At 41.0% G+C, this 57,671-nt stretch carries 52 protein-coding genes (2 of these 52 cut by a window edge); 40 read left to right on the plus strand and 12 right to left on the minus strand.

What is annotated here, in order from left to right; all coding sequences use genetic code 11:
- From M3629_RS00575 to M3629_RS00595, 5 genes are all read left to right on the plus strand, one after another.
- Positions 1-2,260: the 3' portion of an S-layer homology domain-containing protein gene (locus M3629_RS00575; RefSeq protein ID WP_251502440.1), read on the plus strand. 509 nt of this gene lie to the left of the window's left edge; only the last 2,260 of its 2,769 coding nucleotides appear in the window; the start codon falls outside the window, past its left edge; the stop codon is at positions 2,258-2,260.
- Between the two features lie 714 nt (positions 2,261-2,974).
- Complete coding sequence (locus tag M3629_RS00580; protein WP_251502441.1) at positions 2,975-4,099, plus strand: GntR family transcriptional regulator; 1,125 nt, start codon at positions 2,975-2,977, stop codon at positions 4,097-4,099.
- Positions 4,100-4,653: 554 nt separating this feature from the next.
- A complete protein-coding gene (locus M3629_RS00585; protein ID WP_251502442.1) occupies positions 4,654-5,952 on the plus strand; it encodes an ABC transporter substrate-binding protein in 1,299 nt (432 codons plus the stop codon).
- 70 nt (positions 5,953-6,022) lie between these two features.
- Positions 6,023-6,958, plus strand: coding sequence for a carbohydrate ABC transporter permease (locus tag M3629_RS00590; protein WP_251502443.1), 936 nt, complete (start codon positions 6,023-6,025; stop codon positions 6,956-6,958).
- 17 nt (positions 6,959-6,975) lie between these two features.
- The gene (locus tag M3629_RS00595; RefSeq protein WP_251502444.1) at positions 6,976-7,812 is read left to right on the plus strand and encodes a carbohydrate ABC transporter permease; all 837 of its coding nucleotides are present in this window, start codon (positions 6,976-6,978) and stop codon (positions 7,810-7,812) included.
- A 566-nt stretch (positions 7,813-8,378) separates the two neighbouring features.
- On the opposite strand, the gene M3629_RS00600 is transcribed toward M3629_RS00595, so the two are convergent.
- Together M3629_RS00600 and M3629_RS00605 are read right to left on the minus strand one after the other, a co-directional pair.
- The gene (locus tag M3629_RS00600; RefSeq protein WP_251502445.1) at positions 8,379-8,822 is read right to left on the minus strand and encodes a hypothetical protein; all 444 of its coding nucleotides are present in this window, start codon (positions 8,820-8,822) and stop codon (positions 8,379-8,381) included.
- Positions 8,823-8,908: 86 nt separating this feature from the next.
- Positions 8,909-9,742 carry a hypothetical protein gene (locus tag M3629_RS00605; protein ID WP_251502446.1) on the minus strand — a complete coding sequence of 278 codons (834 nt, stop codon included), beginning with the start codon at positions 9,740-9,742 and terminating at the stop codon, positions 8,909-8,911.
- 446 nt (positions 9,743-10,188) lie between these two features.
- Here M3629_RS00605 and M3629_RS00610 point away from each other — a divergent pair, with 446 nt between their 5' ends.
- From M3629_RS00610 to M3629_RS00670, 13 genes are all read left to right on the plus strand, one after another.
- Positions 10,189-10,602, plus strand: coding sequence for a hypothetical protein (locus M3629_RS00610; RefSeq protein WP_251502447.1), 414 nt, complete (start codon positions 10,189-10,191; stop codon positions 10,600-10,602).
- A gap of 271 nt (positions 10,603-10,873) precedes the next feature.
- Positions 10,874-11,182 (plus strand): hypothetical protein, encoded by a 309-nt coding sequence (locus M3629_RS00615; RefSeq protein ID WP_251502448.1) that lies wholly within the window; start codon positions 10,874-10,876, stop codon positions 11,180-11,182.
- A gap of 156 nt (positions 11,183-11,338) precedes the next feature.
- On the plus strand, positions 11,339-11,536 hold the full coding sequence (locus M3629_RS00620; protein ID WP_251502449.1) for a hypothetical protein: 198 nt from the start codon (positions 11,339-11,341) through the stop codon (positions 11,534-11,536).
- Between the two features lie 74 nt (positions 11,537-11,610).
- Positions 11,611-11,913 carry a hypothetical protein gene (locus M3629_RS00625; RefSeq protein ID WP_251502450.1) on the plus strand — a complete coding sequence of 101 codons (303 nt, stop codon included), beginning with the start codon at positions 11,611-11,613 and terminating at the stop codon, positions 11,911-11,913.
- On the plus strand, positions 11,849-12,532 hold the full coding sequence (locus M3629_RS00630) for a hypothetical protein (RefSeq protein ID WP_251502451.1): 684 nt from the start codon (positions 11,849-11,851) through the stop codon (positions 12,530-12,532). The genes M3629_RS00625 and M3629_RS00630 overlap by 65 nt, the downstream gene beginning before the upstream one ends.
- A gap of 358 nt (positions 12,533-12,890) precedes the next feature.
- Positions 12,891-14,024: a DNA cytosine methyltransferase gene (locus M3629_RS00635; protein ID WP_251502452.1), complete on the plus strand. Its 1,134-nt coding sequence runs from the start codon at positions 12,891-12,893 to the stop codon at positions 14,022-14,024.
- A 5-nt stretch (positions 14,025-14,029) separates the two neighbouring features.
- The gene (locus tag M3629_RS00640; protein WP_251502453.1) at positions 14,030-16,642 is read left to right on the plus strand and encodes an ATP-binding protein; all 2,613 of its coding nucleotides are present in this window, start codon (positions 14,030-14,032) and stop codon (positions 16,640-16,642) included.
- On the plus strand, positions 16,642-18,690 hold the full coding sequence (locus tag M3629_RS00645) for a hypothetical protein (RefSeq protein WP_251502454.1): 2,049 nt from the start codon (positions 16,642-16,644) through the stop codon (positions 18,688-18,690). The genes M3629_RS00640 and M3629_RS00645 overlap by 1 nt, the downstream gene beginning before the upstream one ends.
- A 410-nt stretch (positions 18,691-19,100) precedes the next feature.
- Entirely contained in the window at positions 19,101-19,832 is a 732-nt protein-coding gene (locus M3629_RS00650; RefSeq protein WP_251502455.1) for a hypothetical protein, read from the plus strand.
- A gap of 13 nt (positions 19,833-19,845) precedes the next feature.
- Positions 19,846-23,193 carry a hypothetical protein gene (locus tag M3629_RS00655; RefSeq protein ID WP_251502456.1) on the plus strand — a complete coding sequence of 1,116 codons (3,348 nt, stop codon included), beginning with the start codon at positions 19,846-19,848 and terminating at the stop codon, positions 23,191-23,193.
- Positions 23,190-25,925, plus strand: a complete 2,736-nt coding sequence (locus tag M3629_RS00660; RefSeq protein ID WP_251502457.1) for a hypothetical protein — start codon at positions 23,190-23,192, stop codon at positions 25,923-25,925. The genes M3629_RS00655 and M3629_RS00660 overlap by 4 nt, the downstream gene beginning before the upstream one ends.
- A gap of 179 nt (positions 25,926-26,104) precedes the next feature.
- The gene (locus M3629_RS00665; protein WP_251502458.1) at positions 26,105-28,021 is read left to right on the plus strand and encodes a hypothetical protein; all 1,917 of its coding nucleotides are present in this window, start codon (positions 26,105-26,107) and stop codon (positions 28,019-28,021) included.
- Between the two features lie 37 nt (positions 28,022-28,058).
- Complete coding sequence (locus M3629_RS00670) at positions 28,059-28,928, plus strand: hypothetical protein (protein ID WP_251502459.1); 870 nt, start codon at positions 28,059-28,061, stop codon at positions 28,926-28,928.
- Positions 28,929-29,128: 200 nt separating this feature from the next.
- On the opposite strand, the gene M3629_RS00675 is transcribed toward M3629_RS00670, so the two are convergent.
- Positions 29,129-29,380 (minus strand): helix-turn-helix domain-containing protein, encoded by a 252-nt coding sequence (locus M3629_RS00675; RefSeq protein ID WP_251502460.1) that lies wholly within the window; start codon positions 29,378-29,380, stop codon positions 29,129-29,131.
- Positions 29,381-29,543: 163 nt separating this feature from the next.
- Here M3629_RS00675 and M3629_RS00680 point away from each other — a divergent pair, with 163 nt between their 5' ends.
- Both M3629_RS00680 and M3629_RS00685 read left to right on the plus strand, forming a co-directional pair.
- On the plus strand, positions 29,544-29,729 hold the full coding sequence (locus M3629_RS00680) for an aspartyl-phosphate phosphatase Spo0E family protein (protein ID WP_251502461.1): 186 nt from the start codon (positions 29,544-29,546) through the stop codon (positions 29,727-29,729).
- Between the two features lie 36 nt (positions 29,730-29,765).
- The gene (locus M3629_RS00685) at positions 29,766-30,071 is read left to right on the plus strand and encodes a hypothetical protein (RefSeq protein ID WP_251502462.1); all 306 of its coding nucleotides are present in this window, start codon (positions 29,766-29,768) and stop codon (positions 30,069-30,071) included.
- A 208-nt stretch (positions 30,072-30,279) separates the two neighbouring features.
- Here the strand turns inward: M3629_RS00685 and M3629_RS00690 are convergent, their stop codons facing one another.
- A complete protein-coding gene (locus tag M3629_RS00690; protein WP_251502463.1) occupies positions 30,280-31,959 on the minus strand; it encodes an ABC transporter substrate-binding protein in 1,680 nt (559 codons plus the stop codon).
- A gap of 123 nt (positions 31,960-32,082) precedes the next feature.
- Entirely contained in the window at positions 32,083-33,690 is a 1,608-nt protein-coding gene (locus M3629_RS00695; protein ID WP_251502464.1) for a response regulator transcription factor, read from the minus strand.
- Positions 33,691-34,036: 346 nt separating this feature from the next.
- Here M3629_RS00695 and M3629_RS00700 point away from each other — a divergent pair, with 346 nt between their 5' ends.
- On the plus strand, positions 34,037-34,981 hold the full coding sequence (locus M3629_RS00700) for an alpha/beta hydrolase (protein ID WP_251502465.1): 945 nt from the start codon (positions 34,037-34,039) through the stop codon (positions 34,979-34,981).
- Between the two features lie 202 nt (positions 34,982-35,183).
- Here M3629_RS00700 and M3629_RS00705 read toward each other — a convergent pair whose 3' ends face one another.
- Complete coding sequence (locus M3629_RS00705) at positions 35,184-36,995, minus strand: sensor histidine kinase (protein WP_251502466.1); 1,812 nt, start codon at positions 36,993-36,995, stop codon at positions 35,184-35,186.
- Positions 36,996-37,356: 361 nt separating this feature from the next.
- Between M3629_RS00705 and M3629_RS00710 the strand changes: the two genes are divergently transcribed.
- The 6 genes from M3629_RS00710 (at position 37,357) to M3629_RS00735 (ending at position 42,386) form a co-directional block, all read left to right on the plus strand.
- Entirely contained in the window at positions 37,357-38,307 is a 951-nt protein-coding gene (locus tag M3629_RS00710) for an ABC transporter permease (RefSeq protein WP_435368187.1), read from the plus strand.
- A 19-nt stretch (positions 38,308-38,326) separates the two neighbouring features.
- The gene (locus tag M3629_RS00715) at positions 38,327-39,199 is read left to right on the plus strand and encodes a carbohydrate ABC transporter permease (RefSeq protein ID WP_145328683.1); all 873 of its coding nucleotides are present in this window, start codon (positions 38,327-38,329) and stop codon (positions 39,197-39,199) included.
- Positions 39,200-39,426: 227 nt separating this feature from the next.
- Entirely contained in the window at positions 39,427-40,080 is a 654-nt protein-coding gene (locus M3629_RS00720; protein WP_251502467.1) for a hypothetical protein, read from the plus strand.
- A 241-nt stretch (positions 40,081-40,321) separates the two neighbouring features.
- Complete coding sequence (locus tag M3629_RS00725) at positions 40,322-41,053, plus strand: hypothetical protein (protein ID WP_251502468.1); 732 nt, start codon at positions 40,322-40,324, stop codon at positions 41,051-41,053.
- A gap of 204 nt (positions 41,054-41,257) precedes the next feature.
- On the plus strand, positions 41,258-41,461 hold the full coding sequence (locus tag M3629_RS00730; RefSeq protein WP_251502469.1) for a hypothetical protein: 204 nt from the start codon (positions 41,258-41,260) through the stop codon (positions 41,459-41,461).
- Positions 41,462-41,744: 283 nt separating this feature from the next.
- Complete coding sequence (locus M3629_RS00735; RefSeq protein ID WP_251502470.1) at positions 41,745-42,386, plus strand: FusB/FusC family EF-G-binding protein; 642 nt, start codon at positions 41,745-41,747, stop codon at positions 42,384-42,386.
- A 251-nt stretch (positions 42,387-42,637) separates the two neighbouring features.
- On the opposite strand, the gene M3629_RS00740 is transcribed toward M3629_RS00735, so the two are convergent.
- Entirely contained in the window at positions 42,638-43,234 is a 597-nt protein-coding gene (locus M3629_RS00740) for an NAD(P)H oxidoreductase (RefSeq protein WP_251502471.1), read from the minus strand.
- A 262-nt stretch (positions 43,235-43,496) separates the two neighbouring features.
- Here M3629_RS00740 and M3629_RS00745 point away from each other — a divergent pair, with 262 nt between their 5' ends.
- From M3629_RS00745 to M3629_RS00765, 5 genes are read left to right on the plus strand one after another with little or no spacing between them, the layout of a single operon-like run.
- On the plus strand, positions 43,497-43,871 hold the full coding sequence (locus M3629_RS00745; RefSeq protein ID WP_285887964.1) for a winged helix-turn-helix transcriptional regulator: 375 nt from the start codon (positions 43,497-43,499) through the stop codon (positions 43,869-43,871).
- A 35-nt stretch (positions 43,872-43,906) separates the two neighbouring features.
- On the plus strand, positions 43,907-44,404 hold the full coding sequence (locus M3629_RS00750) for an NUDIX hydrolase (protein WP_251502472.1): 498 nt from the start codon (positions 43,907-43,909) through the stop codon (positions 44,402-44,404).
- A 12-nt stretch (positions 44,405-44,416) separates the two neighbouring features.
- Entirely contained in the window at positions 44,417-44,854 is a 438-nt protein-coding gene (locus M3629_RS00755) for a hypothetical protein (RefSeq protein WP_251502473.1), read from the plus strand.
- A gap of 58 nt (positions 44,855-44,912) precedes the next feature.
- Positions 44,913-45,431, plus strand: coding sequence for a hypothetical protein (locus M3629_RS00760; protein ID WP_251502474.1), 519 nt, complete (start codon positions 44,913-44,915; stop codon positions 45,429-45,431).
- A complete protein-coding gene (locus tag M3629_RS00765; RefSeq protein WP_251502475.1) occupies positions 45,428-46,291 on the plus strand; it encodes a DUF4085 family protein in 864 nt (287 codons plus the stop codon). Before M3629_RS00760 ends, M3629_RS00765 begins: the two co-directional genes overlap by 4 nt.
- A gap of 111 nt (positions 46,292-46,402) precedes the next feature.
- Here M3629_RS00765 and M3629_RS00770 read toward each other — a convergent pair whose 3' ends face one another.
- Both M3629_RS00770 and M3629_RS00775 read right to left on the minus strand, forming a co-directional pair.
- Entirely contained in the window at positions 46,403-47,482 is a 1,080-nt protein-coding gene (locus M3629_RS00770; protein ID WP_251502476.1) for an anti sigma factor C-terminal domain-containing protein, read from the minus strand.
- Complete coding sequence (locus M3629_RS00775) at positions 47,479-47,991, minus strand: RNA polymerase sigma factor (RefSeq protein WP_251502477.1); 513 nt, start codon at positions 47,989-47,991, stop codon at positions 47,479-47,481. Before M3629_RS00775 ends, M3629_RS00770 begins: the two co-directional genes overlap by 4 nt.
- A gap of 144 nt (positions 47,992-48,135) precedes the next feature.
- Between M3629_RS00775 and M3629_RS00780 the strand changes: the two genes are divergently transcribed.
- The 4 genes from M3629_RS00780 (at position 48,136) to M3629_RS00795 (ending at position 50,249) form a co-directional block, all read left to right on the plus strand.
- Entirely contained in the window at positions 48,136-48,351 is a 216-nt protein-coding gene (locus tag M3629_RS00780) for a hypothetical protein (RefSeq protein WP_251502478.1), read from the plus strand.
- 89 nt (positions 48,352-48,440) lie between these two features.
- A complete protein-coding gene (locus tag M3629_RS00785) occupies positions 48,441-48,971 on the plus strand; it encodes an HAD-IIIA family hydrolase (protein ID WP_251504387.1) in 531 nt (176 codons plus the stop codon).
- Between the two features lie 28 nt (positions 48,972-48,999).
- Positions 49,000-49,320, plus strand: coding sequence for a hypothetical protein (locus M3629_RS00790; RefSeq protein WP_251502479.1), 321 nt, complete (start codon positions 49,000-49,002; stop codon positions 49,318-49,320).
- A gap of 65 nt (positions 49,321-49,385) precedes the next feature.
- Positions 49,386-50,249 carry a phosphotransferase gene (locus tag M3629_RS00795; RefSeq protein ID WP_251502480.1) on the plus strand — a complete coding sequence of 288 codons (864 nt, stop codon included), beginning with the start codon at positions 49,386-49,388 and terminating at the stop codon, positions 50,247-50,249.
- Between the two features lie 53 nt (positions 50,250-50,302).
- Here M3629_RS00795 and M3629_RS00800 read toward each other — a convergent pair whose 3' ends face one another.
- From M3629_RS00800 to M3629_RS00810, 3 genes are read right to left on the minus strand one after another with little or no spacing between them, the layout of a single operon-like run.
- Positions 50,303-51,388 carry an ABC transporter substrate-binding protein gene (locus tag M3629_RS00800; protein WP_251502481.1) on the minus strand — a complete coding sequence of 362 codons (1,086 nt, stop codon included), beginning with the start codon at positions 51,386-51,388 and terminating at the stop codon, positions 50,303-50,305.
- Positions 51,389-51,414: 26 nt separating this feature from the next.
- Positions 51,415-52,419 carry a FecCD family ABC transporter permease gene (locus tag M3629_RS00805; RefSeq protein WP_251502482.1) on the minus strand — a complete coding sequence of 335 codons (1,005 nt, stop codon included), beginning with the start codon at positions 52,417-52,419 and terminating at the stop codon, positions 51,415-51,417.
- On the minus strand, positions 52,416-53,465 hold the full coding sequence (locus M3629_RS00810; protein WP_251502483.1) for a FecCD family ABC transporter permease: 1,050 nt from the start codon (positions 53,463-53,465) through the stop codon (positions 52,416-52,418). The genes M3629_RS00805 and M3629_RS00810 overlap by 4 nt, the downstream gene beginning before the upstream one ends.
- A 103-nt stretch (positions 53,466-53,568) precedes the next feature.
- Here M3629_RS00810 and M3629_RS00815 point away from each other — a divergent pair, with 103 nt between their 5' ends.
- The 4 genes from M3629_RS00815 to M3629_RS00830 all read left to right on the plus strand — a co-directional run.
- On the plus strand, positions 53,569-54,249 hold the full coding sequence (locus M3629_RS00815) for a response regulator transcription factor (protein ID WP_251502484.1): 681 nt from the start codon (positions 53,569-53,571) through the stop codon (positions 54,247-54,249).
- Positions 54,246-56,024, plus strand: a complete 1,779-nt coding sequence (locus M3629_RS28585; RefSeq protein WP_251502485.1) for a sensor histidine kinase — start codon at positions 54,246-54,248, stop codon at positions 56,022-56,024. The genes M3629_RS00815 and M3629_RS28585 overlap by 4 nt, the downstream gene beginning before the upstream one ends.
- Positions 56,025-56,551: 527 nt before the next feature.
- Positions 56,552-57,397, plus strand: coding sequence for a hypothetical protein (locus M3629_RS00825; RefSeq protein WP_251502486.1), 846 nt, complete (start codon positions 56,552-56,554; stop codon positions 57,395-57,397).
- A 102-nt stretch (positions 57,398-57,499) separates the two neighbouring features.
- Positions 57,500-57,671 carry the start of a VOC family protein gene (locus M3629_RS00830; RefSeq protein ID WP_251502487.1) on the plus strand. It continues 209 nt past the right edge of the window, so only the first 172 of its 381 coding nucleotides appear in the window; the start codon lies at positions 57,500-57,502; its stop codon lies off the right edge, out of view.

Raw genomic sequence — 57,671 nt, forward strand, 5'->3', positions numbered from 1 at the left:
GATGGTGACAGCTACCGACCAGACACCAATTGTGACGACAAGTGGTGGTTCGACGAATTACATCTCCGGAGCTTCGACTCCGGTGGCAATCGACAGCGGTCTAACGGTATTCGACCTGGATAATGCAACCTTGGCTAGCGCAACGGTAAGCATCACGAGCAACTTCGACGCGGGAAAAGACGTATTGGCATACACTAATGATGGGGCGAGCATGGGAAATATCGTGGCGAGTTATAATTCATCTACTGGTGTGATGACGCTGACATCATCAGGCGCAACCGCAACGTTGGCCCAGTGGCAGAGTGCGTTGAGAAGCATTTCATTCTCAAGTACAAGTGCTACGTCAGGGCAGCGTATCGTTAGTTATTCCGTAAATGATGGAATGAAGACCAGCCTTGCAGTTACACGTTCAGTGGAAGTAACGGTGAATATGCTTCTTAGTCTGACTACAAGTAGCGGTTCGGCTTCATTTGTGGCTGGGGATAATACACCCTCAACTCCGGTCGTTATTGACTCTGGCATAACAGTAACAGCAGATAGCAACACTGCTCTTTCAAGCGCAACAGTGGCGATTACAGGCAATCTTCAAGTTGGAGAAGATCTGCTATTGTTAATTAATAACGGGTCTAACAAGGGAAATATTGTCGCTAGTTATAATGCCTTTACTGGCGTGCTGACATTGACATCCGCAGGCTCTACTGCAACGGGGTTGCAGTGGCAGAACGCCCTGAGATCAATTGCTTATACTAGTGCGGCGATCACGCCGAACACGCCCGAACGTACGGTTAGCTTCAATGTGACAGATGGGGTTGACACAAGCAATACAGCGACAAGAGCTGTAACGGTCACAGCAACCAACCAGTCACCAATCGTGACCACAAGTGGTGGTTCGACGAATTACATCTCTGGAGCTTCGACTCCGGCGGATATTGACAGCGGTCTAACGGTATCCGACCTAGATAATACAACCTTGGCGAGCGCAACGGTAAGCATCACGAGCCATTTGGACGCGGGAAAAGACGTATTGGCTTACACCAATGATGGAGCGAGCATGGGGAATATTACGGCGAATTATGATGCTCTCATGGGTGTTCTGACGCTGACGTCCGCAGGTGGGACCGCAACGTTAGCGCAGTGGCAGAACGCATTGCAAGCAGTTACTTACAGTAACACACAAGTTTCTACGAATATGACGACGCGCACGATCAGCTTTACCGTAAGCGACGGCAACAAAATGAGCGGCATCGCAACAAAGAGCCTTACCTTGCAGGGATTAAACAGTTTAAATACCGCTACGAATACGTTGAGCGTATCGACCGGACAAACGGTTTCTGTAGCGATTACGGGTGTTTTTTCAGATCAGTCGCAAAAAGATGTGACCTCATGGGTAACCTGGACTGTTCGCAATCCGTCAATAGCTGAGGTTAACAATGGAAGGGTTACAGGTAAGACAGCTGGTAGTACTGTCGTCAGTGCTGTGTATGGAACCCAATCGGTAGATATCAACATAACAGTAACTGGCACGCCAGTTTCTGGGTCAGGATCTTCTCCGAGCAGTTCAACCAATACAAGCACTTCAATCGATAATAGTACTCCGGCTAAATCGGACCCTTCAACGCCTCCTGCACAGGAGACCAAGCATTTTCACGCTCTTGTTGAAACCGATCGGATCTTAGCTTTTATACAAAAGGCATTGGCTGGTAACGCTGTAACGTTCCAGGATGCAGCGTCCCACTGGGCTTCCAAAGATATTTTGTCCGCTGCCAAGATAGGTATAATCAATGGGTATCCTGACGGCAGATTCAAACCGGATAATTCTATTACGAGGGCAGAGTTCAGCACACTTCTCGTTAAAGCATTTGCTCTGCGTTCAGGAAGCGGAACGTTTGAGTTACGGGATATTCAAAACTCTTGGGCGAGAGACGCTATAGAAATTCTTGCTTCCAATGGAGTTATCAACGGGTACTCTGACGGAACGTTTCACGCTGATTACAGGATTACACGAGCCGAGATGGTTGCTATGATCTCAAAAATCCTGATTTTTCAGAATAGTGTATCTGGCGATGGATCAACATTCGTTGACGTAGCACCCGACCATTGGGCGAAGGAGATCATTGAAGCGGCTGCAAAGGCGGGACTACTTGAGGGAAAGAGCACGAATCGGTTTGAACCGGACGCCAATCTCACGAGGGCGGAAGCCTTAACGGTGATTATGCGCATGCTGAGAGAGAATCCAACGATAGATCAATTGCTGGGTTAACCATGAAATAGCTCATAGCTTCTAAGCTGAGCAGATATAAAACAAAAATTTATCCCCCTTCATTGTAACAGGTGTATAGCTAGAACCTGCTACAGTGGAGGGGGATATCTATTTAAAATCCTGGATATACCTTCAGGAAGCGATAGTGTCTAGACACTTAATGGATCGGATTTTTCGAGAACATAATTTGCAGCGAACTTCTCTGCAGAGGATACAATCATCTTTTCCTCTTCGGAGGCACATGCTCCAAGCAAGAAGGATGAGATGATTAAGATCGCGCATGCATTGTTGGTTTGAGAAGTAGCTTTACGTTCCAATCCATAAAAGAAAAGCAGTGCTATATCTTTTGACGCATAGTCGCCTCCAATAACTAAAACGTGAATAGGGCGGAGTGAGCCTTATTCACGCTATGTAATGCAATGCTAAAGATTATTTAAAATCGAGATTGTTTGATGCATATGCATTACATACAAATGTCACTATGCGAAATTAATAAAGGTAAATTTTATAAAGAATAACAATTATATTACATTGAATTGATAATTCATAAAGTGATACACGAAAGTTCGGAGAAATGATCTCCATTCAGCTGAATAGGAATGTGGGTTACTTGCAGATTGCCCACAGAAGTTCGGCGGTAATCTGATTAACTTTGCGAATGACTTCTTGTGTAATATACTTAGTATATTAATATTATGATGTCAGGGTGGTCTTGTGGAATTGCATTTATACGAGCAGATATATGTCTATATTGTACAAGAGATCAAAGAAGGTCGATTAAAAGAAGGAGACCGGGTCTCTTCTGAAAAAGAGTTGGCGGAACAATTTGGCGTCAGTCGTATTACATCTAAAAAGGCTCTGGAGAAATTGGCCGATTCCGGGGTTATCAAACGAATACAAGGAAAAGGTTCATTTGTGGCTGATAGTATCATTGGAGGACAAGAACCGAAGCATTATTCAGAGGTGAAAACGACCTTGGTTCCTGAGGATGATAAGCGATTGATCGGTTTTATTATACCGGATTTTTCTGACGAGTTTGGCCTGCAGCTTCTTAGATCGATGGAAAAGCGGAGCGCTGAGCACGATTATCAACTCATTATCAAGCGAACTTGCGGGGATCGGGATGAGGAAAAACGTGCGATCGACTTATTTATGGGTTTAGGCATCAAGGGATTAATCGTGACCCCCATTCATGGTCAACACTATAATTCGGAACTGCTTCGGCTTGTATTAGATCGGTTTCCGATTGTTTTGGCCGATAGGTATCTAAAAGGAATTCCGGTATGTTCGGTGTACACAGACAATAAGAAAGCAGCCATGGATCTTACGCGACATCTGATTAGCAAGGGCCATAAAAAAATTGCCTTTTTATCTCCGCCGGAAGAGAACACTTCCACATTGGAGGAAAGGCTGCTCGGATATACGTTTGCTTTCACCCAGGAAGGGATGAGTTTGAACAAAGATTATGTATTGACGAACCTGAAGGGCACCCTTCCTATGAACATAAACGGAACAGCGATTGAAAATGATAAAGAAACCATAAAGCATTTTTTGAAACAACACCCTGATGTAAAGGCGTTTGTCGCGTCGGAATTTCTAATAGCTACCATGCTGGCTCAAGTCATCCACTCGCTGGGGAAATCTCTGGAGGAATTCGAGATTGTTTGTTTCGACTCCCTGAATGATTACTTGGGTCAACCGATCTTCACTCATATTAAGCAGGATGAGAAGCAGATGGGTGAATTGGCAGTGGATATGCTAATCTCTCAGCTGCATGGAGCAGCCGTTCCCGAGCTGAACATTATTGAACATCGTATGGTCGTGAAAAATAACACATAGGGTTACTACATGCTCAGTGCAACTCAACAAAATCAAGGATATTTTTCAATGTGTCGAAAAGCCCCCAGGGGCTGATCGGCACTTTTTTTGATATCAGAAATATGAAATATGAACTCGAAGCTTGGACCTTCCGGACCTGATATCGCAGGAAAAACTTCTGCTAGATGTCGTCTGTCTTCTGTGGAGTATGTCGATAGCCGTTTTCTTATGGTAAAGCTTGTTTCACATCAGGGAATGGGCTCGGAGACCGGAGATTAACGAACCTCGAAACATCGATTCACATATCTAATTATAGTCATACGTCATACCTATTCATGTCGTAATATTGCAATTGACATCATTTGTAATGTCATATTAATATACTTAGTATATCTAGTGTAACTAGTAGGATTCTTATCTTATAGAAATTCACTTCGTTCATCATTTCTGATCTCAAATCGTTCATATCACCAATATTGTTAGCGCTTACATAAATTATGGATTGATCAGAAAAGGAAGTGGATGCGATAGGAATTCATGTTAAACGAATTCATTTAACTTAAGGGGGACTTTGAATGAGGAGATCCAAAAAAATCGCATTTCCAATTCTTGTTTACTTTCTGGTTATGTTACTACTTCTAACCGCTTGCTCAACGGAAAGCTCCAGCGATCCGGCCGGAGAGGGGAAGACAACGGTTACGATGTGGCATGGTCTTACCTCCATCGATTTAGATAACATGAATAAAGTCGTGAAGGCATTTGAGGAGAAAAACCCCACCATCAAAATGAAATTGGTTTATACGGAATCCAGCGAGGGATCCGATCAGAAGCTGCTGACTGCAGTCGCAGGCGGCAATCCTCCAGACGTTGCACTGTTCGACCGATTTAAGGTCGGTACTTGGGCAGCGCAAGGTTCGCTGACTGACTTATCCTCGATGGCAGCAGAATCCGGAATTCGTAAGGAAATGTATTATCCATTTGCTTGGGAGGAGTCCAGTTATCAAGGAAAGCTTTATGCCATACCGATGGATACGGACTCTCGCCTGCTATTTTACAATAAGGACCATTTCAAAGAAGTAGGGCTGGATCCCGACAAACCGCCACAAACAATCGCCGAACTTGAAACGGCCGCCGATAAGTTAACCATCAAGGAAGGTAAACGTTTCAAACGGATCGGATTCATCCCATGGTATTCGCAAGGCTGGCTTTATACTTGGGGATGGGCATTTGGAGGCGAATTCCAAGACGCTGCCACCGGCAAAATTACTGCAAATGATCCTAAAGTTGTTGAAGCGCTGCAATGGATGACCGACTTCGGCAAAAAATACAATGTCGAGGATATTGCTGGATTCACAAGCGCAGCTGGCACGGAGGAAATGGATCCCTTCATTTCCGGTCAAGTCAGCATGAAGATCAGTGGAAACTTTACGGTGAAGGGGATCGAAAAATTTAAACCGGATCTGAATTACGGCGTTGCACCGATACCGACTCCAACGGGAACGGATTTTACGACATGGTCAGGAGGCGGCTCCGCTATTATTCCTAAAGGGGCCAAGAACGTCGATGCTGCTTGGAAGTTCCTCGAATTTTTAGGGAAAGAAGAGGGGCAAACGTTATTAAACGCCGACTCTCAAATTTCCGTTATCGATGCGGTTAACGACAAATACGGATACAAGGACGATCCGATTATGAAGGAATTTATTACTATTTTGCCCAATTCACACAACCGCCCGGTTATCCCTGAAGGACAGCTGCTGTGGAATGAGTTAGCTTCCGCTACGGAAAAGGCAACCCGCGGCAACGGTACTCCGAAAGAGAACCTAAATCGAGTAACGGAGACGGTTAATAAGGCTTTAGAAAAATACGACAAATAGGATGCTCGGTAGGCAGGGAGCGAACTTTCTCCTTGCCTATTCATGAATGACAATTGGAGGGAGAATGCACATGGCGAAACCAGCCGATTCAGTTCAAGTAAGCGCAATTCCATCGGCAAGGAAACGAGCACTTCGCAGAACTAACGTGATTGGGTGGCTGTTTGCTTCACCTTGGGCTATAGGGCTGCTATGCTTTTATGCAATTCCGATGTTTATGTCCATCTACTTCAGCTTCACGACTTACAGCATTCTGCAGCCTGGTGAATTTGTCGGAATGAATAATTATCGAGAGCTTTTCCAGGATCCTCTGTTTTGGAAATCCATATACAACACGATTTATTTTACCGTATTTTTTGTTCCATTAAGTATATTCTTCGGTGTGGCACTCGCTATGATGTTGAATATGAAAGTCAAGGGAATGGCTGTATTCAGAACGATTTTTTTCTTACCTACGCTCGTGCCGCAAGTGGCTCTGGCTGTTCTGTGGATGTGGCTGTTACATCCAAACTTCGGATTGGTTAACGGGATGCTGGCGCATATCGGGATCGACGGGCCTTCTTGGCTTGGTGGTGAGTCGTGGTCCAAGCCTTCGCTCATCTTGATGTCGCTTTGGGGTATTGGGCAAGCGGTCGTGATCTACCTTGCTGGACTAGGAGACATCCCTGATGAGTACTATGAAGCGGCCCAAATCGATGGAGCTAACTGGTTTCAAAAAACGAGAAAGGTAACCCTGCCTTTGCTCACTCCCGTTATTTTCTACAACCTTGTCATGGGAATGATCGGTGCATTCCAGCAGTTTACTCTTCCCTATACGTTGACCAAAGGGCAAGGTACTCCTGCGAATTCCATGACTTTTTACGTCATGTATTTATATGAGAACGGATTCAGATATTTCAAAATGGGTTATGCCTCCGCCATGGCCTGGATCTTATTTATTATCGTTATGGCATTAACCGGAATTATTTTTATTACGTCTAAACGCTGGGTTCATTATCAAGGGAAATGAGGAGGGGGAAGTAAGGGATGAGTCCTATCGCGATCAAAAGAATCAATCGTGCGTTAGCCTATGTATGTCTCATTGTTGCTTCTGCATTTTTCATTACTCCGTTCATTTGGCTGCTTTCGACTTCTCTCAAACCACTCACACAAATCTTTACATTCCCGCCCGAGTGGATTCCGCAACCCATTCTGTGGAGTAATTATTCCCGTGCCGTGGAGTATATCCCTTTTTGGACGTATCTGAAAAACACCGCGATTATAACCATCGCGAGTACGCTTGGTGTGATTATATCCTGTCCCTTGGTTGCATATAGTTTTGCCAAGTTAGAGTACCGTGGGAGAGGTATACTTTTCTTTGTAACCTTGGCTGTTATGATGATTCCCGGACAGGTGACGATGATTCCGCTATTCTTGTTGTTTACTAAATTAGGCTGGGTAGGAACAGCTCTTCCACTGATTGTACCCCAATTTTTTGGAGTGCCCATTTACATTTTTCTATTGCGGCAGTTTTTTATGGGACTACCTGATGCTCTGCGCGAAGCGGCCCGCTTAGACGGTGCTAGTGAGTTCCGCATATATTTACAGATCATGTTTCCGCTAGCCAAATCCGCTGTTTTAGCCGTGGCATTGTTTCAATTCATGGGGAGCTGGACTGATTTCATGGGCCCCTTGCTCTATTTAACCAATGAACCATCTTACACGGTTTCGCTTGGATTGCAGCAATTCCAGAGTCAAAAGGGTTCCGAATGGGGTCTATTAATGGCCGTATCCACCTTGATGACATTACCTATTATTGTTTTGTTCTTTTTTCTTCAAAAGACGTTTATTAGCGGTATTACATTTAGCGGTATAAAGGGTTGAACATCATGGGTATGAATGAAGCTCCAGCGATGCGGAACCAAGGCGTGTTAGGACAGACACAGACTTGAGAGGCAGTTTTTCATGAGGAAAAAACAAAAGAAACCGTTTCGTAGTAAATGGAAGTGAAAGCGACCATATACCAAAGGAGACGGTTTCTTTGTACATTTTACATACTCGAGTGAGGATACATTGGACTAGGTCGGGTGTTATGGTACAGGAATGATATTTGAAGTAAGGGGTATATGTTAAAATGATAGAAAGTTGATCCATTAAGAAAAATAGGAGGTACACTGCGTATATTCAGTATTGAAAGCCCAATGGATGTATATGGACTTGAGAGATTAAGTTTCCTAATTATTCGAAGGCATATCTCTTAACATCATATTCATGTTGCGCGGTCTTGTATTTGCAGGTATGCATGATAGGAAGGCTAAGAATCTGCAAGAAAAAAGAATCGGCGAACCGATTCTTAAAAGTGAGTTTCATTCTCATTCTTACAGCGTTAAAAAACAATTTTAACATGATAGCAGAATCTACATCAATTTAACCGAGTAGATAAGCTTATCTCAATCTTGTACTTCATGATAATTACCAGTCCACGGATCAAAAACGTATGAATTTACTTCTGAATTTTTTTCCACTGAGAACATATAACCTTTTTTAATTTCATTAGATTCATCTTCAATTAACGTATTCTTCTGTTTATTAACCACATAAGGTTCTTCTAAATTCTGAGTGACCTTATCTACCGCACTTTCATACGTGTATTGAGGAAGTGTGGTTATCGTATAAATTGGAATAAATATTAAAAAGAGTGTTTGTAAAAAAAACACTATTTCTTTACGTTTTTTACTTAGTTGAACTTTTAAGAAATAACTCAGCACCATGAAAAAAACTAACACTCCAATGAAAGGAAAAAGATCTAAAATATTATTGTATCGATATTGTAAAAAAATTAAAAAAGCCACTTCTATCAGACAAGCAATAATTATTAGTCTTCTATACATCATATCTCCTTTGAATAAGTAGTTGAAGCCAACATTAATGACATCAACTTATCTTAAATATTTATTTTGTGGATTGTTTCGACATATCCTTAGTTAAGAAGCCAAGCATTGTATGCTCCGATTATGCAAAGATCAGTATTACTTCTTCCTTCGCCTTCAACTCTAATTGGTACCCATTCAACTTTTCCGTTCTTTGTATTAATCACTTTAGCATCTACGATCGTTCGCTTACTGCGAAGGCCAATCTTCCCGTTAGATCTTACTTCCAAGTCTTGTGCAGCAAATCTTCCATAAACTTGACCAGTAATAGCTTTGGTGATCTTATCAGCAACAATAGTTGTGCCCAACGCTACGAGAATAGCTACAATTATACCACCTGAGCCGACTGTGACCAGGCCGACAATGACGCCTACGATGATTGAAACTTTAGTCCCTTTATCATAATTAAGATTATAAGTTTCTCCAAAAGTGATTTTTTCTTGTTTATATAAATAACCCCATTGCTTCACATTTGGATTAGAGTTGTATGCTGAATCTACAAACGTCCAATTACTAGCAGCACTAGTAGTAAAAGATTCGTTGTTGCTAATTATCGGATCTGGAGCAATTTTTTCAATATAGTCACTCTCATTAGCATATTCTACTTTCCCATCATTATCAATTGTCTTCATATCTCTTGTTTCTTTGTTTTTAATTGTTTGAGATTCTTTTTCGCCATTTACATAAGAAGTTACAATGTATTCTTTGTCTGTTTCTTCAATTGAAACTTCCAATGTACTGCCATCCTCAGTAGGGATAACGTATGTACCGGATTCATTAGTAGAACTAGTAGTGTTGCTGAATCCACTAGCCCCTGCTACTTGAACACTTAAAATACCAACAATTAGCAGGCAAGACAACAATGACGTAAATAATTTTTTCATACAAACACTCCTTTTTTATTAATATACTTTTAAAACGTTTTCTAACCAATCATTTCCTAATATAATACATAATATCACTTAAGGCAAATGATTATCTTTTCACCATGAGTTGTTTTTAAAAAGTCCGACCACCTTCTAAGCTAATTTGGTGTATAAATTAAGTGAAGATGTATCGCCTACATCTTTGTCACGAATGTATATGTTAAAATGATAGAAAGTTTTAAAAATACAAATAACAGAAGGTTTATTGCATGAAATGGCATAAAGTGAGAGAACTGTTCCCTAACCACGACAAGATGCGAATAAAGAGTTTTTTCGAGTAGAGCCTGGTAACGTTGTGTATCATACTTCAAATCCAGACTTTGTGATTCATCTCCGCAAAGATCCATTAATGAGGGCGGGATATTGAACGGATATGGAGCAAAAGATTTAGAAGGGGAGAGCCTATGAGCGAAAGAGCTGAAAAGAAATTGAAAATGCAATTTGGCTTCATCATAATCTTTATTTTTATCATTGGCGTGCAATTAATTGTCAAAAACTACTTCGTGAATGATACCCCTGCATGGACAACTGGGTTATCCATTTCTTGTTTTATTATATTTTGTGTACTTGGACTGCTAACCTACCTTGATCTCAAGAACCAAGAACAATTCGTAACCATTGGACAAATCGTAGATGTGAAGAAGGATAGAAATATCATTATCGTTAAAGGGCTGGGGCGAGGTCATCAAAAAATACTAATAAAAGATAGTCATATCCTGAATATGATGCAGCCAGATGAACTAATCGAAATCACAAGATTGAAATATACAAAGATGATAACGAAGAAAGTGTATCAGTACCAAGATCTACAGCTTTGATCAAGTGATGAAATATTGGAAGTTTTTTTACATATATTTGACAGTGTAATTAACAAAAGTAGATTTTCCCGAAGCCCGAGGTTGTGAAAAGAATTTGTGGCTTTGATGAAGCTCAAGCAAGCATTCGAGTAGAAAGATTTGCACCTGAACTCAATTCTACTAAACGTTATGCTTTATTGAAATATGCCATCGTTAGATTACATAACGTCGATCTTCGAGTACAGATGTCAAAGGTGAGCTATTCATAGATCAGAGATAAGGAGGTCAGAGAATGGAAACAAAAATGCTGTTTGGCGTAGGTTTGGTCTTCGATACACCTGAATACGGAACTATCGTGATGGGGGCGAACGAAGAGTTGGACGATCTTCTTCCTTCGACAATCCAAGATATGATAGGTGAGCAGGTCATGATTAAATCAGTGGATGGGGAAGAACGAGTATATAACGTTGTTTCTTCTCAGATCAATCATTCGATTGCGGGTAAAAAGAATGTTGGGATATGTTTGGGAAAAGGGATATCGCCAGATGAAATAGTGGCTGATTCAATTGTTTATTATTATTCATCAGAACCAATTGATTAATAGTGTAGCGTGGGTAAAGAATTAAGAAGGTATCGGAAGGTCGCTTGACTCCCTATGGGATGAGGAAGGCTTTCCTTTTTGTTTTGACTTTTGACATTGAAAATACTAGACGTATTCAAAGTCCTTTGGATCGTATGGACATGAGCGGAGTCTGAAATGGTGGATGTGGTCGCGTCGCACTATCGTCAGAACCTGGAGCTCAAAGAGCTGGCTGTCCTTGCGAGCTGTAGCGTAAGACAGTTGCAGTGCCGTTTCAAACAAGAAAAGCGGCTCGGACCGATGGAGTGCGTCATTCAGCTGCGGATGGAAAGTGCTTCACGCATGCTGCGTCATACGGATGCTTCGATCGGTTAGATTGCGGACAAGCTGGGCTATCGAGATATGTATTATTTCAGTAGAGCATTTAAAAAGTAGCTGGCGTTCCACCGTTGCATTATCGGCATGCCGCCGCTTCGAGAATGGATGCAGACTATGCCAATGCTTTGCTGCAAAATCGCACAGCTTCATCCTATGAGTCAGCCCAAGGCCCGGTCATCTGTCATATGCAAGGGGAGAACACCGTCACCGAAACACCCCAGCGTATCGTTGTCCTTGATGTGCAGTATGCCGATCATTTGCTTGCGCTGGGCTTGTCTCCAGTAGGAAGTGTTGGATTAGGAAAGCAGCGTGTTATCCTTTCCTCAATCCCTCCGGGCAGGACTCCAGGACACCGAATTACTGGGTACGTATGAATACCCCGATCTGCCTGGGGTGGAACGACTCGCGCCAGATCTGATTATCTGCACCGAGGTCCATGAGCAGTATCTTGAACGATTAAGTGGGATCGCTTCAGTGCTCATGTTCAAACGTAATGAAAACTGGCAGACGATTCTAAGTCTGTTCGGTGAACTGACAGGCAAACGAGCGGAAGCCAAGCAGATTATTGCAGACTATCTTCGAAGAACGGCTTGCTGTCCGAAAAACTGGCTTCGGTATTGGCAGGTAAAAGTGTGCACTGATCCGTCCGCTGGATTCTCTCGTTCGCGTTCATTCCGGGCTCATCGCACAGGTGCGGTGCTGTACCGTGATCTGGGTCTGCCCGTTCCGCTGTTTGTGGCAGATACCTCTGATACGGCCTATCACATCTCGGTTGAGAGATTACCAGCAGTGCAGGAGAGTCACTACTTTTTGCTGAGTAATGAACTTATGCAGGATGGGATATCGGCCACAGAGCAGTGTGTTTTAGGAGTGCTTGGTGGGGGCGAGCAACAGCAGGTACATTCGGTGGATGCCGCGACATGGATTGGCTGTTATGGGCCGATGGGGATTAATGGGATTGTGAATCAGGTTGAGCAGGCGTTGTTGGGGTGAGGGGGAGCAAGGCTGGTCTCAGTTCGCTTATCAAAAGTTGGTAATTTGAAGGGGAAATTATATGGTATTTTATTTTTGTTGCTGATTAGATAAGAAACTCTTGTTTATAAGCGTATCTTTTTAACCGTTAAATAACTGGATGAAAATATTTAAGGGATGAGATAATAAAAAGTTGGTATAATTATATACTTTTGAGAAGTTATATTAAGCATGTATGTTACTTTGAGCATATTTAAATGTATTTTAGGAGTGCAATTCAAAACATTAGGTGATATGCTTGAATGAAGAGTAATAAAATCTGTTTATCTCCATTAATAACATATTCATAAACTAAAATTTAACAGCTAAGAGGTTATATATGGCATTGTCAATTTTTTCGTTTTTCTCAGGATCTGGTTTGTTGGATTTGGGTTTTGAGCAAAATGATTTAAATTATAATATAGTTCTTGTTAATGAATTCAATAAAGTTTTCCTTGATGCATATGCATCTGTAAGAAGTGAACATAATAAGAATGATCCAATTTATGGATATCACTGCTGTGATATCAATGATTTTCTCAACACTAACTTAAGAATTGAGCTACAAGAATATCTGCAGGAACAAAAGGAGTTAAATAATATTGTTGGTTTTATTGGTGGACCACCTTGCCCAGATTTTTCAGTGGGAGGAAAGAACAAAGGCCGAGAGGGGCTAAATGGTGTTTTAGCTCGAAGTTATATTGATTTAATTATATCTCAATTACCCGACTTTTTTTTGTTTGAAAATGTGAGGGGATTAGTTAGAACTGCAAAACATAGATTATATTTTAACGAACTTAAGGAATCATTAACTGAAGCTGGATACATTATTTCAACGAAGGTAATAAATTCATTGAGCTATGGTGTTCCACAAGACAGGGATAGAGTAATAATGGTAGGAATACTGAATAATGCAGATAACCCCAATGTTCCCGTGACAGATGATGGGGAACTGGAGTTTCCATGGTATCGATATTCTTTATACGATGCTGATTTTGTTAAAAGTTTAAATTGGCCGACGGAGCAAATTTATCGTGAAAAAAGTCGTAGAAAGTTTAAATATGCAGTACCTGAACAATTAACGGTACAACACTGGTTTGAGCGGAATAATGTAAGAAGGCATCCCAATGCAAAAGATGTTTTTAATGTCAAGGAAGGAAGAGGCAAAATGTTAGAAATAAAGGAAGGAGACACAAGTGGAAAGTCTTTTAAAAGACTCCATAGATGGAAATACTCTCCGACTGCAGCGTATGGGAATAATGAAGTTCACTTGCATCCGTATGAAACAAGGAGATTAAGTGTTTCAGAAGTTATGGCAATTCAATCATTGCCTCCATCGTTTGTGTTACCTAAGAACATGCCTAAAACACACAAGTTTAAAACAGTCGGTAATGGTGTTCCCTACCTAATGTCTCTGGCAATCGCAAAATCCATTCAGGATTTAATCCATGATATTTTTTATAGAGGAGAATGAAAAATATGGATGAAAAGAAAATAGTAATTGATCCAAGAATAATTCAACATCTAGGTAAAGACTTAATTACATCTTCTGATGTGGCTATAACCGAATTAATAAAAAACTCAATGGATGCAAGGTCTGAAAAAGTAAGCTTACATTTATTTGAAAGTTTATCAGAAGCATTTCTTGCTGAACAGCTACTTACAGACATACCTAGGGAGATGAAAGAGTTTATACCTGCGGAGTTTTCAAATTCATCATTATTAATTATTGAAGATATAGGATGTGGAATGTCTACGTTTCAATTAGAAGAGGGATTTCTTAGAATCGGTACCGATATAAAATCTAATAAAGGAGGAGGTGAAATAGTTTTAGGAGAAAAAGGAATAGGAAGACTAGCAGCTCAACGTTTAGGAGATGCTTTAATCGTGGAGACATCTTCATCGAGTGAGGATTTCTCTTCGTTTACATATATAAACTGGACAGAAATAATTAAAGGCATAAATAATGTTCCTTATTTCCAATTACCATACGTGAAAAGAAGTTATACACGATTATGGATTTTCAATGTGAATTTAGAAGATATTCTTAATTATCCTGAGCAAATAAGTTTTGATCAAGAAAATAATATTACTTTAAATAGTGATCTACAAGCAGCTATTAATTTTCTGGTTTCTCCATTTATAAATGATCCCAAAAAAACATTGATTAACGTAAACTTTAATGATTTACCCATAAATATTGATTTTCCTCATGAGATGCTTACATTGTCAGAAAGCACCCATTATTTTAAAATTAATGAGGATGATTCTGAAATAAAATTAAAGTATGGATTGAAATTACAGCCGTGGTACATTGAACGTATTCATCGTGCTATTGTTAAAGCTGAGGGATTCGCGAAATTAAAAAAACCACATTCCTTTTACAAAGAGTTGCTGGAATTAAATCAACAAAGAATTGAACAAACTTTAGAGAGTACCTTAGAGGAAGAAGAATTATGTAAAATCATTATTAAATTTCTCTCTTCTATGTATCCAAAATCAAGTAACTCTAAAGATTTATATCAGGAAGTATTTGAAAAAAAATCGAAAAGCATAATTGAGAACTTGTTAAAGATTGCACCTATTAGTGGTGAAATATTTAGCTTTAAGCAAAATTCGGCCATTGGCAAAGATATAATTATTTCTTCTGTAAAAGAACAAGTGGGAAATAGCAGTGAATTAGATATTCATAAGTTGAAGTTCTTTCTTGAAAATTATAATGGTATTAAGTTATATAGGGATATTTATAGGGTTGGATTTCTTGGAAATAAAGAAAGTGATTGGATAAAATTGCAACAATATAGAACTAAAGGTCAGCAATGGTTTAGATTTGATTTGGGTAATACTGTAGGTTATGTATCTTTGAATGATCCGCATCAAAAGCAAATTCTTGAAATTAGTTCTCGACTAGACATAAGTCAGAGCAGGGTTTCAGAGTCATTTAAAACTATCATTAATATTATTTTCAATGAATTATTTTATGATTTAAATCAGAAAGCTAACGCTATTATAAAAAATATTCTAGAAGAAAATGATCTATTAGGCGATTCATTAGTAAAGCGAGTGAAAAAAAATAAAAATACAGTTCAGCAAATGATAAAAAGAAATAAAGCAATGCTGAATAATATTAAATCTGTCACACAGGTTCTTCAAAAACAGGTAATTTTAAACGATACTTCTGCAAGCATGGATAAAGAAGCTTATGAAACTATTTCTAAAGTAATTCAGCAAGTAAATGATCATTTTCAAGAAGACCAAAAAACACATACTGAAGCAGCTGAATTATTAGCAGAGGCGGATAGGCAGTTAAAAATTATAGAGGTTGAGTCCTATAATAATTACAAATTAATGGCTAATGGACTAATTACTGAGACAATAACACATGAGCTTCATTCACTAGGGACAACAAATATAAGTGAAAAGATAGACAAGCATTTTGAAGCATTGAAAACTCACTTCTCTGAGACAATGCAAGTTAAGTTATATAACAATCATGTTCATCCAATTAAAAATAACTATAATGTTGTTTCTAAGAAAATTCATCAAGTGGGAGAGATGTATTCTTTCTTAGAAAAAACATTCATAAAAAAGGGTACTTATGATGAATTTGTTCAACAATCTATTCAAGAAATTGTAGATCAAGTGCATATGAATTTGTTGAAGACGTCAAATATTGAACTAAATTGTAGTAGTAATGATCTTGTTTGGACTGTACCTAAAGGAGTGCTGATTCATGTATTCTATAATCTCTTCAATAACTCAAAGTACTGGATAGATGTCAGAAGGAAGAAGGCAGAAAAAGATTCGGAATATGACTCTGGGAAGTATGATCAAATAGTTGTCAATGCAGTTAGTGATGATAGTATTGTTGTATGGGATACAGGAATGGGAATTAATAATAATATGCAGGATATTTTATTTGAACCACTTCAATCAGGTAAACCTTACAACGAAGGGCGAGGAATGGGATTATATATAGTGAAAAAGTTGATGAATTCGTTTGGTGGAGATATAATTTTGCTTCCGGATCTTAACAAGTTTAGAAATCGATATAAATTTTTACTTACAATTGAAAAGTCGGAGGAATTATAATGGAAAGTTCTGTACATTACAATTTATTTTTTTCCAATATAGATTGTTCTTTACTTATATTTTTTGAAGATGAATTTTCACTTATGTCTTTAGATGAGATTGATAAATCAAAGCTTTTATATGGGTTGTCAAGGATGGATTTAGATAGTAGATGTAAATTTTTTAATGAAATCAGAAAAGACGATCCAGACTTTGTCATTTCAACTTTGAATTTTTTTGAGGTTTTCGAACAGGCGTTTCCTCTGATTCAGAGTTGGGATGATGAAGTTATCAGAGATGATATGATGTCTGCACTCGGTATTATTAACGTAAAGAATAATAAGCTTTATAAAGAGCTACTTGATCTCTATCATCACATTCAAATGCCCAATCTAGAGGGTTTAACAAATAATCTTTTAAGATTTGGATTATGTATTAATGTTTCCCCAACATATCAAAAGATTTTTGAGGAATATGTGTACTTTGAGAATAGATGGAAACCTGTCAGAATCTTTTCGAATTTTGAAGCTGAAATAAGTAGAATCTTTATTTTTGAATTAAAGGAATTTTTCAAGGGAAATGAATCAGCGTGTGTGTGCTGCATTGTAGATAATGATCTTTCTGGTGAAAGAAGAGCTAATGCTATTATTAGTGAAATTTCCCATTTCAATAAAGAATTTCGTTATAATATCATTGGAGCTGTATCTACTTCATATGAAAGAACTGAAAGAATCGATGAATCCATATTTTTAGAATACGTTGAAAAATTAAGAGTATCCGACTTACTACAAGTTGCTTTATTGAAAAGTTCGTATAATTTTGCCATCAGTAAGTTGAAAAATGAAATGGTTAGCGGACTGAATAATGCTTTTTCAAAAGCTACTGTAAATAGAAATATTGCATTTTATTTATCACAAATGGCAGTGAATGAAGGAATATCTAATTATCAAATAATAAATACATGGATTAATACAATGTGTAATTTTGAATTATCCAAAAGTCAGATACTTCCGAGTATTATACAAGTAACCAATTTAATAAATACAATAGATTTTGAACCATATGATAACAATAGTCAAGAAATGGACCCTATTAATACATTTGAAGCCTTTGATCATAATGTAAATACATACTATCAACCTGTTGCAGCGGGAGATATATTTGTAGATGATAAAGGTAATTATTTTATAGTAGTTGGTCAAGATTGTGATATGATGATGAGTTCATCAAGGAAAAGAAAAAACGCACTAGCTGAGTTAATACCCGCAAAAAAAATACCTCAAACTGAGATGTATAAAGTCAAAAATAATTTGAATTATGTAATGATAAATAATTTTAAGGACAAAGAAGATTTATCTCCATATTGTTTGCAAATAGATTATACAAAAAGAGTTTTCATTGAAAATGAGATTCTAGATCTTAGTGCATATAATACAAATGGGCAATGCCGAATTGACCTTAAAGAGACTCTAAGTCGAGATATATCCAAAATAATAATGCCTCATCTTATTGAGCATTATTCACATCTTCAAAGATACTACTCTTCCATTCAATCGCTAAATAAACATGATAGTGTTGGATTAGATACTCTATTAAATGTTTATCATGCTCCGCGATTACTTCAAGTCCATAAATATTCTGAAGTTAAAGAGCATGAATTTACTTATCCGCTTGATAGGGTTTGCAGATTGACTGAGACGTATGTACTTTATTTGTATAAATTATATCTAGAATATAGAGGTAGACAACCATTTAATTCTATAAATATGGCTCGTACTCAAACAATAGAAGTCCCTATAACAAATTCAGAATTTAATGGATACTTAAGTGTGCAAGTAGTTTTATCTGGAGATAGAAACACAAAGATATCTAAACTACCATGGGAAGTCTCCAGATATGAAATTCAACGAATGTTATCCATGTTTCAAATTAATTCATTACCAAGAGCGCAATCAGAATTCTTTTCTTTTGAGTCAGATATAACGAATATAGCATTACACAACAATAAGGTACTTAAGATAACTAAATACGGGAAACCATCTATTAAAGTTGAAATTGTAAATAGCTAATTTTTCTGTTAATTTTAATTATCTTCATCGTTGTTAGAATGCTTGATGTAAGCATAAAATAATATTGTAGAGATTGAATTGATAATTTTGTACCAAGGGTAATAAATTTTTAGGAGCTTCCCAAACAAAGGAAGCTCCTTCTTTGGTTAATTGAATAAAAAATAGTATCAAAGACTAATCAAGTTATTCGAAATATAGATAATAATAGTTTAATTCCTGATATATGTTATATGAATTAAGTTAAAGAGAGAGATTCTGTAGAATATTTTCGGAAATAAAGATTCAGGCGTAGGTAAAAAGTTCTGAAATTAGTTCTTTTAGCACGGGAATACTCTTCGCAAATGTCACAAAATAGGTTATTATGTACATAGTTTAGGTATATTTTTTCAAATATAGATGAGGAGAATGTTATGCAAAAGCTAGAGGAATTTTTATATGACTTAATTGGAGTGTTCATTCCTGGTTTTTTTATGTTGTCATCTTTATGGTTAACCACTATTTCAGTGGTGAAAATTGAAGTGTTTAACGTCTTGTACGAGTGGATGCCGTTTCGTTATGTCTTGCTCTCACGTCCCGAGTATCCAGTCATTAAAGCGGTGATGAGTCAAAAAAGCCTATTGTTTCTGATGGTAATAATCGTCTGTTATACAACAGGTATGCTATTAACATCTGTATCAGCAAGGTCCGTTAAAAAGAAGAAGCTTCGCAGTGATATGGAAATGGTATATAAAGAAAATAAGAAACTGCAATATAAAGTTGAAGCTATGTTAAGGAACGAGCAGAAGATTCAATTGCAACATAAAGATCTTAGGAACCGTTGGATCATTTTCTATCGTTGGGCCAATATAAAGAGCCAGAATAAGGAACATAAATCTAGTCTTATGATTCTTCTATCTAAGGTTATCCTAAGCCGTTCACTGTTCTATGTTTTTAAAATACTGGCGGTATATACAGCCTTCTTATTGGCTATTACAGCGTTATTACAATTTTTTTATTTACATAACAATGAATTGTTATACTATCTGTTGATGTTTGTTTACATAACATTCTGCTGCATAATGTCTAAGTTTTTTCTGAAGGGATACAGGGAAGCACGTTTAAAATTAAGCAATGAAGCAGTTCTGATTTTATCCGAGGTATAAAGGAGATTCTAAGATGAGAGAAGAAGAAAGATCTATTTTAGAGGCTGGACAAAGTATTAGAATAGGAGAACGCATTCTGAACGATGAAAATTTGCAACTAATTTTACCAAACTGGAAAGAAATTGAGACGCAAGTTGAGCAAATAAGAGCAACTGCTGTTCAAGTAATCACTGAACGTTTGGACAGTTCTAAACCTGTGGAGAGGCTTGATTTCAATAATGTTATAAGTATTCTCGGAGAGCGTGGTAGTGGAAAAAGTTCTGTTCTGTTGACAATGCGCGATAAGCTGATGAAAAAAGATGAAAAAGATATTTTTTTGGATATGATTATTCCTGAAATGTTGGAGGACACTTCTGATATCCTAGGAGTTATCTTGCTGAATCTGAAAAAATTTATTGATTCTAGAAGAAATGAGATTGATGGATTCTATCAAAAACAACGAAGAGCAAGATCTTCCTCCAATAAGGATACCTTTAATAGCTGTATCTATAAGGATAAAACAGAGCTTGATGTACTATGGGACAAGGTATTCTCATTGTATATATATCGAAAGAAAGATTACTCAAAAGTTATTGAAGAGAACTTCTCAGGAGTTACGAATTATACAGAAGAACGGAAAGAAGCACTTGTATCTGAATTGGAGCTAACTGTGAAATTGAATCTTCTTTTTGACGAGTTGATTCTTGTATTAAATGGTTCACAAACTGGAAAACATTTAATATTTATTTGTTTTGATGACGTGGATTTAAATCCCAAACGTTGCAACGAGGTACTGAATGTAGTATTGAAATATTTGAATCATTCAAATATCATTACCTTTATTTCAGGTGATATTACTAAGTTCCAGGAAGATATGATAAGTGAAATGCTCATAGAACACCAAGGTTACCAATTCATGGATCGAACATTTGTTGGAAAGAGAACGATGCTAGAATCATATCAGGAACTAGTATATGATTTTTTAAAGAAAATTATGCCATATTCTCGTAGATTCATGTTACAAAAGCTGGACTCCTTGGCGAAGATGAATTTTACAGTAAGCGATATAGGTAAACAGAGCTCAAATAGCCCTATAATGAAAGAACTCATCGGACGCTTTTTTAAATATGAAAAAGAACTTCCATATGAATATTACACTACAGAATTTGGAAAAGAAACTAAACCACAAAACATTCCATCTTTTTTCAATATATTCGATGACAAACCAAGAGGACTAATTAATTTATATAGTTACCTACATTTTAGTGAAGAGTCTATAAAAGAAAAATATAAACTAATTATGGCTTTAAAATCAACAGGTGAAAAGATAAACCACTTGGATGAAGAGTTTGAAAGACTGATTGCATTCTATCAGAAGATATTTTCAATGATTATTGAAACAAATAGCTCATTACGCAAGCATCAGGAATTTACATATAACTTGTACACTATGACAAACAGCCAGACATCCAATAGTGATCCAATAATTATTGAGATTCATCATGAACGGTTAAGAATTGAATTTATGAATAATAATTTCAATATTTCTCAAGAAGAAAAAATTCTCATTATTCACTTCCTGTACTTTGTTGAAAGTTTAGTTACTACAAATATAAGTTCCATTGATGGAAAGGAATATAGCCGCAATCTGAATTTAGCACTTGAGGTCATTGAAAGCCAAAGATTAATTCCGCATACTTATGACGCTAGAAATGTGTTTGCCTTGTATTCAGAATTGAATTATATTTTTCAGAATGATCAGTTGAACCAAATCTATGATAAACCACTTTTTACAGAGAAATATCTTGAAATTATTGAGGAGAAATTTAACGATTATGATAGCAGATTCTCTGATGACTCTCTTTGGTTGGGGAATTATTCAATTATTTCAAATAGGAAGGAAAAAAATAAGTTAGATATAAAAAACAAAATATTAGAGGATTTTAAGCAGTTTAACTTTGATGTTACGATATTAAATCGGCTTCTTTCAAGAAAGCATAATAGATATCTCGGCAGTAATTTTGATATAAATTCAAATAATGTAGATGATCTGAGTAAATTAACTTACCGATTTGTAGACTATTCATTTTATTATTATTTCATCCGAACTGTAGATTTCGATGAGAGTAACGATTTTTTTGATAAATTATATCAAACTAGAGAGCGATTTATTAGGGTGTGGCATATAGTTGATCAAATCATACAGAGTAACCATTTCAGAATATCCCCAGAAATCACCAAAAAGTATGATTCATTAAGAACCCGTGCACCAAGGTTAGATGTTGAAAATGAAATAAAGAGACTGCAATTATTTAAACTTTTTCTGAAGGACGAAATAGATTTTTTCATGAAGACTAGAAGTAGAAGTAACGAAACAGTATTGAAAAATCGTATTAAGGATAAAGATATCAGGTTAAATTTCCCGGATATTACTATTTATTATGATCGATTAAGCAAAGAACACGTAAATTACTTGTCATCTATCATTGGAGAAAATAAAGGTAACAACTTAGAAAACTATGTATCTGAAAATCGGATAAAGCAAGTAAACGACATTTATCCCGACTTCTATGAAATAGCTGACGGAACAGATGTGATAACTAAAGGGAGTTATTATTTACTTTATTATAATCCGAATCTCTTTAAAGGAACTGTAACTAGAGCAGTGAATGCATACAATAGATTTATTACAATTCATTTTTATAATCTTATGGTTGCTGTTGTCGATGAATTGATTGGTGATCTTGAATCCTCCCAAATTATACTTTTGCTACAAGATATACATGAACGGGCAATAAAGGAAGATTTCAGAGATGATTTTATACACGAGCAAGCTCTGGCAAATGCTCTTGAACAACAGCAACAAAATATTAAAGAAATAATCTGTAATGACTTCAAACAAAAGCTGGATAGTCCCAATGCTCTTAATGCGATCTATACTTATAGAAATGATTTGTTTTCTAATTTTGATAACTTGCAAGATCAATATTCAATAGATGAAATTCAAATTCAAAAGGTAAATCAATTGATAGCCAAGATTCCAGCTGAGTCACTAAAGGCAGAGTTAAGAAATCTGCAAAGAAAGCTTCTAGTGTCAGGGGGAGTAAATAGAGCTGAATTTGATGAAATAGTAAAACGAATGAAATTATATTTGGAAAATTTGGAATCAAAGACAGAAGAGAGAGACTCATATGTGGTGATTGAATTACAATCTCTTGCTAAAAATTTGAGTAGCAAGGATGAAATGTCCGAGACAAGTAAGGAGATTCACCGAGTTAGAAATGCAGCTAAGGAGAGGCTTTACAATCTAGCTCTTGAGGAAAATATATACGCCTTGGCCTATTTGTATAATCAAAAAATTAAGAATGGTGATACGATATGATTAAGCATTTTACAGGGTTAGTCTCAAAAATGGCTACTTTGCCATTTACAGAGTTTCTTTTTGCTAGAGAAGCCTTGTTTGAGGGACTTATCCAAATTGGGAAGCAGGGAGGTCGGGATAGTAAGTACAAAAAATATGAGGTTATTAAGAAAAGAATTCAGGAAGAATTAGTTGGTAAGCAACATATCAAAAGTCTTGATACTCTTAACCTGCTCTTTGAACAATACTATCCCCTTAAGAGTTTTATTGAAGCAGATTCAGAAGATTGCATTTATTTAGAACATCTAAACAAACTTACAGGTTCCTTTATCACACACCGTAATGGAAAAATTTCACTTAAATACTGGAAGAATGCCAATGATGAATTGTTGTTTGGAGCTTTTGAGGGAGTTAAAAAGATAGAAGTATGGAATACATTCTCAAGAATGTTCTGTATAGATATATTGGTAGTGTTACATTTATTAAACAATGATATGAATCATCCTTCATATCTTAACGGTTATTACTGGCTTATTAATTTAGGGGATATGCAGTTAGATAAAGTAATGGAACGCGGCTTAGCTGAGACTCATATCCATATTAGTGCTGGTATTAACTTTAATATAATCTGGCAAGAACTAATGAATATGAATCGTGAGGAGAGCCTTGTAAAGCTCGGATCTTTCTGGAATCAAGTAGATGATCCAGATCTTGAAGATTCCCTTAAGATATGTGGATTAATTCGAGTATTGCTCTTTAAATACCTCATAAGTGAAGAAAACAGAAAACTTGATGAATATTTGGATGTATGGATAGATGAAGAATTCATTTCTGATTTGGATCGTCAATCTGGTAAAGATTTAACTCATTTATTGGAGTGGTTTATCCTTCGAAAAAATAAGCCTGTAAAATATAACTACAAAAAAATACACAAATTTTTGCTGCATGACTTCTTATTTCTTGAAGGGAATAATGAAACGCAATCTGTGGAAATCATCAAAGCAATGGCAGGACTTAAGGACTTGCATACAACGGATGAAAATATATTTTTGTTGAAATCTTTGAGTTATATAAAATATCAGAATAATCTTGGTTCAAGAGACAGTTATTTTTCAAAGCTATTCTGGCAATATTTACGAATTAAAAACATGGTTTATCAAGGTGTAACGCAATCTAATTACATGGAAGGCCTTGATTACTTCAGGCATCTTTTTTCTAGAGCTACTTCTAATTCTAATATGCTTGAGCATGCGATTCGCAACCAAGTTTACAATAATAATTTGAAAAAGCTTGAAATAAGAGTAACCCCATCTTCCAAGAATAATGCCCATGATATCAAGAATGATCTTAGAAGAAACTTAAGTGTTTTTTTTCAGACCTATAAAAATATCCTAGAAGATCCTAAGGTGCATTATTCGGATTTTCCACAGATTGGAATCGTATATCATTTAATCAAAGCTCGGGACGAATCATTTTATGAGAAGTGTTGGTACAAGGATTCAGATCGTAAGCATTTACAGAACGATAATTACTTCTATGGCCGCCTTCAAAAGAAGTACATGGAGACTGTAGAGGCAATTAATGCTTTACGTGAGAAAGTCCCTGGACTTTCCAGATATATTGTGGGTTTGGATGCTGCAAGTGTGGAGAACAATACAGAGCCGTGGGTATTTGCACCCATCTATCGTCATGCGAGAGATAGTCACAACAGCAAACTGATGCTACTTGGACTTGAAGAACGAATCCAAACTCTTGGGTTCACCTATCATGTAGGTGAGGAGTTTAGGCACCTACTATCAGGATTGCGTCATATAGACGAAGTAATTGAACAATTTAACTTTCATGTCGGAGACCGAATAGGACATGGCATTGCTGTAGGACTTGATGTGAAATGTTGGTGTGAAGAAAACCCTGTTGTTGTTTTACCCCGAATAGAATATATGGAGAACCTCCTTTGGTTATGGGGTCAAGCCTTTATGGAAAAAAAGTACAATTTGGAATTGGATTTATTAGGAATTGAGCGGGAAATTATGCTGCAGGCCGAGAAGATATACCACAACATTGAAGGGATTACCCTATTCACTTTATGGAAGGCATATCAAGGTAGATTTCAGCCTTTTGAGACAGATGAAAGCTACATTTATGATATGTGTGTGACTGAGACAAACCGGACAGGAAAGTGGCGTAATGATACCGAGATGCCGGCAAATCACTTTTGTAAGCAACCTACAGGTACTCATGCAATGTGGAATGAGTCAAAGTTGATTCATGCCAATCACTGCAAATGTTATTTAGAGCGAATGTATGAGGTTATTCAGATTACAGTAGGCGACCATGAAGTAATTTTATTAGAAAATTTGCAAGCATTTGTACGTAATAAACTAAATATTAAAGGTATTGTTGTGGAGACGAATCCCACATCTAATCTTGCGATAACAGGTATTGAGAGGTTGTTCAATCATCCTATTCAAAACTTAAATGTACAAGGATTGGATCATGAAAATCAAACAGGCAAAGGACTTGTGATATCGGTTAATTCTGATGATCCAGCTGTATTCAACACAAGTATCAGTAATGAGTTGTCCTATATATTCTATTTACTTCAGGAAAAAGGGTACCCGAGAGACAATATCTTGGAATGGATCGATAAGATCCGTGAATGGGGACTGATGACCTCGTTTATTAAAGATCGTGGTATAGAAAAAGATGTATTAATCAAAGAAATAGATGATATTATTAACCATTTAAAGTAATGAGATATCTCTTTCAGTTAATGGAGCATAAACTAGCTCGCAGCGCGGACTAGTTTAGTGTGGATATTTGTAACTGTTCGATTTCGCTTAGATAAACTTAAGTTGTGCTAATATTACGTAGCAAAGTCATAACGAGCTATTCAGGAAATTCAAAATATTTATTCATTGGAGGTATCTCCTTGAGAATCTATAATATAGTTGAAGTGAAAAAACTTAAATCAGATTTTACTAAGTTACAAAAAAAGTCCCGTCATAAAGCTATAGAATTCATAAAAGAAAGATATCAAAAAGAGGGGGGGGATTTTCATAGATTATTTTTACATTCTGGCCTTATTTTTGCACTAGAACCATCTGAAATTCAATCAATTAATTCTGTTATAATTATAGAGAATGAAAAGGATACTAAAATCAAGAAAGATTTATATTTTTTAAATTATCTTCTTTTAAGAAAGAAAGCTTATGAAGAGAATATAACTCAATTGATAAATTTAACTGAAGAAGGCATTAGTATTGAATCAATTTTCAATTACTTAGAATTATTAAAATATCGTATTTACGTTCATAATGAGCCGTTGAGTGGGACTTTCCGAAGTGAAGATGAGGTTGAAGCTCACTTCGAACATATTCTTAGTTGCTCTAATGAGATAGTTGAACTAATTCGTACAAATAAGGTTTCTCCAGTTTCCTTAGATAACATTATATGTTCAGAAGAAACTCTAAGAGAACTGTTTAGACTAATTTCTCGAAAAAAGGCTACTCAAGAAAAAATTCTTTCAATACTATTGGAAATTACAGAAGTTAATATTGTCGAAAATTTTGACTATTATGATCATAAGATTGAAAAGGTATATCTAACAGAATATTACATACCATTTTGGAGAGAATTTGAGATTTACAGAGATTTGAATTGTTCACTATTTTCTCAAGAACTTTCTGATGAAGAAGAATTATTTTTGTTAAAAACTAGTGGTTCACTAAGGTTGTTTAACTCTGAAATAATCTACTTTGATTACAATAACCAAGTAGATTTTAATGTTGAAGTTGATCTCTATCAAGCATATAAATATCTAGAACCAATGTACGGAACTCAAAACAATGAGTTCGACTATAAGGGCAAAGTTTTTAAGATAAAAGATCTTCTTGAAAGCTACAAAAAATTGCTGAAAGTAAATTATACACTTTTAAAAAATGCTGATGAAGCGTCACAATGCTCAATTCTTGTCTTAGAAGAAGAAGCGATGCTTGAATTGTCCCATATCAAGCATCCAGAGTTACTACATCTATTATCAATAAATTTAGATGATTCAAGCGAACCTTCGACACTTATTAACTATAGGCCATTAATTCGAAAAGAAGAGAGCTATTACATCGTACCATCTCATATTGAGAATACTACAATAGAAAGATGTATTGATAAAATACTTTCAAATGCTAATACAGTGAATATTAGAACTGAAAAAGGAATTTTTTTTGAAAACCAGATAGAAGAATTTTTTGAAAGTATGAATCTAGAATATGCTCAGGTTTCCAGAGATGAAAAGAATGGAATACCAGAAATTGACGGATTGTTTGTTCTTGATGATTATGTATTTATCTTTGAGGCAAAAGCGATGATCAAACCAGAAAGTATCATAGAATCAAGTGATTGCTTTGAATCAAAAGTATACAAAGCTTTTACTCAAATTGTGGAGCGACTAAACGTTTTAAATGATCCCGAAAAAAGGAGACTTATAGAGGTTAAAACAAAAGTTAACTTCAGGGGAAAAAAAATCGCACCATTTATATTAATGAATCATGTTTATTTCAATGGATATCAAGGTTTATATTTCACGCAAGGTGATGAAACAAGACACGTGCCTATTATTGACTTTCTTACACTAAAAAGTTTGATAATGACGAAGGGCTTTCCAACATGGAAGTATAATAAGAAGCGTAATGTATACAAACCTCACATCAAAAAGTACCAATCTGCAGAACAACTTTATTACTACATGTTGAATCAATTAAATGAGCTAGTTTCAAGCGAAGAAACTATATATCAATTGGATGAAAATTTCATTCTTTCTCCGATTGCTAAGTCAGTTAGAATACTCTAGATCTAAGTAAAAACATATTTCTTATAAGGTGGGTAAAATGAATCCATTTTCTTACGGTGCAGAGTCTTCAGCAGAACAATGTTTAGAAAATATGGACAGAATATTTATAGGATTGGGGAAGAAAGGTATTAAAGTTCATCCTTCTTGTCGTTTTTCTATTTTCAGAAAAAATTTCGAGGAATTCTATAGCAAAGTGATTGTTGGAGATGAAGATACAGAAAGTTTTAATTTACCCGAATTACTGGAAGGATACAGGGATTACTGTGAGTTAAAGTTGATATACTCTTCAAACAAATTAATGTCTGAAGCAATTAATGATGTACGTAAGATAATGTCTGGCAATTCACTTAACTCGATGGATAAGAATAGAACAGCAAGAGACATACAGTTTCAACTTTCTTTTGCTGCGCATCTTGAGTTAGCCGGGTATAGCTTAATAATTCATGAGCCTGATTTCTTGGTCGAAAAAAATGGAATGATTTATTCTGTAGCGGCTAAAAGACTGTCAGGCAAAAGTTCAATATATAACAATATTGTAAAAGCAGAACAACAAATTTTGAACCATTCATATCCAGGGTTTATAGCATTGTCAGTAGAGAGATTAATGGATGAAAAGGATTTCCTTTTGTATCTTGATGACCCAGACCAAGCATCAGAGATTTGTTACAGGCTTATGTATAAACTTATAGCTTCTAATTTTAATTCCAAGCACTTTGTTCGAAATGATCAAGTAAGGGCACTTTTATTTTCATTTTCAATGGGCTGCATCTCTCCAAATCTTGAACCAGGCTATTCATCTGCGTTCACTTACTTTTCGGTGAAAGAACCAGAAAGTAAGTACGGTAAAGAAGTGGAGAGTTTCTTCAGTCATTATTGCATTACTGATGAAGATTTTTTTCCGGTGTAAGGCTGTCTACTCAACTCGTTTTACAAAAAGAAACTTTAAAAACTGGCGGAACAAAACTTAAAATAAGTTTGTTCCGCTAGTTTTTTATTATGGGTCTATTTTCTATAGTAAGTTGATTAATTTTATTCTCAAGTAGGTGAAGTGGAAACCGCTAATTTAGACGTTAGATATAATAAGTCTTCTGACATTTGCTAAGGGGGTTACTTACTTTCTTCCCCAAGCAAATATCCCACAGAAACCTCCAAAGCTTTTGCTATTACCACCACTTCATAATCCTGAACAAGTCGGTACTGACCCTCAAGACGTGAGAGACTGGTCTGACTGATATCTAAACCCAATGTTTGTAGTCTGGCTAGGAATTCTCGTTGTTTAATACCTTTGCTTTTACGAATAGCTACGACTCTGGAGCCGATGATGTTTTTGTCTCCAGGTGGTTCTTGTCTATGTTTCATTATGTACACCCCTCATTTCAACCAAATTGTATGAGAAATAATGGTTGTTTTAATGCGGATATCGAATTAAAATAAAATAAACCGATAATCGCATTAAAGTGATTGCTCATGTCTAGTCTTAACAAGACATGATGCAGTTTAGACCCATCAGAGAGGTGCATGTATGAGCCGGTTGCTTGACTTATTGGAAGAGGAACGGCGCAAGCTTAATCAGCTTGGTGAGGCATCCTTGAAGCAAGCGATTCCGTTGTGGGACAATCCTGCGGTTCAGGAACAGAGCCGGAGGGTGGATGAACTGGTGGCACGAGTTAGTGAAACGAAGGCGAAACATAGTCGAGTGGTACGGTAATGAGCGAAGTACATAATGCGTAGGGGAGGATAAGCTATGGATTTTCCTTCGTGGATGCAACGAGCGATTCAGGCCAGACTGGATGAGGTGACTGAACAGATCGAGCATGATCCTGAACTTAGTCGTGTACGTGGGGAAAACGACGAAGCGTTTGAAGCTTTGTTTGCTGGTAAGGATATCGAACAGACACCTGAATATACCGAATGGGAGAATCGTTACATTGTTAGAAAAGGCATAGAAAATGAACGGTTATACATGCATGGGCTGCGAGACGGCATTCAGCTAACTGTATCTTTGCTAGGACAGTCGATGTTGGTGGAGAGAGGTCATGAATCTGACTAACGCTAGTTGATTACGAACTTAGCAGTGTGAAAGGCCCGTGCATGCTTACATAGCTTAGCTTGGTAAGCGTGCACGGGCTTGATCCACTAACGCGAACCCATAAGTCATGGGGGAGCGACCCCGATCTACACTTAAAAACCCGAGCCGAAGCGTGAATAACTCGCTTCGGCTCGGGTTTTAATGCTTTACTTTTCCCAACAACAAATCCTTACTTACCACTCACAGACTTGAACCAATCATTCACTTCTTGGGTGATCTGGTCGCCGCCGTTGGATTTCCAGTTAGCTACGAATTGGTCGAATGCATCGATTGGCAGTTTGCCATAGATGATTTTGTTGAAGGTTTCGAGTTCGGACTGACGGAGCAGGTTCCACTTGGAGACCATGGTTGGTGTGGCTGCGCCAGTGAAATAGTTTTGTTTGCGGATGTCGATCTGGGACATCACGACTTTACCTGCATACCAGTTTTCCGGTTTACGGAATTCGGCGATTTGTTTCTCGTATGGTGTTTCAGCTTTCTCGCCGTTGGCGAGTTTCACGAGTGTTTTCATGTACAGGTCTGGAATACGCGCCGGGCCGGTCAGGAACGGGAATTCGTTGGAGAAGTCTTTGATCTTGTCCTTGTCACTGGTCGGTTGACCATCTACGACATCCCAGTCATACCCTTTGGCAAAGCCGTACTCATACGGGCTGCCTGCTTTCGGGTCCGCAAGGTTTTCCAGCAGGTAGTTGTAGTACAGGAAAATCGCTTCCGGGTGCTTCGCGTCTTTGTTGATCATGATACTTGCGTTGACGCCAGAGTTCTGCCATTTCGTACCGATCTTGCCGTCTGGGCCAGCCGGAACAGGGTAGGCTTTGTATTTCGCGCCAGGTACGTTCTTCAGCAGGTCTGGAGCAGGCCAGTCCGGTACCCAGTTTGCGCCAGGCAGGATGCCGGCTTTGCCAGCGGTCCAGCTTTCGGCGGATTTACCTTCGTCCCATAGCGCGGAGTCGGCGTGGATATATCCTTTTTCCATCCATTCAGCCAGCTTGGCAAGGGCTTGTTTCGCACCCGGGTTCACGGAGCCGTACTCCAGATTGCCGTTTGCGTCTTTGTTCCATTGTTCTTCAATTGTACCGTATGCACCGAACAACCAGTCCAGTCCACCCATCCAGGTGTTGGTGTTGTTTTTGAGCGAGATTGCCAGCGGGAATACTTTGTCTGGAGACAGACCGTCCGGGTTCTCGTTTTTGAATTTGTCCATGATGTTCTCAAGGTCTGCGATGGTTTTAGGCGCTTGCAGGTTCAGCTTCTCCATCCAGTCCTCACGAAGCCAGAGCAGGGTATCGTCGTTATCGGTGTACTCCATGATGGGCATGTTGTACTTTTTGCCGTCCTTGGTGAACGGGTACCACAGCTCAGGATGTGCTGCCGCGTGTTCTTTCAGAATCGGGCTTGCATACTTCTCGAACAGTTCATCAATGGCGATGAATTGACCGGAGTCGATCAGCTGATTCGTCAATACCGCGTTCGTTGGCACGGTTACAAAATCAGGCAGCTTCTCGCCAGACGCAATTGCGAGCTGCAACTTCTGTCTGTATTGATCGTCAGTGGCCGGATACCACGTATCTTTGTGCTTCATGCCCAGCGTTTCGAGCATCCAACGGTCATGTACGTTGTTCTCTTTGGTATCGCCATGAGCGTATTTTTTCGGCATCAGCACGGAGCTGAATTCGATGGGTGGGTCGTATTTTCCTTTGGCAAACGCTGCTTCCGCTTCCGCAGAGCCGACAGCCTCTTGTGTATCATTCGTGCCTTTCTCACTGGCTGACTCGCCACTGCCGCATGCAGTGATGGTGATGAGTGCGATAACCATGAGCAAGGACCACCATGTTTTGAATTTGATCATTGTTCAATCCCCCTACGATGTATGATCTTTACACTGTAACTGTATCAAGTAGAGCGGGAGCGCATCTATATGAGTTTGTTAGTTTCGATAGGACTCTCTTAGTGAAAGTGTAAAAACTTTGGTTTAATGCTGGTCGCGGTACTCTTGTGGTGTCACGCCGAATTGCCGTTTGAACACTTTGATAAAATACGCCGGGTCCATATAGCCGATCTCCAAGCTGATCTCATATACTTTCTTCGTGGTCGTGACCAGCTTATGGCAGGCCCGATCCATGCGCAGGCGGGCGATATATTCACTGATGCCCTCGCCAGTCTCAATCTTGTAAATCTTGGACAGATGTGTGGGATGCAGGTTCACATGGTCTGCGAGCACACGCAAAGATACATCCAGATGAAGATTTTTATCCGTAAACTCCTGAATCTTCTTCACGTACTCAGAACGGGTATCCTTGACCTCATTGGACGTGCCTTCCTTAAGTTTGGCGAGTACGCCAAGCGACCATTTGCGTAGTTTGCCGATGGTGGAAAAGACTTCGCCGCTTTGTAGCTGCTCAATCTCACTGCCCATTAGTCCTGCCAGAGTGAGCTTATTCCGATGAGCCAGATTCGTGAACGCAGCGGTGATGAGGAATCCAGCCTCCATACAGTGTTCCCATGATTCAGACCATTTCTCGTCCAGTTCGGCACAGACGGCACGTATTTTGTCTTCGGCAGCATCCCATTGACCGCTTTCCAGCAGTTGAATGAAGGTGGGCGGTGTGTACAGCACATCCAGCGGACCTTGTGCCGCAGGTGCTTCGACATCGGTCACCCGCATGACGAATTCGCGCTCGTCCCCGACGATCTGGCGGAAATAGGCGGAGGCCTGACGGAAGCGATCGTAGATCTGTTCCGGGAAGGTGAACCACTCGGTCATGACAATGGAGAGGGAGCCTTTCAGAAACTGTTTTACTTTGGATTGAAGCTGAATGGACAGCTTCTCCAGAATGGTTTCTTTTCCAATATCGCCGCTTCGTTCCTTCAATTGCAGCAAAAACACGACATACCCGTGCTCTTCCTTCACACCCCACACGTGCATAAACTCACCCATAATCTCCTCCGCCATGTTGATAATGGCATATTCGATCAGGGTCTGATCATGGCTGTCGTAGTGGCCGAACTCATTATCCATGCGTACCAGCATCAGCGCGGCATCTCCGGTGTGGAAGGGTAGGTCATAGTTGTCCAGTTTACGTTCCCATTCGCTGGCGGAGAACCGATGTCCCTGTAAAGCTTCCAAAAGTAGGCGTCCCCGCAAATGCGGCAAATTCTCGCGTAGGGTAAACTGCGTCCGCGATAGGGAGCTGACAAGTGCCCATTCATTGTTAAGCTGATCGATGGCTTTCTGCACGGCACCGATCAGTTCGTCATCTGTTGGCGGTTTGAGCAGGTAGTCCACGGCTTCGTATTGGATGGCTTTCTTGGCATAGTCGAATTCGGAGTAGCCGGATAAGAGGATGCATTTTATTTTTTTGTCCCGGATGCGGATGCGTTCGATCAGCTCTATGCCTGTCATTTCCGGCATCTGAATGTCCGAGATCACGATATCAATCGGATGGGTTTCAATGAGTTGCAGTGCTTCACGAGCGGAGTATGCCCGGTGAACCTGTTCGATCCCGAGCGTGTGCCAAGGTTTGGTCATGGACAGGTTGTCGACCCAGTGTGCTTCGTCGTCTACGATGATCATTTGCATGTTGCTTTGTCTCCTTGCTTGAGGGTTTACACGCTTCTAAGCTGACATGTGTTGCAAGCAGTATATCACACCCCAATCCGCTTCTCTATGGAAACAGTAGCGAGCACATCTGCCTTTGAAAAAATGGAATGAAGCATCAATGTCTTAGAATAGGAATCCGATGTATAGGGTGAAATTACAATTGCTTAATTCCTCCTTGGAGAAGTAGGATGGATATGTACGGATGGTCACCCAATCTGGGGCGATCGCTCAGCAAATAAGGAACTACAGAAATACATAAAGAAAAAGATGACAACGACAAAGACGAAAAAGAAGAAGAAAAAACGTATCATTATGGGGGGATTTTGTGAGTACAAGCAATCATTTTTATGTTACATCAGACGAAGGAACTCGTATCCATGTTTATAACTGGCTGCCTGCGAGTGAGACTCAGGTCAAAGGAGTGGTGCAGATCTGTCACGGGATGGCGGAGACGGCCGCTCGGTATGAGCGTTTTGCACTGGAACTGAATCGGAACGGATACATCGTGTACATCCACGACCAGCGAGGGCATGGCAAGACGGCAGAGGTTGTGGAGAACCTGGGTCATCTGGCAGATCGCGACGGATTCGATTGGATGGTGCATGATCTGTATAAACTGACGGGCATCATTAAGAAGAAGTATCCTGAACTCCCTCTATTTTTGATGGGTCATAGTATGGGCTCGTTTGTTACGCAGCGTTATCTGATGCTCTATGGCGAAGAATTAGACGGGGTTATCTTGTCGGGTTCTACACTGCATGTGCGCTTTATTCTTCATGCGGCTGCGCTGTTAACCAAAGAAGAGATTCGGCGCCGTGGCAGACGTGTACCGAGCCACCGGATGAACAAGCTGTCCTTCGGCAGCTATAACAATGCGTTCAAGCCTGTCCGTACCGAGTTTGACTGGCTTAGCCGGGATGCGGAAGAGGTGGATAAATATATCCGTGATCCGTTCTGTGGAACGGTATTTACGACAGGATTTTTTGCAGACTTTTTCAGTGGACTCAAGCAGCTTGGGATCAAAAACAATCTGAATCTGGTGCGCAAAGATCTGCCGATTCATATCTTCGCTGGAGACAAGGACCCGGTAGGTAGCTTTGGCAAAGGCATTATCCGGCTGTACAACGCCTATAAACAGCAGGGCATCGACAACGTGACCTACAAGCTGTATCCGGGCGGGCGGCATGAGATGCTGAACGAAACGAACCGGGACGAAGTTACTGCGGATATTGTGAATTGGCTGGATGAGCGGATGAGCAAGAAAGTATAGGCGTAGTGCAAATGGAAAAAAGAAAGCAAGAAGATAGCAAAAAGTGTAGTAAAGAGGATAGCGAAAAGGATACGAAGAAGATACCAAGAAGAAAGAAAAAACGCCTTTACCGCCGCTACAATGAGCGGTTGGAAGGCGTTTTTAAGTACATACAATCGTTATGCGAGGCCCTTAAGGGATGATCAGGTCAATCTGTCTTTAATCATCCACCTGAGTCGTTCCCACGTTCCTTGTCAACGTCTTCGCTCGGAATTTCCCAGACGATTTCGGTGCGGAAGCCGCCGAGTGGAGATGGGCCGAACAAAAGATAGGAATGGTTGCCAAAGGTGTGAATCATACGCTGATACGTATTCCAGAGACCGCAGCCGACTTCCTCTTGCAAAGGCTCCAGCATTTCCTGGTTCAACGCTTCGTACTGCTCCGGCGTAAGGCCGGGACCGTCGTCATCGATATAGATTTTGCCAAAGTCATTCGCACTTTCCCCGGTTATTCGAATCTCCCCGGATGTATAAGATTTCCCAATCCCATGAATCACCGAGTTTTCAACCATCGGTTGCAGCATTAAACGCGGCACCGATTGGGCAAGCATGTGCTCCGGAATATCAATGTGATATTCAATACGGCCGTTGCGCAGCTTCTGAATATCCAGATAGTTAATGAGCAACTTGATTTCTTCCTGCAATGAAGAGGTTTCACGTTCCATCCGGGTGGTGTAGCGATAGTATGCACTCAGGTTATGCGCCATGGATACTACAGCTTGTTCGTCCTTCATCTGCGCCATGTTGATGATATAACCGAGACAATTATATAGAAAATGCGGGTTAATCTGTGCCTGGAGCTGCTTCAGCGTCGCTTCTCTGGCACGTATTTTTTCCTGAAACACATTTTCGATCAGATCCTGGATCTGGTGGGACATGTCGTTGAAACGGTGGAACAGGAACGAAAACTCATTCTGGTTATTGCTGTGCAAACGCACGGAGTAATCACCTTGCTGTACGCGACGAAGTCCTTTGATCAGCTTCTGAATCGGGTACTGTACATTGCGATAGAGCAAGATGGACGCGGAGATGCCCACAACGAGCAGTAAAATCATGCAGGCATAGAACAGATTCTGGCTCAGCGAGATCGGCTGCAAAATCTGGTACAGCGGTACGACATCCACCAGATGCCAGTCCAGATACGTGGATTTGACGGTGCTGACAAGATAGTTTTTGCCGCCCAGCTCCACGACATCCTGTGTTGTATCTTCTAGCGAGTGAGTATCTAGATAACGGATCAGTTCGCCGGACAACTGCTTGTCAGCGGTGCGGTTTAGGATCGGGGTGTTGCCTTTGTGGTACAAGATCGGATCGCCCTGGCCGCCTGCTTTGTACGTGTCGAGCATATTCTGAATGTTCTCATGGCTAAAACTGGCTTCAATAACCAGATTGCTGCCAGTGAGCATACCTGGTTGTGCTAATGAATCCGTATAGAACCAGTAAAAGGATTGCATGGCGTCTTTCGAGTCGGTGGAATGATCCCCGTAGGTCCATTGTCCGCTCATGTTTTTTTTCAAATACGCCTCATCATAACCTGTATCGCGGGTGTAGTTCGCAATCACCTCTTTGTTCTGCTGGGAGTACACCGCGTAGCGGGTAGGCCATAGATCGGTCACGCCGGTCTGGAGCGTCATTTTCTCCTGAATGATGTACCTCGTCTGCATCTGGTCGTACTTATCCTGCCACAGGTTCAGGCCGTTGAAGGCACGCACATTCGGATCACGCGAAAGAATCAGGCTGAAATCCATCATCTGATTGATGCGCGAATCGATCTGACTGGACAGGAACGTGAGCTGCTTGGTGTTAGACACTTGCAGTTCTTTGCTGACGACGTCATATGTGACGTTGTTCGAATAGGTGTACATGATCAGAATCGGGATGAACAAAATGATGATTAACAAATTGATTTTGGCGAAAAGGCTGAAGCGGGATCGGATTCCTTTTTGAAAAACGTTAAAACGCTCCCATGTATGCATAAAAAGTCTCCTCTATATTCACATACTGACTATATTGCTAAGCTTTTTTCTCACACGTTAACGGAGAGGGCAGAAAAAAACCGGAAAAGCAACGCGGTCGCATTTATCCCCGGATTTTCCCCTTGAAAAGGGAATGGAAAAAATCTGGGGGTAACGGCGATTGGAGGTTTATTCTGCCATCGGAGTGTCTCGTGTGAGGAATGGATGCTTATCAATATAGATCAAACTAACAAAACCCTATCCACCCTAACAATGTTATATAGTCAGACCTCGGAACGGCTTGATACTATTTATATCAGAGAAGCCCAAGACACACAAAAACTTTTTTTGGGAACAGGAGAAGGTTCATATGGAGGCTAAAATGGAGGGTCAACGGCTTCCGCAGGCGAATGCGGGCAACAAGCTGGAAAAAAAGAAGAAAAAACGCTACAAACAGCCGTGGATATTGCACTTCATGGTGCTGCCAGCGGCCATTATGGTCTTTATTTTTTCATATATTCCGATGTCAGGCATTCTAATGGCCTTTCAGGATTATAAGCCCGCGCTGGGCTTCAGTGGTTCGGAGTGGGTGGGTCTGAAGCATTTCGAGTATATGTGGACCAATGATTATTTCCTGCAAATTACGTGGAACACATTATTCTTTGCCTGCTCGAAAATCATCATGAACCTCATCATTCCGTTTATCTTTGCGCTATTGCTCAATGAGGTGCGGAAGATGGCGCTGAAACGTACGATCCAGACACTGGTGTATTTGCCGCACTTCTTGTCCTGGGTGACGTTGTCGGGTATTCTGATCGACATTTTGGCTCAGACGGGAATATTGAATCAGTTTCTGGTGTCGGTGTTTGGCATCAAACCGATTTTCTTCCTTGGTGACGGCGATTGGTTCCGGTTCACCGTCATTATCAGTGATGTGTGGAAAGAGTTTGGTTTTAACACGATTATCTTCCTTGCAGCACTGGCGGGCATCAACCCGGCTCTGTATGAAGCGGCTGAAGTGGATGGGGCGGGACGCTGGAAACAGACGATGTATATCACTATTCCGGCACTTATTCCAATCGGGATCGTTATTGCTACGCTTGCGCTGGGCAACGTGCTGAACGCGAACTTTGACCAAATTTTTAACTTGTACAGCCCATTAATCTATCAGCAAGCGGATATCATCGATACGTTTGTGTATCGCGAAGGTCTACTCAGTGGACAGTTCAGCTTTGCAACGGCGGTCAATCTGTTCAAATCGGTCATCAGTCTGATCCTCATCGTGATCTCGTACCGACTGGCGTACCGTTTTGCCGGATACCGAATTTTCTAAGAAAGGATGATGACGAACCATGTATCATAAAACGTTACCTTATCGCATTTTCAGTATCTTCAACAATGTGTTTCTGACCATCCTTTCGGTGCTCTGCTTGTTGCCGCTGTATCACTTGCTGATGGTATCCCTCAGTTCGTCCGCCCCTGCGAATGCAGGGCTCGTGACATTCTGGCCGATTGGATTTACGTTCGAGGCGTACGCCAAGACGTTTGATAACTCCAATTTCTTATCCTCGCTCTGGGTATCGGTGGAGCGGACGGTGCTGGGCACCGGGCTTGCACTCATCGTCAATACGCTTGCGGCGTATGCTCTGTCCAAAGAAACGCGTGTGTTCCGCGCTCGGAATATCTATCTATGGTATTTTGTAATTACAATGCTGTTCAGTGGGGGTCTGATTCCGGGATATATCCTCATTCTGAAACTCGGGCTGATGAACACGCTGTGGGCACTCATTCTGCCAGGTCTGGTGGCGGTGTTCAACATCATTCTGTTGCTGAATTTCTTCCGCACGGTGCCGAAGGATCTGGAGGAGGCCGCATTTATCGATGGCGCAGGTCATTTCCAGTCGTTTGTGAAAATCTATCTGCCCGTGTCCGTTCCGGTTATTGCTACCGTGTCCTTGTTTATGATGGTGGGGCACTGGAATGCATATTTCGACGGGATCATCTACATTCGTGATTCGGAAAAGCTGCCTCTGGCGACATTTATGCAGACGATCATCGTACAGGGCGACATGACCAAGATGGACCCGCAAGCGATTGCGAACCTGTCCCAGCGGACCATCCGGGCGTCGCAAATTTTCATCAGCGCACTGCCAATCTTGCTCGTGTATCCGTTCCTGCAACGTTACTTTGTAAGCGGAATTGTGGTAGGGGCTGTGAAGGAGTAGGGAGTTAAGGCTGTAATTAGAAGAGTAACAAGAGGATTTGATAAGGAAGCTGCCAAACTGGGGAAGGACAGGGAGGTGGCTTCTTTTTGGTGAATAGTAAAAAGTTTAGATGTGATGTGTGATTTCCATCTATAATAGAAAGTAGCATCTGATCCTAACTTTAGGACATGGAAAGTCGGATTGCTGCTTATATGTTTATATTACATTTTGAAATGAGGCAGAGAACTTTGAAGGTAAAAGCAGGCATCATTAGTGTTATGTGTATCCCATTATTGCTAGCGGGTTGTGTGTCACAGAGTGAACTGGACCAGGTGATGAACGAGAAAAAAGTTTTGGAGGAAAAGCTGGTAAGCCAAGGGAACGATTTGAAAACCGCACAGGAGAAGGTGGAAGCGCAAGAGGGTGAGCTACAACAGCTGAAGGGAGTTACGGATGAAAATAATTCGTTGAAGGAGAAGCTGCTTTTATATCGAAGTGAGGCAAATCCTAAAGTAAGTAACGAATCTAACTACAACACTACAGCTGAGGAAGAGTACATTAATAATTTGATTGAAATCATTGATTTTAAAGCGGTTTATATGGATTCTCTGCTTGATGGAATGGTCCCGGGAGTTGTATTTAAATTAAAAAACAAGGGCGAAAAGACGCTTTCTCGTGTGGAAGTCACCGTTTATTTTACGGATGATCGAGGAAAGAATATTGCAGAGGAATCATACTCCCCAGTAAATGAAATAGGTATAGTTAGTTACAAAGAGCTGAAACCGAACTATACTTTTCAGATGGAAAAGGATCGATTTTACAAGGCAGATCTTGTGCCTAAAGAATGGAAATCAGGCAATGCAAATATAAAAATAACGAAGATTGAGTTTAAAAATGAATAAAGAAGATACACCACTAGAATGGAAATGGTATCTACATAAAGAGACTTTGAGATTAAGTTGAAAGAGAAGTTTGCAAAGGGGAGCTGCCAACTGGAAAAGATAAGGGTGGCGGCCTCCTTTTTGTTCTTGAATCGGAAAGGAGAAAATTTCAAAAGTAACAAGTTGTTCAACAAGATCGAGAATCATTTTTATTGCTTAGATTAGAATGAATGATAAAAAAGATAATGTGCGGAGGTTAACAATGGATATTTTAATGAAAGTATTACTAAGTACGACTTTAATTTACTTTATTCACTTTATAATTAAGACATTTACAGCAAATGAATTTGATAAGTTATTTTTGCTGAAACATCAAATATACTTACATAATACTTTCTTATTTACTTTAGTTTATGTCGTTTTAATGGCATATGTAGCTCTTTTTGTAGTTATAATTGAAGGATTAAAGAATATCAAATACATTGATTTAGTGATGAATTATATATTATTTTTGTATTTAATAAGCTTAATTATAGTCATAGTTCTGTATCTATATAAGAAAGTAAAAGATAAACATAGAGACGTAGAGTTAAAGTTGCCAGCTAAAGTTGCAGATTCTTTTTTATTTTGTGTGTTTTTTCTTAATATACTTGTTTTCTCAAATATAATACATAAGTTTCTAAGGAAAGATGATATTATTGCAAATATAATTAACTGTGTCATACTTTTTAGCCTTTCAACTTATTTTATATTGAAATCTAATTTATATCTTCAAGGTTTTAATAGAAGAAAATGGTATTATGTATTGTCCCCCACTCCAAAAGACATCCATGAAAGGTACTTATACGTACTATATTCGTTAACTGCTACAACTTTGGTTTTGTCAGATGATCCGAGTAATAAAAAATGCCCAAGAAACGTTTATTTATTTGACTTGAATAAGAACTCTTATACTTGTTTCAATAGAGTTACAAATTTACAAAAACAGGAGTGATATTAGGAAGTTAAAAAGTATTAGACTTATGGAAACTTTATTGGCCTTTCTGTGATAGTCTTATTAGAATATATGAGATGAGGGTCATTATGAATATTACACCAGATTCAATGTTGAAAGATCTGAATGAGATTTTACATAGTAGGGGGATAATTGTCTCCCAAAATGTTATAGATATTTTTTGGGAATTCGAATGTTTATGTTATGAAAACGATAAATATCCATTCTATCATTAGCCTTAGGAATAGTAATGAGTACATTTTGCCACTAAAACTTGATGACACTATTATCCCAGGTGTACTTGAAACAACGGGCTATATTGATTTAAGAAAAACTACAAAGGAAGAGGTTGTGGACTTACTCTGTGAAAAAATAAAAATTGGAGAAGCAGAAGAAGGTTTATGTTAATCCCAGGTATGATAGGTGAGGTAATGATTTATTGCCCCCTTCCCCCCATTCCTGCTATAATTCCCGTATATCGACTGCATTGGGGGTTATGACGTGGCAATATGGATGATGCCGGATTGCTCGTTCGCTAGAAAGCCTTACGCAAAGCCTGAATAGGGGCGGACTTTGTGTAGGGCGCGACAACATGAGATCGTGTGCCCTGAAATCAACGTTAATATCATGGTTCAACCCGCAGGCTTTGCACCTTATTTGCTTAACCACTATAAATAAGGGGCTGAAGGCCATGCACACACCATTTATTCATAATCATCAATATAACACCATTCATAAACAAGCCGAATTTCTATTAAAAACGCTGCGCTCGGTCGTGGACCCCAAAGTATTGGATATGGTCCGCTACACCGTCAGTACGAATGCCGTAGGCATCTTCGAGGATCTGACGCTGGCACAGAAGCAGCTGCTGGAGCAGTTATCCACGTATGCGACGCCGCATGACGTGCAACTCTATCTGAATCAGCTTGAAGACTATCTGATTCCATACCCACAGGTTACAGCCAAGCAAATTCAGAAGTTGTTTCAAAAGGCGAAGAAGCTCAAACTTCCTGATCTGGAATCTATCGATTATGTACACACCACGTACCTGAGATGGATCGATATTGCGACAAGCCGTTTGTTCATCGTGTACCCACACGAAGGCAAGTTCCTCGGGATTGAGGGACGAATTACGCCCACGAACAAGAAGGGATACTGTATGTTCTGTCATCGCCATCAGGAGCTTGGATTCTACAACGTGAAGACCAAGGCACAGTCGGCGGACAACTTTGCGTCCGTTGGCCAGTATGTGTGTATGGATGATAAGGCGTGCAACGGGAGCATTACGGATATTAGCATGCTGGAGAGATTCTTGCTGGCAACGATGAAATAAAGCTGGAGATGCGTGTGTAACGAATATAGCCAAATGATTTAAAACGACGTTAGTATCGTAAAATAGCACAAAACACAGGAAAGGCCACTCAGTTGAGCGGCCTTTTTTGATGTGTGATGTGGAGGTTTTACTTACCATAACCGCTCTTGAAAAGCGGAAACGGGGGATTTATTTTACCAAAGGCGGAGCGGAATGTGAGATGTTTATTTTATATCGTGAAGGCCACAGATGTACCCTAACCATTAAACCATTTATTTTGTTGACTGTTCAGCAAATGCGCTGGCATAGTTAACGCCCAACTTGTACGCCTGATTCAGCAGTTCCTCATAGTGTTCCGGCGGAGCATCCACCGTTTCATACAGGAATTCAACCTTTGAATTAGAGACACCACAGTAATCGGCGATACCGACATTGAGCAGGTTTTGAATGGATTCACCGTAGTTACGCTTATTCATCTGTTCTTCCGTCACACCGGAAAGAGCGATCCACAACATTTGCTCATGATGCAACTTGTTCGAACCATAGGCAAAACTGTTGTTCATGACGCGGTCAATATACCCTTTCAGCATCGCTGGCAGATGCCACCACCACAGAGGGAAAACAAAAGCAATCGCATCGTGTTTCTTGAGCCGTGTAATTTCCGTTTCAATCTGAGGGGAGAATCGCTGATTATCTTGCGTATAGTCCGGTTCATCTTCTGCTCGCAGGATCGGATCAAAACCAATCTCGTGCAAATCCACGATTTCAGCTTGATGACCTGCTTCTTTCAGACCTTGAACGAAACGATCGGTGACCTGAAAGGTCAGGGAATCTTTGCGCGAATGAGATACCACTACTAAGACGTTCATTATCAATCACAACCTTTCTGGAGCCTGGTTCGGTAGCCATAGCTCCTCTGCTGATGCTATTATAAACAGAGTTGAAAACATCTGGAAGTACGCACTTTATTGTTCTATAGGGAGATGAAAGTACCCTAGGAGCATGAAATTTGAACGTGAAACTTAAATGTACCTTGATGGAAATGTCATGATTTAAGAACCCTGATATAAAGAACCATGATATGAAGGCCATGACATTGAGGCTCAGAAAGATATCGGAGGGAAGATCAAGATGGAACAAGGCAAGACAGATACTGAGGCTCGCAAGAAATATAGAGTTGGCGTTGAAGCGGCGCTGGAAGTAATGGGTGGCAAGTGGAAGCCGCTCATTATTTATCATTTGTTTACAGGTTGTAAAAGAACGTCAGAGCTGAAACGGTTAATCCCCGAAATTACGCAGAAAATGCTGACCACACAGTTGAGAGCACTGGAAAAGGACGAAATTGTGCAGCGTAAGGTATACTCCGAGGTTCCTCCGCGAGTGGAGTATGAGCTGACAACGTATGGATTGGGACTTAAGCCTGCGTTGGATCTTCTGTGTTATTGGGGAGAAGAGCATCTGGATAAGGTTTACGGCGATAAGTCGAAGGTGTTGGAGGATTTTTAATTCCAGGAAAACGTGAAGGGCAGGGGAGAGAATCGGTGGAACATAAAACTAACCTACCCAAACAGACTGTGCCGATCCGCTGTGAAGGGGTTGCTGTGGTACTCTTGAAGAAGTATCTGAATGAATTTCATGTGCTGATGCTGAAACGGGCTGGTCGAATGCTGCATGGTGAGTGGTGTTATATCGGCGGCGGTATTGAGCAAGGGGAAAAGGCATGGGAAGCCGCTCTTCGAAAGGTCCGTGAAGAAACGGGCATCACGGATATTCGTTTATACACGTCTAATCAGTTCGAACAGTTCTATTCACAGGTAGAGGATTATATCTATATGGCTCCCGTATTTGTAGGTTATGTGCACGAGGATCAGTCTGTCCAGTTGAATCATGAGCATAGCGATTACCGATGGATGACGTTTGACGAAGCCAAACACAACGCGGCACTGCCCGGAATTGATGATATTCTGGGTTTTGTAGAAAAGCATTTTGCCAGAAAAACACCTTCCAAGTGGTTGCAGATTAATATAGAAAATGATTAGGAGGAATATTGCATGACGTATAATACGATTTATCCAAGAGCTATACTGCAATTAATTTGTATGCTCATGATTGTAGTTTTATTTTCTCGAAATGTTTTTTACGGTGAAAATGGTGTTATGAAATACATCGCTATATTTTTTTTCGTCTTTATTCTCGGTTACATCCTTTTTGGACTATGGCGTTTGCTGTTCACCAGACCTAGCATTACGCTGGAAAGTGATCATATCATCTCTACCAAATTACAGAAATACGATGCATCTCAGATTGAGTGTATTTATATGAACTACAGTCGAATCGGGTTTAAACGCTATGGCAAACGGATTGTGCCAATGGATTTATGCTTTTATTTTAAGGGAGATCAAGAGACCGCTGGTGTAGAAGCTGTCCGTAAATGGGCCGCGCGGAACGACAAAGAAATCAAACATAAATTCTTTCAATCCTGGGTGTAGACCGGCATGTCTGTGAGTGTAAGGAGACGTTGAGGCGGGAGAATCTGGAGGAGTAGCCATGAAAACTATAGAACATTTGCTAACCAGCGATTGGTATAAACAGGTCACGGCTGAACTTGTTCAGCTTAAACCTCAGGTGAAATTTGTGGAACATGCTAGTTATGAGTCATCTATGTTGATGGATTCTTTTAGAGAGCGCAAATATGTTCTGAAGGGCTTTAACGGCCCTGCTCCGACCGAAGAAGAATGTGTGCAGTGGATTATGGAACAGATTGCCGAGGACAAGGACGAGATTATGTCTTATGTGGTAGCCAGGTTAGCGTTCAGTGAGCAGTTGGATGATGATCCGGACGGAGAATTTGCTGATGGCGAAGAACTGGATGCAGGGGATCGATCCGAAGTGGTAGAGGTGTTGGGATTTACGAGATCGGTTATCGCAAACACCATTATTGAGTATGATCTGGTGAAGAATCATCCAAAACAATTAACCGCCTTTTTCAAACGCACACGCATTCCCGGCGCAGCCAAATTCGCATCACAGATTAAAAAACTCTACAAACAGGAGCGATGCCTATGAAATACTTAACAAAAGAGTGGTACGATACGTGCCAGCAAACAGGGCTTCATTTTGGGTTGAGAGTACATAAAGGCGCGGGGGCGCTGGATGAGGATATTTTCCAGAGACTGTACAAACGGAAGGAAAAAGAACATGTAAAGCAAGAGCGTGAGATATACGATACCGATCCACGTTTCATGCTGGAGAGTGATGGTCAAGTGATGACTCGTGCAGACAAAGCTTTGAGCGGGGAAGAGATCACGGCGGAAGATCAGATGGTGTATCACATGCCGCCGGAAGAGCGAGCGCATATCGAGAAGCTGATTGCAGAGTATGATGTCCGTCCTGCTTTTGATGTGAAGCAATGTAAAGACAAGTATAAAGAAGCGATGGAGTGGAACTACCAATACCATGCGGAGAAATTACCCGCGGATATCTTGAACCAGATTACAGACATCCGTGTGTTTGCACTGGGATATTGCACGAGCGAAGTTATGCAGCAACTTAAGAAAAAGAGTGCAGAGAATACCCAAGAGATGGAACGTATCGGACAAGAATACAGGGAAGCGATGTTGAACCAGAATATTGCGGATGATGTTCGCAACCAGGTACAATTTCACGATTGCGAGGTGACCGAACTGTTGCACGTAGACGATCTGGTTATTCGTTTTGACAACCGGGGAGGCTTCACTGAAATGAACAAACTCACGTTGATTGCACCTGAAATTCTTAAGCAAGAAGGTGAGGTTGTGGGCAGTCACTGGCTGTACCAGGAGCTGTACCGGATCGATAACGGGTACGAACTGCATGTTCTTTTGGATGGAGAACCCATGCCTGAATTGATTGTACGTTGTGCCGATATTGTTGCCGAGACCGAGTGAGGGGGTACCTTTCTTGATTCGTTTGCATTATCAGTAACTCTTGTATGTAAAAATAGAGATCATGCCTGTTCACACCAAGGCATGATCTCTATTTCAATGGGTCATGTATGCTTAATCCCAATTCCATATCTCTACCCGGTTCAGATGCACATGCCGGAATTCCAGATTCTCGCTAATCTTCTGCAATTCACGTACGGGACCTGTTACAACAGCTCCGTATACTTGTACGCCATTCTTTTTCAGATAGTTAAGTCGTCGTTGATCCCAATCAACACCGTTATAACTGAGGTTGCTGGTCATCCATTCCAGATCAGACATCATGGCTTGGATTTGTTCCTTCATGTTTCCTTCTGACTGCGCCTGCTTTTGGTCTTGAGGTTCTCTAGGAAAATAATTAAACCATCGACCTCCGCCATCTTCCATTTCATAGAGCGGCTTAAGCGTCAGATGAGGAACATTATAGTCAAACAGTCCTGCTCTCGAATAGGAAAGATTTTTTTCTTGCATTTCGCCTGAATAGATCGGCATCGCGGTTACTCGGACATCATACTTAGAGAGCAGCTGCATCAATTGCTCAGGCGATTTTAAATTTTTCAATGAGATGGATATCTCGGCGACATGTCCGTCATCTATTTTACGAAGTTGCTTGGAACTGCTATTTTCCTCCGTGTCCTCCTCGGAGGGTTTGCCGTCAACCAAATCATACGGAAGGTAAAATGGACCGCGTTCGTTACCGTTTAAATAAGCACCTGTGCTGCTCATCTTGTAACTGAATTTACCGGTAATACTTCGTTCGGCTTGAACCTCACCAGTGATCACTTCCGATGAACCGACGAGGCGATATACCTTCAGATTGGCTTTCTGTGTTAAAAAGGGAGTGACTTCAAACGTCTGATGGGGACTTTTTTCGACACGCAATCCGTCACCGCTCATCTCCACTACCGAAATGATGGATCGCATGAAGTCATTACGCACTTTGGATTGATCGAAATACATATGCAGAGCCGAGATATAGACATGATAGATTATAAATATTAAAAATAGAACTCCCCCTGCGTTCAGGAAAAATTTCCAGCGTGTTTTCCATACCATTCGTCTAAATTGCTTATGACTCCATTCCGGGCGTTGAGGTTCGAAATCATCTGCATGGAGTACATGCAGTTCATCGGGTTCCGTTGGCTTGGACATCATTCATTCTCTCCTTTCATCTGTAACATCTCTTCTTTAAATCGTGCTCTGGCACGAAACAGGGTAACTTTGACCTGACTCATATTCATATCCAGAACCTTGCAAAGTTCCTTGTAAGACAGCTCATTCATCTCGCGAAGCAACAGCACAGTCCGATACTGTTCGGGCAGTTTTTTCATGACTTGTTGAATGAGCCTTACCCGTTCACGAGCAGCGAGCACTTCCTCAGGAGTACGATATGTATTCTCTACACTTTGTTTCTCCAGTTCCCGGCTCATCTCCATTTCCCCGCGGTTCTTTCGGTACCAATCGATAAATAAATGTCTGGCTACTTTGTACAGCCATGCTCTGGCATAGTCGGCATGTTCGGTTTTCATGGATACCATAGCTCTGTAAAATGTTTCTTGAACTAACTCCTCAGCCGTTTCTTGTGATCCACACATCCGGTAGAGATAGAGATGCAGGGAGGACTGGTACTGTTTGAATAGTTCGGCATATAAATCACTCCTCATTCCAGATTTCATCCTCCTTCATTTAAGACAACGGGCGGAGTTGAAAAATGTTACAATTAAATTGAATATTTATTAATAATATGAATTCGATTTTGCTTTTTTCTGGCACATAAGTTCATAGACACCAAGGAGATGTACACGACTATGGAGTTATTTACAGCGTTAATTTCCGTTTTTGTATGCATTATTGTTGTGCTTATTGTTGCAGCGGTTGTGCGTTATGCCGTGGATTCGTCCAAAACATCAAGGAAACTTGATCTACTGATGAAGGAAGTACGTGATCTGCGCGTAGAAGTCAGACGGCTTCAACATGCAAAAGAGCAGGAGGATAAAAAACATATTATCGATGAAAAAGTGTAATCGCTGTGTGAAGCGGTGGATATTGTAAGTTAGTAAATAGTGGATATCACTATAACTTGAATCGGGGGTGCACAACGTTCATGACTTCAATTCAAAACGTTCAGGCTATCTTTATCGACAGAGACGGCACAATCGGAGGTACAGGACATTTTATTCATCCGAGAGACTTTGAGTTATATCCGAATGCACAGGAAGCGATTACGCTCTTAAAGCTAAACGGAATGAAGGTTTTTGCACTCACCAATCAACACCGAATTTCACGCGGACAAGCAACGGTTCAGGAGTTTGAACAGCAGTTTCAGGAATATGGATTCGATCAGGCCTACATTTGCTCACATGAAGAAGAATGCGGCTGCCGAAAGCCTAAACCCGGCATGTTACTTCAGGCCGCGGAGCAGTACAATTTGGATTTGACCAAGTGCATCGTTATCGGAGACGTAGGCGAGACAGACATGCTTGCTGCACACGCTGTAGGCGCGACTAAGATCATGGTGAGAACAGGCTGGGGCGAATCCTCATTAACGAAGTTCAGAGATAAGTGGGCTCAGACGGAGCCGGATTATATTGCAGCTGATATTTTGGAGGCAGTGCACTGGATTATTGACAATTTGAATGAGTAAATGTTTAGTGTATAAGGGGAGTGATGGGATGATCGCAAGAACATGGCATGGAGCTGTACCGCTGGAGAACAAGGAAGCTTTTCTGGAATATGAGGTTGAAACAGGTGTGAAAGATACACTCGCTGTTAAGGGAAATCGCGGAGCGTATCTGAAAGTTGTGGAGCAAGGAGACTACGCACACTTTTTCCTGTGCACCATGTGGGAGGATATGGAGTCCATGATGGCATTTGCAGGGCCTGAGCCTACCATTGCGGTAACGTATCCAAAGGATGAGGAGCTTGGGTTGATCTCTGATCCGATTGTCATTATACAGGAAGTAACCAGTGCAGATAGTCCATTTGAGGATTAAACGAGAAGTGGTTTGCGAAAATGAGATAAAACACAGGAGAAAGGAAAAAGGAAAAGGAGAAAGATATGATGAACGTCAGCCCAAGCACCAAGGAGATCAACGAGCTTTTTCAAAGGCACAGCATTCACGAACACATCGTGGAAGTAAAGCAGCTGTCGGGAACGACGGCGGGGCGGGTGTTCAGGCTACTTGCGAGCTCGGGCGAACGGTACATTTTGAAATGGGATGATCCTGAGGACATTCGTGTTACATGTCAGTTTCTGAATACATACAGTGAAGCGATGCTGCTGCCGAAGGTTCTTTTTACGAGTTCGGACCACAGTTATTATGCATACAGCTTTATGGAAGGCGAGACTCATAACCATGGGGGAGCGAAGAAAGCCTGGTTAACCCGGCTTGTGAAAGAGCTATTGAATACATATGTGCGTTTGCCGGACACAAAGCCATGGGGAAGAATGGAGTATCCACGCGAGACATGGAAGGGATTCAATCAGATTAGTATTGATGAGGCGAGAGAGAATCTTGGTGATGTGCTTGCAGCGGAAGACTACAATCTGGTTCAATCTACAGTGAATCGTCTGTTTCATGAGGATGAGTCGGAGAGGTTTCTTTTGCATGGGGATACAGGTGTTCATAATATTGTGTTTGAGCAAAAGGAACTGGTTGGGGTCATTGACCCATCTCCGATGGTCGGCCCGGTTCTCTATGATTTTCTCTATGCTTTTTGTTCCTCCCCCGATGACCTTGACCCGATATTGTTATGGGATGTATTCGGTCATCTTGAGCAGGTGACTATGGATAAGTTCAGATTGATGGAAGAAGCGCTGGTCCATCTATACTGCCGGATCGGGCTAAGCAACAAACATCATCCGCAGGACTTGCCAGAGTATCTCGAAGCGTGGGATTTGTGGAAACGGTATATAACATAAAGCCAACCTTCGCTTGGAAGGTTGGCTTTACTTTTGCATTAAGGAAAACCATATTATTTTGTGAAGAATGGAATAGCCTCTTTTAGAATTTCTTCACCCGACAGAGGCCCCTTACCCAGTGCCCATATTTCATCATTAACAACGAGCACATGTTTATCTTTCACCGCTTTAATCGATTGGAAGGTGCTGTTATTCATCCATTTATCCAGGTCAGCCTTCGCCCCATAGATGACCAGATAGTCCGGGTTTTCCTGTACAAGGGTTTCCAGATCTACATCGGCTACGTCAATCTTGCCTGGCGTCTGTTGCTGACTGGACTTGTTCTCATCGAAGCTGTATTCCGCACCGATTTTCTCCAGCAGTGTTGCGATATATGAGGTTTTCATCCAGATGTAAAAGTTTTTCTCCAGTGCTTTTACGACGATAACTTTAGGTGTGCCCTGGATTTGAGCGTGGGTCTGTTCAATGTTCTGGTTCAGTTCATTCATGACCTGATCATGTTCTTTTTGTTTGCCAAGCAAGGTTCCCAGCACAGCGAAGTTCTGCTCCATGTCTTTGTAACCGTTCGTATAGAGCGCGATGGTCGGTGCAATTTTCTCCAGATCCTCACGTATGGCTCCGTGCACATCGGCATTGGCGATAATCAGATCGGGCTTGAGGGAAGAGATGACTTCCAGATTAGGCTGCTGGTGATTTCCAACAAAAGTATAGTCCTTCACCTGATCTTTCAGATAACCAAGCACTTCCGCTTTATAAGAGCCCGCAATCCCTGTTGGCGTTACACCAAGGGAGACGAGTTCATCCGTGAAGGAGAAATGCAGGGTAACGATTTTTTGGGGCGAGGCAGAGAGTTTTGTTTCTCCCCAGGCGTTCTTTACAACAAATGAACCGTCTGAATTAGAGGTAATTGAAGGAGCCGTTGTTGTATTGGCTTCATTTGAATCTTGGTTTGAAGATGATGTTGCAGTGGAGGAAGTGGACGCATTACCACCATCCGCTTTACTCGGTTCATTGGCAGAAGCCGCTGACTCCTTGTCCGATGTAACACCAGCGGTGTTGCCAGCCGTTCCTCCGCCACATGCGGTGAGAACCAGCACAAGAGTTAATATAATTACCATAAATAGTGATGTTCGTTTCATTGGGAATGAACCCTCCATATAGAAAATTATTTTTTCTGTCCTTGCTTGATGATCAGGTATACAAAATAGGGCGCGCCGATTAACGATGTAATGATGCCAACGGGAATCTCCATTGGAGGGATCAGAATGCGGCCAATCATATCGCCAAGCATGACAAGTAGCGCGCCGAGCGCCGCGGTAAATGGGAGAGAACGGATGAAGTTCTCTCCAACCAGCTTATGGGACAGATGCGGAATAATAAGTCCAACAAAGCTGAGATTCCCCGATATACTGGCTGAGCTTGCGGATAAAGCGAGAGCCACAATGAGTAATACCGTTCGCACCATGCGAACCCGGGTGCCTAAGGACACCAGCACGGATTCATCCAGCTTCAAGACATTTAAGTACCTTACGAGCAAGATGGCGGCTAACAATCCTGCTAGCGTCCACGGCCACAACATCTCCACATGTTGCAAGCTGCGCGCATATAAGCTGCCTTTAAGCCAGACCAGTGCCTGACTGGAACTCATGGCATATTTAACGATAAGCATTTTGATGATGGCTTGTAAAGCAGTACTAACGGCTATACCCACAAGAGCGAGCCGGATCATGGATGTGCCCTGGCGGCGATAAGCGAGCAGAAAAATGATTAGACTTGCCGCCGCCGAACCTGCCATCGAATAGAAAGGCAGCCAGATTGCGGGTGTTAACGGCGCAAGTAAAATAATGACTACGGTCACCAGCCCGCCACCTGCTGTTGCCCCGATGACATCAGGTGAAGCCAGAGGATTACGCAGGACAGTTTGCAGGATGGCACCTGCGACAGATGCAGCAATGCCTACAAGCATGGCGCAGAGAACACGAGGCAACCGAAGCTCAACAATCGTGCCGGATTGAGATTGAAACTGTGCGATGATTTCATGGAACGTAACGGGGGTTGCCCCGAAACGAAGCGACAGGATGAATACTAGCGCTATCGAGAATAAGACTGCGGTCATCAGTGCAGCAAAGCTCCAGTTGGACCGGGAGGACGGATTTTTTAAACGTGTCATGAACGTTTCCTCCCGCGCATGCGCATGAGCACGATGAAGAACGGTGCTCCAATAAACGCAGTAATAAGTCCAACCGGTGCTTCCAGCGGATAGAAAAGCAGGCGTCCGATCAGATCGGCATACACGAGAAGCACACTGCCTGTCAGGGCAGCGAGTGGTACAATCACCCGATAATCGATACCTGTTAACGTACGAATAATATGTACTGCCATTAAGCCAATGAACCCGATGGGGCCGCATACCGCCGTTGCTGCACCAACGAGCACAATAATGGCTACCATGATTCCGCTCCGTACCATGGTTAACCGTTGTCCGACAGATATCGCTGTATCCTCACCCATAGACAATACATTTAACTGGGATGCAAACAAGCAACAAAGGATACTAACGGGAACGAGAGTAACTAGCGAGAACATGACATCTTCCCAGGACATGCCCGACAGATCGCCGGCCATCCAGCGCAGCAGTTGATACAGATCGGTATCATGGAATATGATCAGCGTGGTGGTCATTGAACTGAAAAACAGACTGTTCACCAGTCCCGTGAGCACTACACTGCTTGAACTGAAGCTGCTCCGTACACTGAGCACATAGATTAGAATGCCGCTGAGCGCTGTTCCCAACATGGAAGCTGTTACGGTGAAAAAATGGAATGTCTGGAATTGCATCAGCACCATCAGTGCAGCAATCATCATATTGGCACCCTGATTAATGCCCATAACCTCCGGGTCTGCCAGATCATTCGATGTTAAAGACTGAAGCAGACATCCCGCAATACCGAGTCCGGCACCAACAAGTACCGCAGCGAGAATTCGGGGCAGTCTAATCGTGGTTACCGAGCGAATCAGGGATTCGTTGTCCGTCCAGGCGAACCAGTTGAACAGGATCGGTTCCTTGCGACTGGGTTGCAGGTGAAAGATCATGGCCAGATATGCGCCCGCAACAAGCAGGATGAGTAATGTCAGGCCGATCCAGATGGGCTTCGACAGGCCTAGATGTTTTCGTACGGCAGAAGCACGAGATGAATTATGAAATGAAAGAAACATGCCGGATTACGTTCATCCCCTTTTCGTTTTTAATGAAAATGATTATCATTGTTGATATAATACATAACAGTTGTGTGATTCATGTGTGTTTAGGAGGAAAATTGTGAGACGTTCCGTTTTATTAATAGAAGATGAAGAATCCATTCGTGAGCTGGTCACGGATTACTTCACGCAATCCACTTGGCAAGTTATTGAAGCAGCTAACGGGGAAGAAGCACTTGAACTGTTCAATGCCTGTCCTCCAGACTTGGTGATTGTAGATCTGATGATTCCCAAAGTGAGTGGCTGGAATGTGTGCCGGCAGATTCGATCTCAGTCTACCGTGCCCATCATTATCCTTACTGCAAAATCGGAAGAAGAGAATAAGCTGCTGGGCTTTGAGCTAGGTGCCGACGATTATGTGACGAAACCGTTCAGCCCGCGAGTGCTGGTTGCCCGCGCAGAGACATTAATGAAACGTGTGGACAATACGGTAGGACAGGAGGAGCCGATCATCTCTTTTGGCAATATAAAGGTATATGAGAGAAAACGAGTGGTGGAGTCAGGGGGGCAACCCGTTGAGCTGTCCTATAAGGAATATGATGTGTTGCTGCACTTGCTCAGGCACCGGAACTTTCCTTTGACGCGTGAACATTTGTTAAATCAAGTGTGGGGTGTGGACTATTTTGGCGACCCTCGCGTGGTGGATACTCATATCAAAAATCTGCGTAAAAAATTAGGTGAAGATGCCGGATATATTCGTACGGTGTTTCGCGTCGGATACAAGTTTGAGGTTGAATCGTGAAAACGAGAGGGATCGTATTTAAGCTTTTTGCTGCCAATCTTGTATTTTATATCGTCTTCTTTGCAACGGTTGTGGCAGGACATTTCTGGTTCTTTGAACGATTCTATCAGCATGAGCGAGCCAGTGATTTGGGTAAAAAGCTAGCATCCTTCGCTTTGGACTATGCCCGGCATAAATGGCCTGAGGAGAAAACACCCATGGTGATGGGTAGTTTCATAACACAAAATCATGTGCAAATGGCGGTTCTAAGTAAAGAGGGTGAGGTTCGCTACGATAACCCGTTTCGAATTCAACTGGATACGGGTGCAGGACAATTGTTGCCAATCGCAGTTTCCTTTTTCCCGGATATCTCGGCTCTGACTTCGTATGGCTTGCAGCCTGGTGATCGCGTGACGGTGCAAGGTGCTTATTACATGGAGCAGGGAAACGCGCTGTTCTCGCCTTATGTCATTCGTAGAGAAGGGTCACCGGCGGTGGGGGTGCTTCCTCACAACGCCGATCGGGAAGGCGTCATAGAGATTAGTGGCACCGTAAACTCGGTATTGTTGCCTGCGCCGGGTCAGTGGAATAACAGGGAAGGTATTATGGCGGCTGCGCTACGCGTGTGGTTTCCTTTACCGGAAGTAGAGCGGGAGCAGCTGGATCGGGGCGAAGCATTTCATACCGAATGGAAGGAACCGGTGAGCGGTGTGCATAATCTGGTGTTTGTGCAACCGATTGTTTGTGATGGTAAGGTCGTGGAGTATCTGTTTGCTCTAACGCCCTTGACACAGCTTGGGGAGGCATTTGGCGCGCTGGAGGTATATTACGCCTTTTTCAGTATTGCCGGGGGGCTACTGCTGATGGTGGTTCTGTCCTTTTTCTTCTCCAAAATCGTTTCACGTCCGTTATTACAATTGAATCGTGATGCGGCTCGCATGGCAAAGCTGGATTTCACGGCCATGGCCCCGATTCAGAGTAAGGATGAGCTGGGTAGTCTGTCCGAAAGTCTCGTCAGTCTTTCTTCCAATCTGGATCGTACGCTAAGGGAGCTTCAACTCACGAACGAGAAACTGGTGCTGGAGATGGAATATAAAAGCCGGATGGAGCAGTTGCAGAAACGTTTTGTGTCGGATGCTTCGCATGAATTAAAGACACCCATCAGTGTGGTGAAGGGATATGCGGAAGGACTTCTGGATCAGATCGCCGAAAATAAACGAGAGCGTTATATTCGTACCATTTTGCGAGAAGCCGATCGGATGGAAAAGCTGGTGCTCGATATGTTGGAATTGACCCGGCTGGAGGCTGGCGCGGTGAAGCTACGTATGGAATCGTTTACGGCGGATCAACTTGTAGCTGAATGTGTGGAGAAGATGAGACAACTCGCCAAGGCTAAGCAGATGAAGTTCGAGGTGCAGGGTGACCGCAATGTACATGTCTGGGCAGATGCCGAGAAGATGCAGCAGGTCTTGCTGAATTATGTGAGCAATGCGATTCGCAACGGGAATGAAGGAAGTAGCATACGGATAGATATCCAGCATTATCGTGAGCATGAACAAGTGTGTATTGTTGTAGAAAATGAAGGGCCGTCCATTGCAGAGCATGAGCTGACACGGATATGGGATCGATTCTACCGCGAGGAAGATGCGCGCAGTCGTCAGGCCGGTGGAACCGGGCTGGGGTTATCTATCGTGAAGGAGATTGTACAACTGCATCAGCAGTCCTATGGTGTAGCAAATACGCCGAATGGCGTAAAATTTTATTTTACGTTGCAAAGCTCGTCGGAAGATGAGTGATTGTTCCTGAACGTACTGGTCGATGATCGGATTTCTGTGGCTGGAGTACTGTTGAAATAAAAGGGATCGTGGAAATGTTTATCAGCTTATAAGAAGAGGGCCTTGGCTTAAAGCCAGGGCTCTTGTCATTTTAATTAATATTTCATGAAAAGAATCTATAGGCACGTTTACCGGGTGTCGCTACGACTTAAGTAGTACTCCAGCTCTGAAATGAGAGTGTCAGAATTCTAACGATCCCCACGAAGCTTATTTACTCTGATATGAGGGTGTCCAAATTCTAACGATCTCCAGGAAGCTTATTTCATCCAGAAACATAAAAAATATACTGTATTGACGCAAAATCAGCTAAATAGCGTCTCTGGTGATCGTTAGAAAATAAAAAGCAGCGAAACAGGCCGAATAAGGCTTCTGGTGATCGTTAGCGTTTTAGTTGAGTAAGGATACAATGAAAATGAACATCGTTCCATTCAACAATACAAACAGTCAATGCTGGTGAATCAATGATGTATCACGGAGGAGGGAGTATTATGACGAGCAATTATAAGATTCCTGAATTGTTGCAAGATATGATGGATTGGGAGCAGGAAATCAGGCACGTAGTACCCTATCTGGAGACACCTACAGGTTATTTTCTACAATTCGATCCTTATGATCACGGGGGTTACTGGAGTTCTCCTGCGGATGCGATCGTGTTTGCCAATACAGGCATGGACGGCATTCATTATTCATTTTTGACGGACTTTGGACATGCTTCTGATCTAAGTTTAGCGCCTGTAATTCGTGTAGACCCCATGGATTTTGGTAACTATGCGAGAATCATCGCCAGCAATATCCGGGATTTTTTTGCGCTTAGTTTTTCAGGTCATGAGGATCTCCTACTCAATGAATTTGAATCGAAACAACAGTACCTGAACTATGTCATGGAGCAAGAGGATGATGCGCGCGAAAGTGAATACTTTGACGGGAAACGCTGGGATCTTGAAAAAAACAAGGTTCGGAACTTGGCTATGCAGCGATTTGATCTTCAGCCCATCTCCGACGGATACTCATACATTCAGGAAGCACGGCAGATCAGACGTGGTGAAGTCATTATCGACACACTAGATGGCCTTGGCGTTGCGCTGGGGAAAGATTTAGTGAGTGATTGTAAGAGAGCGGAGCCTCATCCGTGGCATGAGAAAGAAATTCCATACGATCATAAGGAGCAATTAAAATCCTACATATCGAGCGCAGATCAGGTGGGGCTGTTTAGTTTAATCCGGGACAGTCAGGCACAAGGGTTCGATGACCCTGATGTATACCGAGCGATGAAAGATCGGCTCGTTTCATTTGGTCTGACGATGGAAGCGCGAAAGCTCATGCACTACAGGTAAAATGTGTTGAAACCTAGACGTAATTTTATTCAACCTATAAAATGGGATTATAAAACGAAACTAAGTTTCAATCAATGAAACTTAGTAGGGAGGATGAATCAAATGGCCTATCATTTCAATGGCATTGATCATGTGCAGTTGGCTGCTCCTGAAGGTTGCGAGAAGGAAGCTAGAGATTTTTTTAATCAAATTCTTGGATGGACAGAAATTCCTAAGCCGGAACAGCTACAGAAACGCGGCGGTGTGTGGTTTCAATGCGGCGTCCATCAGGTTC

Source organism: Paenibacillus polysaccharolyticus (assembly GCF_023714295.1).
Classification (GTDB): domain Bacteria; phylum Bacillota; class Bacilli; order Paenibacillales; family Paenibacillaceae; genus Paenibacillus; species Paenibacillus polysaccharolyticus_A.

Bases quoted from the DNA above. Each gene is read 5' to 3' on its own strand.
- M3629_RS00760 (WP_251502474.1), top strand. From the start codon at position 44,913: ATGAAAACTATAGAACATTTGCTAACCAGCGATTGGTATAAACAGGTC.
- M3629_RS00690 (WP_251502463.1), bottom strand. From the start codon at position 31,959: ATGATCAAATTCAAAACATGGTGGTCCTTGCTCATGGTTATCGCACTC.
- M3629_RS00795 (WP_251502480.1), top strand. From the start codon at position 49,386: ATGATGAACGTCAGCCCAAGCACCAAGGAGATCAACGAGCTTTTTCAA.
- M3629_RS00635 (WP_251502452.1), top strand. From the start codon at position 12,891: ATGGCATTGTCAATTTTTTCGTTTTTCTCAGGATCTGGTTTGTTGGAT.
- M3629_RS00650 (WP_251502455.1), top strand. From the start codon at position 19,101: ATGCAAAAGCTAGAGGAATTTTTATATGACTTAATTGGAGTGTTCATT.
- M3629_RS00685 (WP_251502462.1), top strand. From the start codon at position 29,766: ATGGATTTTCCTTCGTGGATGCAACGAGCGATTCAGGCCAGACTGGAT.
- M3629_RS00735 (WP_251502470.1), top strand. From the start codon at position 41,745: ATGCACACACCATTTATTCATAATCATCAATATAACACCATTCATAAA.
- M3629_RS00600 (WP_251502445.1), bottom strand. From the start codon at position 8,822: ATGATGTATAGAAGACTAATAATTATTGCTTGTCTGATAGAAGTGGCT.
- M3629_RS00730 (WP_251502469.1), top strand. From the start codon at position 41,258: ATGAAAACGATAAATATCCATTCTATCATTAGCCTTAGGAATAGTAAT.
- M3629_RS00770 (WP_251502476.1), bottom strand. From the start codon at position 47,482: ATGATGTCCAAGCCAACGGAACCCGATGAACTGCATGTACTCCATGCA.
- M3629_RS00620 (WP_251502449.1), top strand. From the start codon at position 11,339: ATGGTGGATGTGGTCGCGTCGCACTATCGTCAGAACCTGGAGCTCAAA.
- M3629_RS00790 (WP_251502479.1), top strand. From the start codon at position 49,000: ATGATCGCAAGAACATGGCATGGAGCTGTACCGCTGGAGAACAAGGAA.
- M3629_RS00675 (WP_251502460.1), bottom strand. From the start codon at position 29,380: ATGAAACATAGACAAGAACCACCTGGAGACAAAAACATCATCGGCTCC.
- M3629_RS00740 (WP_251502471.1), bottom strand. From the start codon at position 43,234: ATGAACGTCTTAGTAGTGGTATCTCATTCGCGCAAAGATTCCCTGACC.
- M3629_RS00610 (WP_251502447.1), top strand. From the start codon at position 10,189: ATGAGCGAAAGAGCTGAAAAGAAATTGAAAATGCAATTTGGCTTCATC.
- M3629_RS00810 (WP_251502483.1), bottom strand. From the start codon at position 53,465: ATGTTTCTTTCATTTCATAATTCATCTCGTGCTTCTGCCGTACGAAAA.
- M3629_RS00590 (WP_251502443.1), top strand. From the start codon at position 6,023: ATGGCGAAACCAGCCGATTCAGTTCAAGTAAGCGCAATTCCATCGGCA.
- M3629_RS00745 (WP_285887964.1), top strand. From the start codon at position 43,497: ATGGAACAAGGCAAGACAGATACTGAGGCTCGCAAGAAATATAGAGTT.
- M3629_RS00605 (WP_251502446.1), bottom strand. From the start codon at position 9,742: ATGAAAAAATTATTTACGTCATTGTTGTCTTGCCTGCTAATTGTTGGT.
- M3629_RS00695 (WP_251502464.1), bottom strand. From the start codon at position 33,690: ATGCAAATGATCATCGTAGACGACGAAGCACACTGGGTCGACAACCTG.
- M3629_RS00775 (WP_251502477.1), bottom strand. From the start codon at position 47,991: ATGAGGAGTGATTTATATGCCGAACTATTCAAACAGTACCAGTCCTCC.
- M3629_RS00715 (WP_145328683.1), top strand. From the start codon at position 38,327: ATGTATCATAAAACGTTACCTTATCGCATTTTCAGTATCTTCAACAAT.
- M3629_RS00660 (WP_251502457.1), top strand. From the start codon at position 23,190: ATGATTAAGCATTTTACAGGGTTAGTCTCAAAAATGGCTACTTTGCCA.
- M3629_RS00755 (WP_251502473.1), top strand. From the start codon at position 44,417: ATGACGTATAATACGATTTATCCAAGAGCTATACTGCAATTAATTTGT.
- M3629_RS00780 (WP_251502478.1), top strand. From the start codon at position 48,136: ATGGAGTTATTTACAGCGTTAATTTCCGTTTTTGTATGCATTATTGTT.
- M3629_RS00825 (WP_251502486.1), top strand. From the start codon at position 56,552: ATGACGAGCAATTATAAGATTCCTGAATTGTTGCAAGATATGATGGAT.
- M3629_RS00805 (WP_251502482.1), bottom strand. From the start codon at position 52,419: ATGACACGTTTAAAAAATCCGTCCTCCCGGTCCAACTGGAGCTTTGCT.
- M3629_RS00615 (WP_251502448.1), top strand. From the start codon at position 10,874: ATGGAAACAAAAATGCTGTTTGGCGTAGGTTTGGTCTTCGATACACCT.
- M3629_RS00595 (WP_251502444.1), top strand. From the start codon at position 6,976: ATGAGTCCTATCGCGATCAAAAGAATCAATCGTGCGTTAGCCTATGTA.
- M3629_RS00800 (WP_251502481.1), bottom strand. From the start codon at position 51,388: ATGAAACGAACATCACTATTTATGGTAATTATATTAACTCTTGTGCTG.
- M3629_RS00585 (WP_251502442.1), top strand. From the start codon at position 4,654: ATGAGGAGATCCAAAAAAATCGCATTTCCAATTCTTGTTTACTTTCTG.
- M3629_RS00645 (WP_251502454.1), top strand. From the start codon at position 16,642: ATGGAAAGTTCTGTACATTACAATTTATTTTTTTCCAATATAGATTGT.
- M3629_RS00640 (WP_251502453.1), top strand. From the start codon at position 14,030: ATGGATGAAAAGAAAATAGTAATTGATCCAAGAATAATTCAACATCTA.
- M3629_RS00765 (WP_251502475.1), top strand. From the start codon at position 45,428: ATGAAATACTTAACAAAAGAGTGGTACGATACGTGCCAGCAAACAGGG.
- M3629_RS00670 (WP_251502459.1), top strand. From the start codon at position 28,059: ATGAATCCATTTTCTTACGGTGCAGAGTCTTCAGCAGAACAATGTTTA.
- M3629_RS00725 (WP_251502468.1), top strand. From the start codon at position 40,322: ATGGATATTTTAATGAAAGTATTACTAAGTACGACTTTAATTTACTTT.
- M3629_RS00655 (WP_251502456.1), top strand. From the start codon at position 19,846: ATGAGAGAAGAAGAAAGATCTATTTTAGAGGCTGGACAAAGTATTAGA.
- M3629_RS00710 (WP_435368187.1), top strand. From the start codon at position 37,357: ATGGAGGGTCAACGGCTTCCGCAGGCGAATGCGGGCAACAAGCTGGAA.
- M3629_RS00680 (WP_251502461.1), top strand. From the start codon at position 29,544: ATGAGCCGGTTGCTTGACTTATTGGAAGAGGAACGGCGCAAGCTTAAT.
- M3629_RS00705 (WP_251502466.1), bottom strand. From the start codon at position 36,995: ATGCATACATGGGAGCGTTTTAACGTTTTTCAAAAAGGAATCCGATCC.